Below are 57671 nucleotides of genomic sequence, written 5' to 3' on the forward strand. Positions count from 1 at the left end.
ACATACACTTCACATAACTCTTTTATATTAGACTTTGAATTACATACCGTTTGATAAGGAATAAACACTTCCTTAAAATAAACAGCATTACTTACCAATTCGCGTATATTTTGCTCATATCCATAATCAACTCTAATGATATACCATTTATATTCACATTCCATAAATAATTCCAAATAAAGCCTTAATTACGTAAAGAGACATAAAATCCACAAAACAGAAGAAAATCGAAAAGCATAATATAACAATCATCACAACAAATAGAGATGACAACACCTCCTGTTTCTTTACCCAAGCAATTCTTCGTATTTCTTGCTTTATATCATAGAAAAAAACACACAAACTTTTTAACATTTTCACCACAACATTAATGCAGGAGCGATAGGAATTGAACCTACAACCTCTGGTTTTGGAGACCAGCGCTCTACCAATTGAGCTACACTCCTATAACTCAAACTCTCACTCCAAAATTTCAGAAACAACACCAGAACCAACAGTTCTACCGCCTTCTCTTATCGCAAAACGCAATCCCTTATCCATTGCTATCGGTACTTGCAATTCTACTTCTACACTCACATTATCTCCTGGCATTACCATCTCCTTCCCATCTAGTAATTTTATGCTCCCAGTTACATCCGTTGTCCTTAAATAAAACTGTGGCTGGTAATTCGCAAAAAATGGTGTATGCCTTCCTCCTTCCTCTTTCTTTAATATATAAACCTCCGCCCTAAACTTTCTATGCGGCGTTATCGTCCCCGGTTTTGCTAATACTTGCCCTCTCTCCACTTCTTCTCTTTTTGTTCCTCTGAGCAATATTCCTACATTGAGTCCTGCACTCCCCTTATCCAGCAACTTCTTAAACATTTCTACACCTGTGCATATCGTCTTTTGCGTCGCTTTCAGACCTATTATCTCTATCTCTTCTCCCGTCTTTATCTCTCCCTTCTCTATCCTTCCTGTTACCACCGTTCCTCGCCCCGATATCGAAAACACATCCTCGATTGGCAATAAAAATGGTAAATCCACAGGCCTTGGTGAAACCTCCACATACTCATCTAACTTCTCCATCAATTTATCTATTGATTTCTTTCCATATTCGCTACTATCATCCTCCAGCGCTTTCAATGCAGACCCCACTACCACAGGCACTTCATCCCCTGGAAATCCGTATTTATTCAGTAATTCCCTCACTTCCATTTCCACCAAATCTATCATATCAGCATCAGCAACATCAGCTTTATTTATATACACCACGATATATCCAACACCTACCTGCTTCGCTAGCAATATATGCTCTCTCGTTTGTGGCATTGGCCCATCAACCCCCGACACTACCAATATCGCCGCATCCATCTGTGCTGCACCTACTATCATGTTCTTTACATAATCAGCATGTCCAGGACAATCAACGTGTGCATAATGCCTTTTTTCCGTCTGATACTCAACATGCGCTGTTGCTATCGTTATCCCCCTTTTCCTTTCTTCTGGCGCCTTATCTATCTGATCATACGCTACAAAATTCCCATAATGCTTTGTTATTGCCGCTGTTAACGTTGTCTTCCCATGATCCACATGTCCTATTGTTCCCACATTTACATGCGGCTTTCCAAATGCTTCCACTACTGCTGTCATAATTATTACCCTTAATTATACTTTAACTTTAACTCATCAACCACATATTGTGGTACTTGTTCATAATAAGAAAAATGCATACTATACTGAGCTCTTCCCTGAGATATAGAACGCAAAACATTTATATAACCAAACATATTCGCAAGAGGTACGAAAGCAAGAATTATAGTGCTACTATTATGCGTTTCCATACTTGAAACTTGCCCCCTTCTGCTATTTACATCGCCCATGATATCGCCCATATACTCTTCAGGCGTAATGATTTCAACTTTCATTATAGGTTCTAACATTTTTGGACCAGCTTTATTTGCCATCTCTTTAAAAGCACCTTTAGCAGCAAGTTCAAAAGCTAAAGGACTAGAATCAACTTCATGGAAAGCACCATCAATAAGGGTAGCCTTAAAATCAATAACTGGAAAACCAGAGATCATGCCTCCTTCTTTTATCAACTCTAAACCATTTTGTACACCAGGAATATATTCTTTTGGAATTGCACCACCTACAATTTTACTTTCAAATTGAAACCCAGAACCAGGCTCAAGAGGTTCAAATATAATCTTTACTTTTGCAAATTGGCCAGCACCACCAGATTGTTTTTTATGAATGTAATCAATTTCAACAGATTTAGTGATAGTTTCACGATATGCAACTTGAGGCGCACCGACGTTAGCTTCAACGTTAAACTCGCGCTTCATTCTATCAACAATAATCTCAAGATGCAGCTCACCCATGCCTTTCAATATAGTCTGTCCACTCTCCGCATTTACTGACATTCTTAAAGAAGGATCTTCTGCAACCAATCTATTTAAAGCAACACCTAATTTTTCCTGATCTGAAGTAGTTTTAGGTTCCACGGCAATTTCAATAACAGGCTCAGGAAATTCCATACGCTCTAATAATATAGGAAAATCAGATGAACATAAAGTGTCGCCAGTAATTGTTCTTTTTAATCCAACTAAGGCAACTATATCACCAACTTTAGCTTCGTTTATATCTTCTCTGTTATTTGCATGCATAAGCAGCATTCTGCCAATTCCTTCAGTCTCATTTTTTCCTGCATTTAATACAGCAGATTTAGATTTTAACTTACCGGAATAAATACGAATAAACGTCAAGCTACCTACAAACTTATCCGTCATCACTTTAAACGCAAGAGCAACGAATTTCTCTTTTTCTGAAGGTTTGATCTCAATTTTCTTTTCTGAATCTTTAGGATCAGTTCCAACAATTACATCAACATCAATAGGAGAAGGTAAAAAATCAACCACACCATCTAAAAGTGGTTGTACGCCTTTATTTTTAAAAGCTGATCCACATAATACAGGAACAAATTTTCCTTTAATGGTCCCACTTCTCACGCATTTTTTCAGTAAATCCACTGGCAGATCGTTAGACTCAAAGTAAATATTCATCGCTTCATCATCCATCTCAGCTGCAGCATCTAATAAAAAATTTCGATATTCTTGAGCCTTGTCAAGCAAATCAGAAGGAATATCTTCATAAGAAAATTTAGCGCCCAACGTTTCTTCTTGCCATATAATGGCTTTCATAGAAATAAGGTCAATTATACCTTTGAAATCTTTCTCACTTCCTATTGGCAACTGAATGACTAAAGGTGCTGCACCAAGCTTCGTCTTTATCATATCAACACATCGATAAAAATTTGCCCCTATTCTATCCATCTTATTAACAAAGCAAATACGAGGAACGCTATATTTATCAGCTTGACGCCAAACTGTTTCAGATTGAGGTTCAACTCCAGCAACTCCATCAAATACAGCAACTGCACCATCCAAAACCCTTAAAGATCTCTCAACTTCAATAGTAAAATCAACGTGACCTGGAGTGTCTATTATATTGACCCTATGATCATTCCAAAAACATGTTGTTGCAGCAGATGTGATTGTAATACCACGCTCTTTTTCCTGCTCCATCCAATCCATAGAAGCTGCCCCATCGTGCACTTCACCAATTCTATTTTGCTTGCCAGTATAAAATAAAATACGCTCTGTTGTGGTAGTCTTACCAGCATCTATGTGAGCCATTATTCCTATATTTCTGTATTCAGATATCCCAATTTCCATATCACAATTAACTAGCTAACATTAAAAACGAAGATGAGAAAATGCCTTATTAGCCTCAGCCATTTTATATTTTTCTTCGCACATCTTAAACGCACCACCGCGTTTATTATAAGCATCCAGTATTTCAGATTGCAAACAATCAACAGTGGTTTTTCCACTCTTTTTTCGAGCAGCAGAAGTTGCTTTAGCAACCCACCTTAACGCCAAAGAAATCGCTCTATCTTGTCGAACTTCAACAGGCACTTGATAAGTTGCACCACCAATGCGTCGAGAACGCACTTCTATAGAAGGAGTAACATTTCCTACCGCTGTTTCAAAAATTGATAACCCACCTTCGCCTACTTTCCTTTCAACTAAAGACAAAGCGTCATAGATAATCTTTTCTGCAGTAGATTTTTTACCACATTTCATGATTGTATTAATGAAACGCATCAGCAAAACACTGCCATAACGCGAATCAGGACTTATTTCTCTTTTTTTTGCTTTATTCCGACGAGCCATAAACTTTAACCAGATTTCTTTACACCATATTTTGAACGAGCTTTCTTTCGACTTTGCACACCACGCAGATCAAGGGCACCTCTTATTATGTGATAACGCACACCTGGCAAATCTTTAACCCGCCCACCACGTATCAAAACAACAGAATGCTCTTGTAAATTATGACCTTCACCAGGTATATAAGCTGTCACTTCACCATACCCACTAATTTTTACTCTGGCTACTTTACGGAGTGCTGAGTTAGGCTTCCTAGGAGTTGTAGTATACACCTTAGTGCAAACACCTCTCCTTTGAGGGTTGCTTTCTCCCAAAGCTGGTACCTTTTTCTTATGGGTCAATCCTAATCTACCTTTACGTATTAATTGATTTATCGTAGGCATATGTTATAAACTCAAGCTCATTAAAATAACTAAGTTTTTAGTTATAAAATAATAAACCTCAATAGTCAATATAAAAATAAACATTACTACTCTAATAATTAAGCTCAACTGCTTTGAAAGCCATCAGTAGACTTCTTGCACTACCTCCCAAGCCACAATTGTCATTCAGTAGAAGCGAAAAACTTACTTGACAAACTCCGCCAACCCCCTTATCATGAAAGTGAAGCTATTTATTTATCTTCGCAATCTCTGCAGTGGATTAATGACAAAAAAACTTAATGTATTTGGCGTAAATCATGCTTAATTTTTCCCACTATGTGCACCTCATGTCTTTATAAAACTTTTAGGTTTCTACCTATACAAGCCGAAACGCGCTTATAAAGCGTTTAAGACAGCAAAAGACGTAAAATAGACAAGGGAGAATTTGAATACTAGCTACCCTAGGGTTTCTTTGCCTTTTTTTTCACTTAGTAAATTTCTTAATGTTTATAATTTAGGTTAGTCGCATTTAAAAGCGGCTGAATCGCGGTTATTAAGCGTTTAGAATAAAAAAACGCCAATATTTTGAAGTACATATAAATAACTAGTTAACCATGGGGCTTCTTTTGCCTTTTTTTCGTTTGGTAAATTTCTTAATGTTTGTAGCTAACATGAACAAACATTTGAGAGTAATACCAATTCCCATTACACGGCAAACAGATAGACAATAATAGAAGACAAGCCATAATGAAATAAGTGAAATAGTCGAGGTATAAATGGCACTAAGATCAAAATTATTGGATGAAGAAGTAGTAAAATCAGCAAAAAAAATGCTGAAGAAAGTAAGGAACAATGCATATGTTGCAAAAAAACTAAATGCTGTAATTGCAGCAAAAAAGCATAGTATAACGGCTGTAGCAAAAATATATTGCATTTCAAGAAGCGCACTAACTTCGTGGATAAAACTCTTGAAATTAGGCAGAGAAGAAAAATTGTTTGCTCCTCCACAACGGCGTAGAAAAACTAAATTAAATCAGGCTCAACTACAGCAAGTTGAAGCATGGGTAGGAGAAAATCCTAATATTACCATTAAAGAAATGAGAATAAGAATCCAGGAAAAGTTCGGCTTAAATATTAGCAAATCTACAGTACACCGCTATATGCAAAAGATGAAATTCTCTTATATTACACCAAGACCAGTACACAATGTACAAGATAAAAGAAAACAAGAGGAATTCAAAAAAAAATCTCAACGAAGTTATTGGCAAGTATTCTGAAAAAGAGCTGTTTTTCTTCGATGAATCGCGGTTTGGCACACATTCAAAGACCGGGCATGGATGGTTTAAAAAAGGCGTCAGAACAAAAGTTAAGGTAAAATTAGGTAGGGAAAATTTTTATCTCTACAGTGCAGTTAATCCTAGAAATGGGGAGAATTCTAGCTTGTTTGCACCGAATGTCAACACTGATTGTATGAATATATTTCTTGAGCAAATGTCTCAATATTTGGGACCACGAGAAGCCTTTCTTGTTATGGATTGTGCTAGTTGGCATAAGTCGAAAAGTTTAAAGGTACCTAAAAATATTGAGATTATATACCTACCACCATACTCACCTGAACTCAATCCAGTTGAGAGGCTTTGGTTGTATGTAAAACAGAACATTTTGCGCAATAAAATATACGATACTATTGCTTTGCTTGAGAGTGCTTTGTGTAAATTTATTACTTCTCTTACCTACTCCACAATTAAACAACTCTGCTATGTATCCTATTTGAATGACCAACAATGAGAATTGGTATAACTTCTGCTAGTAGGGTGTCATCCCAGTGCTTGACACTGGGATCCAGCTTTCTTTATAAATTCACCAAAAGTGCTTCATTCTATAACGCAAAACCCATACTCACCAAACCCAATGCATTACTTGCAACTAAGTTTCCTGGATCCCAGTGTCTGGGCACTGGGATGACAAAAAAGGGGCTACTCGGATGACACCATTCTTTTTTCTGGATCCAAGTAGTCAGCTACTTGGATGACATCATAGAGGCACTGGGATGACATCATAGGGGCGCTGGCCTGACAATCGTAATTCCGCTATGTGTTAGCGGCTAAGAGATACCGCGGCGGTATGACGTAGGGCTACAGGTGTCATTCCAGTGCTCCTTTTTTTGTCATCCGAGTGCTCCTAATAAGGAGAGTAGACCGGAGGAACTTCACCACTGCCATTAAGTTAAGGAAAAAGAGATGGACTGTATTATAAAATCAAGTAAGATCCGTGAGTCAAAAGAAGTAATAATATGAGTAAAAAAAAGAATAATCACATTCATAAAAAATAAATTGATGAGTTTAAATTTTATAAACACTCACAAAGCATCCTCGAAAGATTTCTCACGAAAAAGAAAGTTGCCTTTTGTTAATGTATTTCTTCTGATCTTTAGAAAGAGTGTAAAATCATTACAAGTAATGCTTAATGAGTTTATTCTACATACAAGAAAGGATTATACAATTACGGCAAGTGCATTTACTCAAGCAAGGAAAAAGCTAAAGAATACTGCGTTTTCAGAGCTAAACGATGATATAGTTTCTCTATACTACCAAGATAAGGAATTTAAAACCTACCATGGTTTCAGAATGCTTGCATTTGATGCTTCTATACTCATCCTGCCAAAAAGTAGCGAGGTGATAAATGAATTTGGCTCAAGACCAATAAGAAATTATACCAAAAAAGAACTCGGAGATTACACAAGTACAACCTTTGAAGTATGTTACGATGTACTAAGAGCTTGTCCGCAAACAAGAAAAGGGATAGTATATGAGTTTTAGAATGGGGTTAGAAATGAGAAAAAAGTATCCAACAGATCTAAGTGAAAGAGAGTGGTAGCTAATAGAGAAACACTTTAGAGTATCATACAAGAAAGGAAGAAGGCCGCTGAAACATAGCAAAAGAGAGGTATTATCTGCAATTTTTTATGTACTACGCACAGGATGTCAATGGCGCTATTTACCGCACGCCATGGAAGACAGTATATGAACAATTTAGGAGATGGAAGAAGCAGGGAATTTTTGAGAAAGTGAATTATGATATCACTAAATATAGCAGGTCAAAAAAGGGAAGGAATGAGGAGCCAAGTGCGTGTATAGTAATCGGTAAAAACGACAGAAAAAGGGGGGTTAAAGGTTATGATGGGAGTAAAAAAGTAAAAGGTAGAAAGAGGCATATAGTCACCGATACTCAAGCTTGGTTGCTATGTCGGAGCTGCGAATGAAAATGACAGAGATGGTGTGAAAATAGCGCTGGATAATATGAGGAAAAAACACACTAATGTTAGGAAGATGTGGGCTGATATGGGATACCAAGGAAAAGATTTAAAGGATCACATAAAGAGAGAATATGACATAGAAATTGAAATTGTCAAAAGGCCTCCGTGCAGATTTTGGGTGCATAAAGATACACCACCAGAGCTATTACCAAAAGTGGAGCCAGGATTTAAAGTGCAGCCGAGAAGGTGGGTTGTAGAAAGGACTTTTGCTTGGATAAATAGGAATAGGAGGCTATCGAAAGAATATGATTTGCTGACAACATCTACTGAAAATTTTATATATCTGGCTATGAATAGATTGATGTTAAAGAGGGAATATGCCTAAATTTAGTAGTTTGCGGACAAGCTCTTACCACTTTCAATGAGCTTGGAATAAAAGGCACCAAGTGCAGATTTGGACTTTGCAGCAGCCATTGCAGCCGTAAAAAGCTTAGTACGAACATTGCTTCTACCGCCTGTTATTCTTCGATAACCAATAGCTTTTCCTCTTTCTTTTGGATGCGGTGCAACTCCAGCAAGACTTGCTACTTCTTTTCTGTTTTATACCAATTCTCATTGTTGGTCATTCAAATAGGATACATAGCAGAGTTGTTTAATTGTGGAGTAGGTAAGAGAAGTAATAAATTTACACAAAGCACTCTCAAGCAAAGCAATAGTATCGTATATTTTATTGCGCAAAATGTTCTGTTTTACATACAACCAAAGCCTCTCAACTGGATTGAGTTCAGGTGAGTATGGTGGTAGGTATATAATCTTAATATTTTTAGGTACCTTTAAACTTTTCGACTTATGCCAACTAGCACAATCCATAACAAGAAAGGCTTCTCGTGGTCCCAAATATTGAGACATTTGCTCAAGAAATATATTCATACAATCAGTGTTGACATTCGGTGCAAACAAGCTAGAATTCTCCCCATTTCTAGGATTAACTGCACTGTAGAGATAAAAATTTTCCCTACCTAATTTTACCTTAACTTTTGTTCTGACGCCTTTTTTAAACCATCCATGCCCGGTCTTTGAATGTGTGCCAAACCGCGATTCATCGAAGAAAAACAGCTCTTTTTCAGAATACTTGCCAATAACTTCGTTGAGATTTTTTTTTGAATTCCTCTTGTTTTCTTTTATCTTGTACATTGTGTACTGGTCTTGGTGTAATATAAGAGAATTTCATCTTTTGCATATAGCGGTGTACTGTAGATTTGCTAATATTTAAGCCGAACTTTTCCTGGATTCTTATTCTCATTTCTTTAATGGTAATATTAGGATTTTCTCCTACCCATGCTTCAACTTGCTGTAGTTGAGCCTGATTTAATTTAGTTTTTCTACGCCGTTGTGGAGGAGCAAACAATTTTTCTTCTCTGCCTAATTTCAAGAGTTTTATCCACGAAGTTAGTGCGCTTCTTGAAATGCAATATATTTTTGCTACAGCCGTTATACTATGCTTTTTTGCTGCAATTACAGCATTTAGTTTTTTTGCAACATATGCATTGTTCCTTACTTTCTTCAGCATTTTTTTTGCTGATTTTACTACTTCTTCATCCAATAATTTTGATCTTAGTGCCATTTATACCTCGACTATTTCACTTATTTCATTATGGCTTGTCTTCTATTATTGTCTATCTGTTTGCCGTGTAATGGGAATTGGTATTAGTAGCCAAGCTCCGGCATCAGACACACAAAATCTTGAGATAACTTTGGACCTATTCCTGGCACTGTTCTCAGAATTTTTTGGCGCTTCTGTAACTCTAGATTTTTATCAATGATTTTTTGTATGGCATTATTGAGCTTATTTATCTGACTGTTAAAAAAGTCAATGGTTTTTTGGCAACTTTTTTTTGTATAGTCATTTTCAGGTGCTTCCAACCTATATTTCTCTTGGGCTCTCATTTGTGTAAGGTCATCACGACGTTGACAAAGTGCAATCAAAGTTGATTGTTCTTTAGAAGTAGGGAGAGAGAGTTCTATGGCGCATACTGAGCAAGAGCCCTTGCATCTGATTTATCGGACTTTGCTAAAGTTCCGTGAGACAAGATAAAGCTTTTTACTTTACGAGTATTAGCTCGATGCACAGCAATATTTTTGTCAATAAGAAAATGTGATAAACCAAGCTCATATTTTCCAGTGTTTTCTAAAGTTACAAAAGAATTAGGTAAGATACCTGAAAACTTTTTAAACAATTGTTGCCAACCAGAAGCATTATTATCAAATTCGACAACACTCTTCTGTGTGTGAACCGCAACAACATTTTTAAATTTTCCGATGTCAATACCAATAAAGTTTTGATAAGATGTAACCATATTAATAACCTCGATAGTTTATTGATTTAAGATTGTAAACGGGTGCATATATATGTCCCATGCAACTATTCAAACGTATCGAGGGATAGGGCTAGTGTACCTTGATATAGACGGTTGTTATAACACCAACGCCGCGTCGGTCGCACACGCCCGTGATAGCTCTATTCCTATAGTGAGTAGAGTTATCTTCCCTCTTGTTTCTTTTATAACATATTTTTAACTTACAACCGCCGCGGTATCTCTTAACATAGATCCCGCTAACACGTAGCGGGATGACGGTTGTCGTTTAGCTATAAATATTAAGAAATTTACCAAATAAAAAAAAGCAAAAGAAGCCCTGGTCATTGTCTATTTTCAGTATCGGCGTTCTTTAAGTCTTAAACACTGCAATTTAGCTGCTTTTAAGTGCAACTAACTTAAGCTATAAATGTTTAAGAAATTTACTAGGCAGAAAAAAAAGGCATAGAAAACCCGTGGTAGCTAGTTATTACACTCTCTATTTTAAAATTTGACGTTGGGTGATGTCTTGAACGCTTTATAAGCGCGTTTCATCTTATGTAGGTAAAAACCTAGAAATTTTATAAAGACATACGGTGCACATAGTGCAAAAAATTAAACAATAGTACGCCAAATACAAGTCTTCTTGTCGTTTTAATCTGCACAGATTGGGAAGTTAAATAATATAGCTTCACTGTCATGATAAGGGGGCTGGCGGAGTTTGTCAAGGAAGTTTTATGGCCTAGCGTCACACGCTGGAATGACACCGGATCTCACATTCATTCTACTGCAACGCAGAAAATTCGTACAATTGTGCATGATGTAGGGTTTCTGGCTAAATTTTTCTATTAAACTCACCTTTCCTCTATGTAACAGATTTCGTATTAAATTTTAAATTTAATGCGCCTAGATATACAAGCATTCCTAGCAAAACCATAGGTATAGAAAGCAACTGCCCCATAGTTAAATCAAGCCACAAATAGCCAATTTGATAGTCTGGTTCGCGAAAAAACTCAACGAAAAAACGTGCTATTCCATACCACATAACTGCAATACCAGTTAACGCACCGTGATACAGTCTTATTCTAGTCAAGAAAAACAGTGAATTTGCAACTGCAAAAAGTAGCATTCCTTCAAAAAGTGCCTCATAAAGCTGGCTTGGATGACGCAGCAAATTATCACCACTTTCTGGAAATACCATACCCCATGGCATAGTTGTAACTCTGCCAAATAACTCTCCGTTTATAAAATTGCCTATGCGACCTAACAATAAACCTATGGGAACTCCGCAAGAAACTAGGTCCAGTGCATAAAATATAGGAATGTTATGTCTTTTACACGAAATTATTACTGCAAGCAAAACTCCTATAGTACCACCATGAAATGACATTCCTCCTTCCCAGGTCTTCAATATCTCGATAGGGTTGCTTATATAAAGAACTGGATCATATATCAATACGTAGCCAAGTCTACCTCCAAGAATAATACCTACAATAGTGGCTGTTAATAACGAATCGTAAAAATCCTTAGTAAATATTTTTTGGTCATCTAGCCTATGTAAATACCAATATGCAAACACTATACCCAAAACGTAAGCTAAGGAATACCAATATATAGAAACAGGACCGATGCTGAAAATTACTGGATTTAAAGACATATTTTGCTATAAATTATTTTTAGACAATCTACTTTTTTCACGATCCCACTCTCTCTGTTTTATGGTTGCTCTCTTATCGTAGAGTTTTTTTCCTTTTACAATGGCAATTTTAGTTTTTGCAAATCCTTTATCATTAAAATAGATCGAAAGCGGCACAACAGTTATCCCAGCGGTTTTGATTTGACCAATTAGTTTGTTTATCTCTTTTTTATGTAAAAGCAGTTTACGTTCCCTTTTTGGTTTATGATTTTTTCGGTTTGCAGCTTTATATTCTGCAATATGCATATTGTGCAGCCATATTTCGCTATTCTTTTCGATAACGTAGGCGTCGGAAATATTTACTTTTCTTTCTCTTAGCGATTTAACTTCACTGCTTAATAAGACCATACCCGCTTCAAATTCTTCTAAGATGAAATATTCAAACCTTGCTTTCTTATTTTCTGCAATAACTTCCATATCTAAAGATATCTTTAAGCTTCAATATATTACAGAGTTTTTGACTTAATTCATAATATATCTTTCCTTAAAAAATCATTTAAGTTATACTGCAAACCATGAACCTTAGGCAAAAAATCAAGTTTTTTTCTCTATCATTTGTAATTTTATTTTCTCTATGGACTGTATTGTCTGGTTATTTTGAGCCATTTTTTATTTTTTGTGGAGTGTTTTCCTCTATATTCACATTATTTATCTTTAGAAGGTTGATAAACGCTGAAAGAGCTCTTAGCCAGATTTTAAATGGTACGAGTAGACTGTCGTTTTATAAGTTAGTAAGTTATATACCATGGTTAATGTACCAAATCATTTTATCAAGTGTTTATGTAACAAAAAAGGTGCTACAACTCAAATCTAAGCTTGAGCCAATCATTATCCTAAGAAAATGCAAAGGGCATAATGATGAAAGCATTGCGTTATTTGCCAATTCAGTCACAATCACTCCCGGAACTTTAACTATCAATGTTGAAAGTAAGCAGAAAACATATTTCTCTACCATGTATTTGATAGATAAAGATCTTGAAAGCGGCATTTCTGAAATAGAAAACAAAATCTTAAAAATACTACGTTCAGTTAAGTAATTGCTTTAAATAAGTTAACAGCATCCTTATATTCCCTTACAAGACTTTCAAGCATCTCTTTTGGAAGGCTATTGTTAACAATAGAATATAAATAATTATATAAATCTTCTAACCTTAGTATGTTATTTCTCTTCTTGCTGTTGAATTTATATGGAAAAATACCTTCCATAACTTCAATAGTAGTAGCCTTGTTTAAAAATACATTTTCACTTGTCACGCTTATTCTTGCTAAAACAGTGTTAATTTCAGGTTCGTCATTTGTATAAAAATCTGATAGCTGAGTTATTCTAATAACGTATAAAGTTACTATTTTTGATAAGCAATTATCAGCATATTCACAATTTTTTATTACCTCCCACTGAGTAACCTGAGATTTACCTATTTTTGCATTGTTCGGTAATTTACTCATTCAACTTTCTCCATTTAATCCAGTAAATAGATTATACTAATACTTTGTTAAATAAATGATAACGCAATCATAAAAATATATATTCATGATGGCATGTTATGTAAAATAGTACGATATCCAAACATTAAAGTTGATTTAGGCTGGTTTATATTGGGCACCTCTTATTTCTGCATTACCTAATACCAATTCTCATTGTTGGTCATTCAAATAGGATACATAGCAGAGTTGTTTAATTGTGGAGTAGGTAAGAGAAGTAATAAATTTACACAAAGCACTCTCAAGCAAAGCAATAGTATCGTATATTTTATTGCGCAAAATGTTCTGTTTTACATACAACCAAAGCCTCTCAACTGGATTGAGTTCAGGTGAGTATGGTGGTAGGTATATAATCTCAATATTTTTAGGTACCTTTAAACTTTTCGACTTATGCCAACTAGCACAATCCATAACAAGAAAGGCTTCTCGTGGTCCCAAATATTGAGACATTTGCTCAAGAAATATATTCATACAATCAGTGTTGACATTCGGTGCAAACAAGCTAGAATTCTCCCCATTTCTAGGCTCTGTGGACAAAATTTTAGAGAAGCCATATGAGAGCTCCAACAAAATTTAGAAATCCCATGTAAACCTCTGCGGTCTTGTCAAATCTGGAAAAAATGCGCCTAAAATTTTTAATTTTACCGAAAAAGCACTCAATCAAATGACGTTCTTTATAAATATGCTCATCATAGTATCTTTGCACTTTTCGATTCCTTTTTGATGGAATTACGATTTCACATTTCCTGTTTTCAAGGCTGACCACAAAAGCATTGCTGTCATAACCCTTATCAGCTACTACAATGGAGTTATAGACATTTTTTGTTAATACTTCAGCTTGTGTAATTTCATTCCTCTGGCCAGGAGTAAGTATAAATTTTAAAGGATTTCCCAATGCATCAACAAGTGCATGAATTTTAGTCGTAAAGCCACCTTTACTTCGCCCTAAAGCCTCTTGATCCTTCGAATCTTTTGTATATCCAGCCGAACATGGATGGGCTCTAATGATCGTACCGTCGATTATGACGGCTTCTAAATCTGGCTCTTGTTTTGTGTACTCCAATAAATTTTTCCAAATACCCCTTTCGCACCATCTCTTAAATCGTTTGTGTATACTTCTGTAATTGCCATAGATTTTCGGCAAAAGTCGCCATTGGCAACCACTTCGCGCCATATACCACACTGCTTCTATGAATATTCTTAAACGTTTTTCGTCTTTACTATGCATTCCTTTTATGCCTTTTATGAATTCTAAAATTTGTTTCCAATTTCTTTCTTTTATATAATATTCCATTCGGTAGTTTCTCCATTTTTATGTTCATTTGGTTAAACTGCCACTTTTTTTCTCCCTCTTCATATTTTTTGTCCACAGAGCCTAGGATTAACTGCACTGTAGAGATAAAAATTTTCCCTACCTAATTTTACCTTAACTTTTGTTCTGACGCCTTTTTTAAACCATCCATGCCCGGTCTTTGAATGTGTGCCAAACCGCGATTCATCGAAGAAAAACAGCTCTTTTTCAGAATACTTGCCAATAACTTCGTTGAGATTTTTTTTTGAATTCCTCTTGTTTTCTTTTATCTTGTACATTGTGTACTGGTCTTGGTGTAATATAAGAGAATTTCATCTTTTGCATATAGCGGTGTACTGTAGATTTGCTAATATTTAAGCCGAACTTTTCCTGGATTCTTATTCTCATTTCTTTAATGGTAATATTAGGATTTTCTCCTACCCATGCTTCAACTTGCTGTAGTTGAGCCTGATTTAATTTAGTTTTTCTACGCCGTTGTGGAGGAGCAAACAATTTTTCTTCTCTGCCTAATTTCAAGAGTTTTATCCACGAAGTTAGTGCGCTTCTTGAAATGCAATATATTTTTGCTACAGCCGTTATACTATGCTTTTTTGCTGCAATTACAGCATTTAGTTTTTTTGCAACATATGCATTGTTCCTTACTTTCTTCAGCATTTTTTTTGCTGATTTTACTACTTCTTCATCCAATAATTTTGATCTTAGTGCCATTTATACCTCGACTATTTCACTTATTTCATTATGGCTTGTCTTCTATTATTGTCTATCTGTTTGCCGTGTAATGGGAATTGGTATAAGCAAGCTAAGCTGTAAAATGACAGTTGGACATCAGCTCATAACAGGAGCACTCTGAAATATAGCTAACCCAAGAAAGGTTTCCCCACGTCATACCGCCGTGGTATCTCAACATAGATTCCGCTAACAAGTAGCGGAATGACGAATTTGTTGTTTTTCAAATCGTTGGTAAACCTAAGTCACTTTAGCTATAGATTTACTTTTTGAGTTATTTTGTTAACATTAATTATTACACCAAATCAATTGCACAAAATGAAAAAGGTGAAACTTGGGATACTAATTTCAGGCAGGGGATCAAATATGCAGGCCTTGATAGAGGCATGTCAAAATCGTAATTTTCCTGCAGAAGTTGTGTGCGCTATCACAAATAATAGCGAAGCTGCTGGCCTAAAAATAGCAGAACAAGCAGGAGTGCCAGCGTTTATTGTTAGAGATAAACCACTTGATGCTGATAAAATTCACGAAATATTTGTTCAACATAAGGTTGATTTAATTTGCCTTGCAGGGTTTATGAGAATCCTGCAAGCTAATTTTCTCAGTAAATGGAATAACAAGGTGATAAATATTCATCCCTCTCTACTTCCGTCCTTTAAGGGCCTAAATGCTCAAGAGCAAGCTCTAAAAGCAGGAGTAAAAATCGCAGGCTGTACTGTACATTACGTCACTCCTGAAATTGATGCTGGAGCCATAATTGCTCAAGTTGCTGTGCCAGTGTTACCAGCTGATGATATTCAAAGCCTCTCAGAACGCATTCTAGCTGAGGAGCATAAGTGTTATGTAGAAGCAGTAAGATCAATAGCAGAAAGTATTAATTATTGACCTTGAGTGTTTTTTCCAACTTCAACAAAAAATAAATTTTCGGGTTCCAGTAAAGAACTTGCCAGTTCGTTTACTTTCTCTGATTTAACGTCATTAATGATATTCGCATAATTATTTATATGGTTAACATCACGATCATTTATTTGCATATCATCAAGCAGCATTGCTGTATTTGTGTTATTGGACAGGAAAAGGACAAAATTATTTACCATACCAATTTTTGCATCCTTGAACAACTGCTCATCAATTCCTTTCTTTTTTATTCTGCTCAATGTATCTTTTACCGCTGATATAGCTTTGCCAGCAGTAGAACTATCAGTACTAAGACTTCCAATTATAAAGTTCCCATGTTTATTGGGAATAATCATTGCATAAACACCATAAGTAATACCCAAGTTTTGCCTCAATTCTGTCATTAATATTGAATTCAGCCTCATGCCACCAAGTGCATCAATTAAGACACTAGCGTTATAATAATTAGGATCTTCATAAGCTATACCTTTTTGAGCAAAAAGTATCACACTCTGTGGTATATCCATAAAAATATTCTTACTTTCTGCAGAACCAAAATCATTTTTCACAGGTATTTTTCTAACTTTTGATCTTTTTGACGGCAATTTAGATAAATATTTATCTAACAACGTAATAATTTCTTCTTTTTTTGCACAACCAGCAACACTGATAACTATGTTATCTTTAGCAAAATTACGCTTTATGTATGTTAAAACATCGTCTCTGGTAATGCTCACTCTAGTGTCAAGAGTACCGTACATACTTTTTGAGTAAGGGTGTTTTTTAAACAACAACGTTTCCAATTCTTTTCCAGCAACAAAAAAAGGATTTTTTTCAAGATTATTAAAATCAACTTTGGCTTTCTCGAAAACTCTATTCAACCCTTCAGAGTCAACTTTAGGACGTATTATAGCGTCGCTTAGTAACGAAATTGCATCCTCTAGATTCTCAGACAAAGTATTTAATGAAACCCTAAATGCTTCTAAACCAGCAATAAAATTTAAACTAATCCCTTTATCTTCAAGCTTTTTCGCAAAATCTCTGGCATCATTTTTTCCTGCCCCTTCTTGAATTACAAGAGAAGTAAACCAAGCAAGTCCTTGTTTTTCTATATTTTCATATGCATAACCTGCATCTTTGAACGATATATTAAGTGAAACTTTTGGTAAATCGCAGTCTTCAATAAATAAAAACTTAAATCCTTTACGGGTGGTGACCTCCTCTATATTTAGATTACCACTTGCTTGTAAATTAAAGCCTAGACAGAAAAAAAATAGAAATATAATTTTACTTATCTTCATTGTTATCTCCTTTTGGTAATAAACGACCAATTAACTTATTGGAAGAAAAGATAGTACGAATTGTGTTATTTACATCCTCTAGATTGACATCATTAATCTTGCTATATGAAATATCTATTTCATCAAGTGGAATGCCAAGTGCTAGGTGCGGCACATAAAACATTGCTATATGAGTTAAGTCAGATAGATTATCAAACTGTGCTGCTTTATATCTATATTTTGAGTTTTGTAATTCTTCGCTAGTCACTCCTTCAGATATGAAGCTATTAATAGTATTTTCTAATCCTCTTTCAACAACATCCAAATCAACACCGCTTTTTGGAATCACAATGATATCAACAAACCCATCACTAAAGGTTAACTTATGATAGCCAGCATCTACTGATACTGCCACATCTTTGTCTAGAACTAAGTCTTTGTATAGCCGACTGGACTTGCCACTCCCTAAAATGTCGATTGCTAAATCAACAGCAAAAACCTCTTCAGTATGTTTAAACTTAGGCGCTTTGTAACGATAAGTTAATATTGGCTCTTTGACTTCAGAGCTTTTAACAGTTAACACCATATCTGCATTATGCACTGGCTCTTCATTTGGATAATGCCTAATTACTGCCTTAGACTTAATGTTACCATATTTTTCTTCTGCTAGCTTCACTACTTCATCAAATTCCACATCACCAACAATCAGCAACACTGCATTACCAGGGTGATAATAACTATCGTGAAACCTCACTATGTCATCCTGATTGTAAGTTTTAATATCGCTCTCCCAGCCAATAACAGATCTACCATAGCCATTACGGTAAAATGCACTATTCATTTCTTCCCATAACAAGTTGTTAGGATGATTATCAAATCTCATCTTTCTTTCTTCTAATACGATGTTTTTTTCTCTTTCTATTTTATCTTGAGTAACATTAAAATTGCCCATTCTGTCTGCTTCAACTTCCATTGCCAGTGGTAAGTCATTTTTAAGGACTAATTCGTGGTAACAAGTATATTCTTTAGTGGTAAACGCGTTAAATTGAGCCCCAATACTACTCATAGTGGCTTCTATATCTGTGAACTTCCCTGTAGTTTCAAACATTAAATGTTCAAAGTAGTGAGCCAAACCTGCTTTGCCGATTGGATCATCCATTCCCCCAACTTTATATATTACTGCATGTAAAACAGCCGGAATTCGATGATTAGGAACAACATAGACATCTAGTCCGTTACTGAGTTTAGCATGTTTTATGTCGTGCTCTATGCTTAAAGCCTTCAAAGAAATTGGGTAAGTAAAAAAGAGTGCAGGTAGTATAAGAAAACTAAAAAACTTATGAAGCATTATTTCGACCTAATATAAAAACAATTATTTTATTCCTCATTTTGTTTGGAAATAAACATATCGTATATATACCACTTATATAACAATGTAAACATTCCACAAACTATAGATAAATCCGCTAAATTAAAAGCTGGCCAATACCAATTATCAATATGAAAATATATGAAATCATATACAGCTCCCCAATAGATCCTATCAACTACGTTTCCGATTGCTCCACCAATCATCAGAGAAAAACCAAGGTAAGTTGACTGATCGTCAGACTTGTATATCAAATATGCAAGTATACCAATTATTAGTATTGAAAATGCTGAAAAAAAGAAACCGCCATGTGGTAAAGCGCTACACATTCCAAAACTAATACCTGAATTCCAAACTTCAACTAGTTTTATAAAACTAGCGATCTCAATTGATTCTCCTTCATCAATCAATGAGTTTATGTACAATTTGCTCGTTTGGTCAATCAATACTATAATTAATATAACAACTAAGCATAACTTTTTCATAAATTTGCCTTTAACCTATAAACTTTAAGTATATCATAATTTATCTGTTTTGTTAACTCCTCAATACTATGGAATTTTTTTTCTGACCTTATGAATTTTAAAAGTTGTATATTGACTTTATGACTATATACGTCTTCATCAAAATCGAATATGTGCATTTCTATTATAGGCTTTTTCAGATCCTTAAATGTAGGTCTCATACCAATATTGACTACTCCATATAACCAATTTGGATTACTATCAGGAAAAGTCACTCTAGCGTAATATGTGCCAAACTTAGGTTTTATCATGCAATCTTCTATAGGAATATTTATGGTTGGAAATCCTATTTCTCTACCTCTACATGCACCTTTTGTCACAACACCAGAAACTTGATAAGGCCTGCCGAGCAATTTATTAGCAATTTCTATTTCGCCCCTTTGTACATACTCCCTTATTGAAGAAGAAGAGCAAATTTTGCCGTCAATTGTTAATGGCTCTAATTTAGTCAAAGAGTATCCATATGTTTCAGAATATTTCTCTAGAGTTAATATATTACCCAATCGTTTATGACCAAAAGTGCAATTTTCTCCGACAATTATGTGTTTAGCGCCATATTTATCTATTAAAATCTTACTGATAAAGTCATCGCAGCCAACCTCAGAAAAACCTCTATTAAAATTAATAATATACAAGTAATCTATACCATAGCTGCTGATCAGTTCCTTTTTTTGTTCTTGGTCTATTAACCTAAAATTGTTTCTACCAAATAAAACAGTTGATGGGTGAGGCTCAAAAGTTAAAACTGCAGAGGGTAATCCTCTTTCTTGTGCTACCTTCTTTAGAGTGGAAATTGCAAATTCATGTCCTAAATGAATGCCATCAAAATTTCCGAAGGTTAGTGCTACATTGTTTTCTATCTCTTGCTCACAATTATAAATAATTTTCATACAATTTGATGTTTTTACATATTTCTTATATATAATAACTATATTTTAGTAAGCTACGGAGATAAATTGTGAAAAATACTAAAGAAAAAGTTATAATATATGTAAAGCAGCGCTGCCCATTGTGCAAAAAAGCAAAAGAGTTGCTGGATAAAAAAGGTGTGAAGTATGAAGAAATCGATGTGCTCAAAAGCTCAGATCTATTTAACGACATAAAATCAAAGTATAATGTTAGAACAGTTCCACAGATTTTTATCAACGATAAGCACATTGGGGGGTGTGACAAATTGATGGATCTTGAAAAAGAAGGAAAGTTGGATGATATGCTAAATAATAATGACAATCACACTGATGTCACAACCTACACAAACAGCAATGATGAATGTGGAGAGTGTGTTATACCACATGATGATTTTATGTAACTTTTTATCTTGTTTTGTCGTGTAATACGTAAATGAAAACTAGTATGCTCACTTTAAACAATTCTTAATGAATTAAAAATACAATTCATTCAGTGAGTTTTTTTAGTGGGAAAAAATGACAAAAAATATTTCAATTATTAGCAGAAACTTAATTAGTATCGAATTAGTTAACAAACAGGATTTAGAGAATTTCATCAAGATTTTCACAGTGCTTGATAAACATATAGCAGCTAAAACACTTTTTACAGAAGAAGTGAGAATAGAGTATAAACAACACAACGGCATAGAAGTTGTTGAATTGCTAAAAGATACAGACTTTACATATCATGAGGTTGAAAATGTATTGAACCACCTGAGTAAACATGGAATGAAGGTGCCCAGCAGTGTTATAGCACACACCCTTTTTGCTGCATACAATCACGCACTTGAATCTAAGAATGTAGCATTTTCTTTTTCTGAAGGCTCTCCACAATTTAACATCAGAGTGAGTAAGAACACCTTCATAATAACTCCTATGAGTGAGGAGAATTTGGAATTGAATTCACAAAGTAGCAAGAAATTAATAGAGTCGTTACAGAGCGAAAAAAATATTTATGATTGTATAGTAGAAGAAAATACCATTAAAGTTATAGTGCATTCTGAAATACATCAAGCTATAAATTTGATTATAAAATCACTGATAAAGTCTCGCCTTTTAGCAAAAGAGGAAGAAGGAAAATTCAAAGAGAAATTGAGACAACTTGCTTTTAAGGATCAAGCTTTTGTTGAGTATTCCAGTATCAAAACCATCAGTAGGTATCCACATAATCATCCTCTGAGAAAGTATGAAAGTGTTACTAAGGATATAGAAAATATTTTATGTGATTTCATAGCAAACGAGAATAGCGAGTTTGCTATAGAGCGGTTAAATAAGCTGAGCTCAGCAGTTTCTCCGGATACTCCAAGAATCATCACTAAAACTATAGATAAACTTGTTAAATTTCATTAAGGTATACGAGAGCCAATAGACTTCTTGTATTACCTTCTGTCATCCAAGTAGCCCAAGCTACTTGGTTCTTTTTTTGGGTTCCAGCACTATGTACATAGCTGTACAAACATTGTAGCCGTTATTCAAGTAGCCCGCAGAAACGAAAAAACTTCCTTGACAAACTCCACCAGCCCCCTTATCATGAAACTGAAGCTATATTATTTAACTTCCCAATCTGTGCAGATTAAAACGACAAGAAGACTTGTATTTGGCGTACTATTGTTTAATTTTTGCACTATGTGCACCGTATGTCTTTATAAAATTTCTAGGTTTTTACCTACATAAGCTGAAACGCGCTTATAAAGCGTTCAAGACATCACCCAACGTCAAATTTTAAAATAAAGAGTGGAATAACTAGCTACTCCGGGGATTCTTTGTCTTTTTTTTTCTGCTGGTAAATTTCTTAAATATTAAAGCTAAGGTTAGTTGCATTTAAAAGCAGCTAAATTGCAGCGTTTAAGACTTAAAAAACGCCAATACTGAAAATAGACAATGACTAGGGTTTCTTTTGCCTTTTTTTTCATTTGGTAAATTTCTTAATGTTTGTAGCTAACATGAACAAACATTTGAGAGTAACTTCTGCTAGTAGGGTGTCATCCCAGTGCTTGACACTGGGATCCAGCTTTCTTTATAAATTCACCAAAAGTGCTTCATTCTATAACGCAAAACCCATACTCACCAAACCCAATGCATTACTTGCAACTAAGTTTCCTGGATCCCAGTGTCTGGGCACTGGGATGACAAAAAAGGGGCTACTCGGATGACACCATTCTTTTTTCTGGATCCAAGTAGTCAGCTACTTGGATGACATCATAGAGGCACTGGGATGACATCATAGGGGCGCTGGCCTGACAATCGTAATTCCGCTATGTGTTAGCGGCTAAGAGATACCGCGGCGGTATGACGTAGGGCTACAGGTGTCATTCCAGTGCTCCTTTTTTTGTCATCCGAGTGCTCCTAATAAGGAGAGTAGACCGGAGGAACTTCACCACTGCCATTAAGTTAAGGAAAAAGAGATGGACTGTATTATAAAATCAAGTAAGATCCGTGAGTCAAAAGAAGTAATAATATGAGTAAAAAAAAGAATAATCACATTCATAAAAAATAAATTGATGAGTTTAAATTTTATAAACACTCACAAAGCATCCTCGAAAGATTTCTCACGAAAAAGAAAGTTGCCTTTTGTTAATGTATTTCTTCTGATCTTTAGAAAGAGTGTAAAATCATTACAAGTAATGCTTAATGAGTTTATTCTACATACAAGAAAGGATTATACAATTACGGCAAGTGCATTTACTCAAGCAAGGAAAAAGCTAAAGAATACTGCGTTTTCAGAGCTAAACGATGATATAGTTTCTCTATACTACCAAGATAAGGAATTTAAAACCTACCATGGTTTCAGAATGCTTGCATTTGATGCTTCTATACTCATCCTGCCAAAAAGTAGCGAGGTGATAAATGAATTTGGCTCAAGACCAATAAGAAATTATACCAAAAAAGAACTCGGAGATTACACAAGTACAACCTTTGAAGTATGTTACGATGTACTAAGAGCTTGTCCGCAAACAAGAAAAGGGATAGTATATGAGTTTTAGAATGGGGTTAGAAATGAGAAAAAAGTATCCAACAGATCTAAGTGAAAGAGAGTGGTAGCTAATAGAGAAACACTTTAGAGTATCATACAAGAAAGGAAGAAGGCCGCTGAAACATAGCAAAAGAGAGGTATTATCTGCAATTTTTTATGTACTACGCACAGGATGTCAATGGCGCTATTTACCGCACGCCATGGAAGACAGTATATGAACAATTTAGGAGATGGAAGAAGCAGGGAATTTTTGAGAAAGTGAATTATGATATCACTAAATATAGCAGGTCAAAAAAGGGAAGGAATGAGGAGCCAAGTGCGTGTATAGTAATCGGTAAAAACGACAGAAAAAGGGGGGTTAAAGGTTATGATGGGAGTAAAAAAGTAAAAGGTAGAAAGAGGCATATAGTCACCGATACTCAAGCTTGGTTGCTATGTCGGAGCTGCGAATGAAAATGACAGAGATGGTGTGAAAATAGCGCTGGATAATATGAGGAAAAAACACACTAATGTTAGGAAGATGTGGGCTGATATGGGATACCAAGGAAAAGATTTAAAGGATCACATAAAGAGAGAATATGACATAGAAATTGAAATTGTCAAAAGGCCTCCGTGCAGATTTTGGGTGCATAAAGATACACCACCAGAGCTATTACCAAAAGTGGAGCCAGGATTTAAAGTGCAGCCGAGAAGGTGGGTTGTAGAAAGGACTTTTGCTTGGATAAATAGGAATAGGAGGCTATTGAAAGAATATGATTTGCTGACAACATCTACTGAAAATTTTATATATCTGGCTATGAATAGATTGATGTTAAAGAGGGAATATGCCTAAATTTAGTAGTTTGCGGACAAGCTCTTACCAACTCAGTATCCAATCTGGATCCCAGTGTCACGCACTGGGATGACAAAAAAAGAAGGCTACTTAGATGACGGGAGAATTGAATGACATCGTTTACTATACAATTCATACAGTTCTGGATAAAAAAATTAGCTAACAAATTTATAAACATCAGTATATAGCTCATCGATGCCTGGCTCTTTACTATTTTTAGCAAAATCTTCCGACTTTTTTACTAAATCACGTACTTCCTTATCAATTACTTTACATTCTTCCTCTGAAGCAATTTTATTATCTATCATGTATTTCTTTAAAGTGCCTATAGGGTCATGATTTTGCTTCATATCTTCAACTTCTTCTTTTAAGCGATAAGTAGCAGGATCTGACATTGAGTGACCGCGATATCGATATGTCTTCATTTCAAGCAGGATAGGCCCTTTTCCGCTGCGTGTGTGTTCCGCTGCTTCGCTTGTAGCCTCATAAACAGAGAAAAAATCCATTCCATCAACTTGTTTTCCAGGAATACCAAAACTTTCTCCTCTTTTATATAACTCTGTTACTAAAGTTGATCTTTGCACGGAGGTTCCCATTGCGTATTCATTATTTTCTATGATGTAAACCACAGGCAACTCCCACAAAGATGCCATATTAAACGATTCATATACTTGTCCTTGATTTGCAGCACCGTCGCCAAAATATGTAAATACCACATTATCTTTTTTCTTATATTTATTAGCAAATGCTATTCCTGTGCCAATTGGAACTTGTGCTCCCACTATTCCATGTCCGCCGAAGAATTTTTTTTCAACGTCAAATACGTGCATCGAACCACCTTTACCTTTCGAGCATCCTGTTTCTTTGCCGGTAAGCTCTGCCATTACAACATTTGGATCAGAATCACATGCGAGCATTAAGCCATGGTCTCTATAACTTGTGATAAAAGCGTCACCTAATTTTGATGCAGCTTGAGTTCCAACTGCAACTGCTTCTTGTCCTATTGATAGGTGACAGAACCCGCCTATTAATCCCATCCCATATAATTGTCCTGCTTTTTCCTCAAATCTGCGTATGAGTAGCATTTTCCTGTAGAATCCAATTATCTGTTCTTTAGTGAAATTTTCTGCTTTCATATCGATTTCTTTTTCATTAAACTAACACAATACCAGGAATTTTAAATTTTTGCTAATGAACTATTACCACTGGCTTGAGGCTTTTCACGTTATCTCTGTTATCATGTGGATGGCAGGTATGCTTTATTTACCCAGGCTTTATGTCTACCATGCAACTGTAAAACCGGGATCGGAAAATGATAGCTTGCTTCAAACAATGGAAAAGAGGCTACTTAGATATATCATAAACCCTGCAATGCTTTTCTCACTTGGTCTTGGAATTACACTAATGGTTATTAAGGAAGCATATCGTGAAGGATGGTTTCATGTAAAAGCATTTGCAATACTTTTGATGTTAATCATTCATATGCTGCTTGTAAAACATAGGAAAAGCTTTGTAATGGGTTTGAATAAGAAGTCACATGTTTATTTTCGTGTTTTAAATGAAGCAGTTACAGTATTGATAATAGTTATAGTTATTATGGTTGTTGTAAAACCTTTTTGACTGACCTTACCCAAAAAAAGCAGAAAGCTCGTATCTGTTCAGATGCATGGCTAATGTACAATACTGAAATAAAAATTCCAGTGCTCCCTTTCTTGTCATCCCAGTGCTTGACACTGGGATCCAGTTTTTCGTATAATTTTGTCAAAATCTATTGTGCTAGCAAGTTCACTAGCGTCACGCGCTGGTCTGTTAGACATTTACGTGTAGGGTGAAGAAATTTTGAAAAAGACATACCAAATATGAAAGGCCTATATATTAAAACTTACGGCTGTCAGATGAACGTTTATGACTCCGTTTTAATGGAAAATGTAATTAAACCTTTGGGGTTCAACGTTGTTAGTGATGCAGGGAAAGCCGATTTAGTGATACTGAATACTTGTCACATTAGAGAGAAGGCAGCAGAAAAGCTTTATTCTGAGCTCGGGAAGATTCATTCGTCACGAAAAGAAATGACTATAGTGGTGGCTGGGTGTGTAGCGCAAGCAGAGGGAGAAGAAGTGTTCAGAAGGGCTCCATTTGTGGATATTGTTGTTGGTCCGCAGAGTATCGCTACTTTACCGGAGCTGATAGTCAAAGCAAGCAGAAGTAAAGGTCATGTAATAAACACTGATTTTCCTGAAGTTGCAAAGTTTGATAAATTGCCAGATAAATGCTATGGCAATAGCCAGGGGTCTTCTGCGTTTCTTGCCATACAGGAAGGTTGTGATAAATTTTGTACGTTTTGTGTAGTACCCTACACTCGTGGAGCTGAGTATTCACGACCAGTAAATGAAATATTCCGTGAAGCATTGAAATTAGTTGCAAATGGAGCAAAGGAAATCAATTTGCTTGGTCAGAACGTCAATGCTTACCATGGGGAATGCGAAGGGGAAGTGTGGGATTTAGGAAAATTAATTAGTCATATTGCTAAAATTGAAAAGCTAGAAAGAATCCGCTATACAACTTCCCACCCAAGAGATATGCACGAATCTCTCTACTTGGCACATGCGGAAGAGCCAAAACTCATGCCATTTATTCACCTGCCTGTGCAGTCAGGTTCGAATAAAATATTGCACGCGATGAACAGAAAGCACACTGCAGAGGAGTATTTGGAAATAATAGACAGATTTCGCAAATTGAAACCTGAAATCGAATTTTCTTCTGATTTTATTGTTGGTTTTCCTGGAGAAACCGAAAAAGATTTTGAAGAAACTATAAAATTAGTAGAAAAAGTTAGATATGCTCAGGCTTATAGCTTTAAATATAGCCCAAGACCAGGAACGCCAGGAGCGGAAAGAAAAGATCAAATACCAGAAGATGTTAAAACAGAACGTCTTCTTCGTTTACAGAAACTAATTAGTAAGCAACAACTTGAGTTTAACCAGAGTATGGTGGGCAAAACTGTTCCTGCTTTGTTCAGTGATAAAAAAGGCAAACACCAAAACCAAATTATTGGTAAAAGCCCATATATGCAATCAGTGTGTATTGATGATCCTGAAGGTAAATACAGGGACAAAATAGTGAATGTAAAGGTACTGGAAGCTCGGCAAAATAGTTTGTTGGGGTGTGGGCTACGGAAATATTTTTGAATTTGTAATTTTTCAGAAAGCCCTATATTCTTTAGTTTTACATAGTGAACATGAAGTCAAAGCATTATCCTGATACAGTAAGTAGTCCTGATTTTTCGTCGTTAGAAAAAGAAATCATAAAATTTTGGCAGGAAAATAAAGTTTTTGAGCGGTCAGTTGAGAAACGTTCTAAGGATAATTGTTTTGTCTTTTATGATGGCCCTCCATTTGCAAATGGCCTTCCGCATTATGGACATTTACTCACTGGTTTCATCAAAGACGCATTTGCAAGATATCAAACTATGCTTCAAAAAAGGGTTGAACGTAGATTTGGTTGGGATTGCCACGGATTGCCAGCTGAGATGGGTGCAGAGAAAGAACTTGGAATATCGGGCAGAACTGAGATAGAGAAATTTGGCATTAAAAAATTCAATGACCATTGCCGCACTTCTGTGATGAAATTTTCATCAGAGTGGGAGAAGTATGTAAATAGGCAAGCAAGGTGGGTAGACTTTCACAATGACTATAAGACTATGGATAAATCATTCATGGAGTCGGTCATGTGGGCATTCAAGCAGCTTTATGATAAGGGTCTGGTGTATGAATCAGTGCGCGTTGTACCATATAGCTGGGCATGCGAAACTCCATTATCTAATTTCGAAACAAGGCTTGATAACGCGTATAGAGAAAAAGTTAGCAAAGCTGTAACTGTTGCATTTGAGCTTTTAGAAAACCCACAGCAATTTAAAAGTGTTAAACGAAAGTGTAAATTACTTGCTTGGACTACAACTCCTTGGACGTTGCCGAGCAACTTGGCTTTAGCAATAGGAAAAGATATTAAGTATTGTGCAGTGTCAGTCCATTCTTTGGTGTCATTCCAGCGCGTGACGCTGGAATCTATTTCTGGATCCCAGTGTCTGGGCACTGGGATGACAGGGAGTAGTGAAGGAAGTTCAATGAATGGTGAAATATACATTTTTGCTGAAAGCTACTTAGAGAAATTTATCAGCCACTCTGAACAAAACAATATTCCATATGAAAACTGCAATATAAAACTTAAAGCGAATGATCTTGCAGGTCTTTCTTACAAACCACTGTTTGACTATTTTAAAGACACAAAAAATGCATTTCGCGTTTTTATTGCTGATTATGTTACAGAAGAAGATGGTACTGGCGTTGTACACACTGCTCCTGGATTTGGTGAGGAAGATTTTTACCTTTGCCAAAGTCATGGCATTCCAGCTATTTGTCCAATTGATAACAGTGGAAAATTTACTGCTGAAGTTTCAGATTTAGCTGGAATTCACGTTTTTGATACTAATGATATAGTAATAAAGAAGCTGAAAGAACAAGGAAATTGGTTCAAAACTGAGCAGTATATTCACAATTATCCACACTGCTGGAGAACTGACACTCCTTTGATCTACCGTACTATGCCTTCTTGGTACGTTGCCGTTACAAAATTCAAAAACAGGATGGTAGAGCTAAATAAGAGAGTTAATTGGATACCAAACCACATTAGAGATGGTCAATTTGGAAAATGGCTTGAAGGGGCACACGACTGGTCAATTTCACGCAATCGATTCTGGGGTACTCCGATTCCTGTGTGGCAATCAGATGATACAAGATATCCAAGAGTGGATGTATATGGTTCGATAGAAGAACTAGAGCGAGATTTTAATGTTAAAGTAGATGATTTGCACAGACCATTTATCGATACTTTAACAAGACCAAATCCTGATGATCCAACAGGAAAATCAGTTATGCGCCGTGTACCTGACGTGTTTGACTGCTGGTTTGAATCTGGCTCGATGCCATTTGCACAAGTTCACTATCCATTTGAAAATAAGGAGTGGTTTGAAACTGCAGATTTTATCACTGAATACATAGCGCAAACCAGGGGGTGGTTTTATACGCTCTTTGTATTGTCCACTGCTTTGTTTGATAGGGAACCATTTAAGAACTGCATATGCCACGGTGTTGTTTTGGATGTAAAAGGGCAAAAATTGTCCAAACGTTTGAATAATTATGCAGATCCAATGGAGGTTTTTGATAGATATGGTTCTGATGCACTGCGTTTTCTTATGCTTTCTGGATCTATTGTTTGTGGTGGTAATTTGCTGCTTGATAAAGAGGGAAACTCAATACGAGATGTTCTGAAAAACGTAATAAAACCTATTTGGAACAGTTATCACTTTTTTACCATGTATTCAAATGCAGATGGAATTAAAGCTGAAGTTTGTAAGGATTATCAAAGTACGATTGATCGTTACATGATCTCCAAATGTTTTGAAGCCGTAGAAAGTATCCAAACTTCTATGAACAGCTATAACTCCCAAGAGGCTTGCAAAATTTTGATGAACTTTTTTGAAGTGCTAAATAATTGGTATATTCGTCGCAGTCGCGAGCGTTTTTGGAAAAGTGATTTAGATCAAGATAAAACTGATGCTTATAATGTTCTATATACGGTTTTTTATTACATACTAAGAGCTGCAGCTCCTTTGTTGCCACTTATAACAGAGAATATATGGCAAGGGCTTAAGTATGAAGAAACATCTGTTCATTTGGCTGATTTTCCACAATTAGAGAGATATGATAGTCAGCTCATTGCCAAGATGGATTTAGTGAGAGAGGTGTGCAACTCTGCACTTTCGATCAGAAATACTTTTAATATACGTATCAGGCAGCCACTTGGCAGTATGACCATTTATCATAAATCTTCCTGCAACTTTCTTGAAGGTGAACCGCTTTCTGTCATCTCAGAGTTCTCTCCTGTTATCCAAGTAGCTGACACTGGGATCTGGTGTGCTGAAAACTCAAATGAGTACCAAGAGATGATAAAAGATGAGGTGAATATAAAAAAACTAGAGTTGGTAAACAAACTTGAAGATATTGCGTCACTAGAATTAAAGCTAAACTTTCCTATGCTTGGGAAAAGAATTCCAGACAAAATTAAGAAACTAGTTCAATATGTCAAAGAGGGGAAATGGTGGCAAGTTGAAAGAACTCACTCCGACGTCATCCCAGTGCTTGACACTGGGATCCAGATGCAGATTCCAGCGTCACGCGCTGGAATGACAGAAGGTTCCGCAAAAGGTTCAATATTTTTAGGAGATGAAACAGAGAACTATATTATAGAAAAAGGCGAATATGAACTGTTATTAAAAGCAAACAGTGAATATTCTGCTGTGTTTGATAACAACAAAGGGATTGTGATTCTGAACACTACTTTAAATGATGAATTAATTCTAGAAGGGCTCGCGAGAGATATTGTGAGGCTCATTCAAGAAACTAGAAAACAAGCTGATTTTCATATATCAGATAGAATTAGAGTAACAATCAAAACAGAAGATGAAAAAATTAAGGAAGCAATAACTACATGGAATGAATATATAAAAGAGCAGACCCTTGCCTTATCTTTGGACATTAATAAAGAGATCGAAGCCGACTTCTATTCTAAAGAATATCAAGGGTTGATAGTTGGTATCAAGTTAAGTTGTTAATAAAGTTGCAAAGTTGCTAGTGTTTATGCTATACTTAGATTGCTTAGGGTAAGGTTATAATATGAATAAAGCTGTTGCAGATGATTATGAAAAAGTTGTTAACAACAGTGATGATTTAGGTAAAGTAGAATCTATTTCCAATGTTACTTTGGAAGAGGAAGAGTTTTTTGATGCTATGGAAGCTGGTTCTGTTGTAGAAGAAGGAAGTGATTTAGATCTTGTTACTTCAAGAGACGAGCAAGATGAGGAGTTTGTTGACGCTTTAGGCGAGCAGGATTGGTTAACTAAACAAATAGCTGCTATTTAACGTTCCACTGAGTATATTTCATTATAAAGGTTATAATTCTGACTTTTTTACCTCCTGGTATAATATATCAAGCGAAATATTGAGAGAGATAAACAGAGCTTGCCCAGAGAAGAAAGTATTAAATTTAGCTCTGTCAGTTTTAATGCTCCCTTATATTGCTTTTACTGCACTGGGATTAGTCATATACAGTAGATTTAAAGCAAACAGCAAGAAACAAGAAGGTGTAGGTGAAGATAAGGCAAAAAAGGGTGAAACAGGTGTACCAAAAAGATTGGCATATGGTGTTCTTGCTGCAGTAGCGATTCTTGTTATACCAATTCTCATTGTTGGTCATTCAAATAGGATACATAGCAGAGTTGTTTAATTGTGGAGTAGGTAAGAGAAGTAATAAATTTACACAAAGCACTCTCAAGCAAAGCAATAGTATCGTATATTTTATTGCGCAAAATGTTCTGTTTTACATACAACCAAAGCCTCTCAACTGGATTGAGTTCAGGTGAGTATGGTGGTAGGTATATAATCTCAATATTTTTAGGTACCTTTAAACTTTTCGACTTATGCCAACTAGCACAATCCATAACAAGAAAGGCTTCTCGTGGTCCCAAATATTGAGACATTTGCTCAAGAAATATATTCATACAATCAGTGTTGACATTCGGTGCAAACAAGCTAGAATTCTCCCCATTTCTAGGCTCTGTGGACAAAATTTTAGAGAAGCCATATGAGAGCTCCAACAAAATTTAGAAATCCCATGTAAACCTCTGCGGTCTTGTCAAATCTGGAAAAAATGCGCCTAAAATTTTTAATTTTACCGAAAAAGCACTCAATCAAATGACGTTCTTTATAAATATGCTCATCATAGTATCTTTGCACTTTTCGATTCCTTTTTGATGGAATTACGATTTCACATTTCCTGTTTTCAAGGCTGACCACAAAAGCATTGCTGTCATAACCCTTATCAGCTACTACAATGGAGTTATAGACATTTTTTGTTAATACTTCAGCTTGTGTAATTTCATTCCTCTGGCCAGGAGTAAGTATAAATTTTAAAGGATTTCCCAATGCATCAACAAGTGCATGAATTTTAGTCGTAAAGCCACCTTTACTTCGCCCTAAAGCCTCTTGATCCTTCGAATCTTTTGTATATCCAGCCGAACATGGATGGGCTCTAATGATCGTACCGTCGATTATGACGGCTTCTAAATCTGGCTCTTGTTTTGTGTACTCCAATAAATTTTTCCAAATACCCCTTTCGCACCATCTCTTAAATCGTTTGTGTATACTTCTGTAATTGCCATAGATTTTCGGCAAAAGTCGCTATTGGCAACCACTTCGCGCCATATACCACACTGCTTCTATGAATATTCTTAAACGTTTTTCGTCTTTACTATGCATTCCTTTTATGCCTTTTATGAATTCTAAAATTTGTTTCCAATTTCTTTCTTTTATATAATATTCCATTCGGTAGTTTCTCCATTTTTATGTTCATTTGGTTAAACTACCACTTTTTTTCTCCCTCTTCATATTTTTTGTCCACAGAGCCTAGGATTAACTGCACTGTAGAGATAAAAATTTTCCCTACCTAATTTTACCTTAACTTTTGTTCTGACGCCTTTTTTAAACCATCCATGCCCGGTCTTTGAATGTGTGCCAAACCGCGATTCATCGAAGAAAAACAGCTCTTTTTCAGAATACTTGCCAATAACTTCGTTGAGATTTTTTTTTGAATTCCTCTTGTTTTCTTTTATCTTGTACATTGTGTACTGGTCTTGGTGTAATATAAGAGAATTTCATCTTTTGCATATAGCGGTGTACTGTAGATTTGCTAATATTTAAGCCGAACTTTTCCTGGATTCTTATTCTCATTTCTTTAATGGTAATATTAGGATTTTCTCCTACCCATGCTTCAACTTGCTGTAGTTGAGCCTGATTTAATTTAGTTTTTCTACGCCGTTGTGGAGGAGCAAACAATTTTTCTTCTCTGCCTAATTTCAAGAGTTTTATCCACGAAGTTAGTGCGCTTCTTGAAATGCAATATATTTTTGCTACAGCCGTTATACTATGCTTTTTTGCTGCAATTACAGCATTTAGTTTTTTTGCAACATATGCATTGTTCCTTACTTTCTTCAGCATTTTTTTTGCTGATTTTACTACTTCTTCATCCAATAATTTTGATCTTAGTGCCATTTATACCTCGACTATTTCACTTATTTCATTATGGCTTGTCTTCTATTATTGTCTATCTGTTTGCCGTGTAATGGGAATTGGTATTAGCATTACTTTTCGTTTTAAATGGTAACGTATGGGGTTATATATGATCAACAACTTTCTTGGAATTGATGTATCAAAAGATCGCTTTGATGTTTTTCTTTCATTCATAAGTAAAAAAGAAAAGCGTGAAACTAGGAAAAGGAGCTTTAAGAACGATGATCTTGGGTTTCAAGGTCTGCTGAGTTTTCTACAAAAGCATAATGTGGAAGAAGTAAAGGCATGCATGGAGGCTACTGGTTGTTATAGCGAAGCTTTGGCTGAATTTCTGCACAATGCTGGACATTTTGTTAGTGTAGTAAATCCTTATTGTATTAAATCTTATGCGAGGAGTAAGCTCGTAAGACAAAAGAATGATCAGACTGATGCAGAAATTATTGCTGATTATTGCCAAAGACAGGAACCAACTCGTTGGACCCCACCTTCTTCTGAATTGAAAAAACTAAGAGCTTGTCCGCAAACAAGAAAAGGGATAGTATATGAGTTTTAGAATGGGGTTAGAAATGAGAAAAAAGATACTGTCCTTGCTGTCAACAAATTATTTGATAAAAAAGAATAAAAAATAACAAGAAAATTTAATTTAGGCTTACATCTTCTATAAATTAGTGTAACTGTGCTTTTAGTTTGTGTAGAAGCACAGTTACACTACCGAGCACTCTGCTAAAACCAAAATAAAACGATACAATACACAATCTACTATATTACCAAAACTCCGAGCACGGTGCTTTATATTGAATACTCAAAACCGTTACACAATCTCACGTACCGTTAACGTTATTTCACTAAATCACCATTAAATGGTTGATTGTTTTTAAGAATTCCAAAAAATACGTGCATTAGTTTTCTCATTAATGCGACAATTATAACCATTGGACACTTTCCTTTGCTTGTTAAACGCTGGCAAAATTTTTGAAAGTAAGGGTTGAAATTTTTGACTACTATAGCTGGCATATAAAGAGCTTTGCGAATGCGCTCAGATCCTATTTTGCATATTCGACTTTTTTTGCTTACGGAAGATCCTGATTGATAATGTTCTGGATTTAGGCCAGCAAAGGCTGTGAATTTCCTAGCATGATCAAAATTATCAACTAATGGCATTTCTGCAATAACAGCAATAGCAGTAAGATGTCCTACACCTTTCACGGTCTTAAGATTTTCTATCATATTTTTTAGGTGTGGGTAGTTATTGATATGCTCGTTAATTTCTTTCTCTATGGCAGCAGTTTGTGTGTCTATTGTAGTAACTACCTCAAGTATGGCTTGTTTGCAACTGGAATACATATTTTTATTTTCCAAACGATTCATCTGTTGCAACTTGTCATCTTTAAGTGCTTGCAAACAACGATAAAAGTCTCTTAAACGCCTAACTTCAGGAGGGGCAGGTTTCCAAAGGTTAGGTTTGTTAGCAATACAAAATCTAGCAATCATAGCAGCATCTGACTTATCTGTTTTGTTTCTAAGTAGCTCACTTTTGCCAAAAGCTTTGATTTGGGCTGGATTTATTACACTTACATTATGTCCCAGGTCGTACATAAAGTTAACTAAATCTTCACCATAACAACCAGTTGCTTCGAGACAAAGATGAATAAGGTCTGCTCCATGATCAGGCTACAAGCTTTTCAAAACCCTCTTGATTATTGTGAAAAACTTTATGTCGTTCTTTGTTGTTTATCAATAAACAAGCATCAAATTTCTTTTTAGAAATGTCTACACCTAAAATAGCATTGACTTGCATAAAATTTCCTCCAGGACTATAACGAATTGAGAGTTTAGACCAACCTTGTAATACGGGATATAATTCCAAAGATACTGTTCGGTCTTTTAACTCTACTGGAAGGGGAGCAAATCTTTTTTACGGCCTTACTGGCTATTAGTACCCACACAGCTTCACCCTTCCTGTAAGATACTTTAGCTCTAACATCTTACTTCTTGAAGATACAAGTATCCAACAGATCTAAGTGAAAGAGAGTGGTAGCTAATAGAGAAACACTTTAGAGTATCATACAAGAAAGGAGGAAGGCCGCTGAAACATAGCAAAAGAGAGGTATTATCTGCAATTTTTTATGTACTACGCACAGGATGTCAATGGCGCTATTTACCGCACGCCATGGAAGACAGTATATGAACAATTTAGGAGATGGAAGAAGCAGGGAATTTTTGAGAAAGTGAATTATGATATCACTAGGCTCTGTGGACAAAATTTTAGAGAAGCCATATGAGAGCTCCAACAAAATTTAGAAATCCCATGTAAACCTCTGCGGTCTTGTCAAATCTGGAAAAAATGCGCCTAAAATTTTTAATTTTACCGAAAAAGCACTCAATCAAATCTTATAGCTATCATGCCACTGTTCCTGATCTCTATTTTATTTTCACCGCTGAAAAGTCTATTGACGTTCTTTATAAATATGCTCATCATAGTATCTTTGCACTTTTCGATTCCTTTTTGATGGAATTACGATTTCACATTTCCTGTTTTCAAGGCTGACCACAAAAGCATTGCTGTCATAACCCTTATCAGCTACTACAATGGAGTTATAGACATTTTTTGTTAATACTTCAGCTTGTGTAATTTCATTCCTCTGGCCAGGAGTAAGTATAAATTTTAAAGGATTTCCCAATGCATCAACAAGTGCATGAATTTTAGTCGTAAAGCCACCTTTACTTCGCCCTAAAGCCTCTTGATCCTTCGAATCTTTTGTATATCCAGCCGAACATGGATGGGCTCTAATGATCGTACCGTCGATTATGACGGCTTCTAAATCTGGCTCTTGTTTTGTGTACTCCAATAAATTTTTCCAAATACCCCTTTCGCACCATCTCTTAAATCGTTTGTGTATACTTCTGTAATTGCCATAGATTTTCGGCAAAAGTCGCCATTGGCAACCACTTCGCGCCATATACCACACTGCTTCTATGAATATTCTTAAACGTTTTTCGTCTTTACTATGCATTCCTTTTATGCCTTTTATGAATTCTAAAATTTGTTTCCAATTTCTTTCTTTTATATAATATTCCATTCGGTAGTTTCTCCATTTTTATGTTCATTTGGTTAAACTACCACTTTTTTTCTCCCTCTTCATATTTTTTGTCCACAGAGCCTAGTGAGATAAGAGATAAAATTTTTGAGGGAGCAGAAAATGCTCAGTTATATGACTTCATTTCTAAGGTCATGGACAGTAAGAAAATAGATCAAAATGCTTTTGAGAGTGTTAAAACAAAAATAGAGAATATGGATCTATCTTTGCTGCCTCAGGAGTTAAAAACTGTTGTAGAGGAAATGAAAGGAAAAGAAAATATAGAAGAGGTAAGAGATGTAGTTGCTAGTAGACGTGTGATGTTAGAAAAGGCTACTGGTTGGGCTATGCATGCTCAGATGTTTGGTAGTATTGTCGGTAATGCTGTGGATGGGAACATCGAGGATGCAGCAAAGAATCTAGCAATATTGGGAGGAGACATGGCAATTGGCAGGGCCTTTGGTGTTACTCCTATATCTTGGTATTTTATGCTGAGTAGCTTATTAGATGATTTTGATAGGCTTAACGCTGGCGATCATAGTACCTTTTTAAAAGTGAAAACCGGTCTTGATGCTACTGTTCTTGCTTTATCCTTACTTGCAATCTCTAATCCAGAGCTAGCACCTATTGTGGAGGTTGTCATTCTTGGGGAGATGATTTGGTTAGCTATAGAAAGAGTAAAACAAGAAGATGAACTACTTCACATGACAGAAACGGAAAAGCTTGCTGAGGGGATGCGTGCGTTTTTCTTTATGAAACCTGAAAAGTATATAGCAGAATTGATCGGAGAGAAAGAAGCTAACAATGAGTTAGTAAAACAAGCACTTAAATTCCTGAAACGACATAATGATATCCAAAGATACGTCTTTCCTACTGGAAAGTTAGTTGATGTTAATATTGATTATGAGTTGGAACAAATTTTAAAACGTACTACTATAGGTGTTTTTACGTCTTCATATCCATCATATCCTAATGGTTCTATTTCATACAAGGATTTCACTTCATCCCCAAATGCAGAAAAATACTACTTGGATCATAATGGAAAACCACATGGAAAAGATGGAAAAAGATACTCCCTTTTTTTTGATTCATGCAAAGATGCAGAAAAATACTTCCGTTTAAAAAAGTGTAAAGCTTATCAAGCAAGCCTTAACGAATTCGAGAAAAATCCTTATATGGGTGCTATTCATGAGCCTGCGAACAGACGGGCCCGTTTTTATGCAAGAAACGTGTGTAATAAAACTATTGTACATGATCAAAACAGCAATGTATACCTAGATAAGAAAGAGTTTAATATCACGTTACATAGATCAAGGCCAGATAATCCAAGCGAAGGAGAACTGATTTGTCTACCTAGTGGTAATCTGTACCCTGCAGATGAGAGTGAACATCCTTATTTTGTGTTGCAATTACCACATCCCTCATTTAATCTTTTTAATATAACCTATAACCTACCTGACCCTTTGCTTTATGAAACTTATCGTTGTGACAACGCAATAGGCGTTTCTTACTCTAAAAATAGAACAGGAAATTACACCCTAATCGCCTTAGGTGATGGTATTGATCAAGCATTTGGGTTTAAGGATACTCCTAATATTTTTCACGTTGGAAATGGGAACAAGAATTTTACTGGGGGAGATGACAATGATCTGTTTATTTTAGAAGGTAATAATACTAAAGCATTTTTAGATGGGGGAGCTGGTAATAATGTGTTGGATTTTGGTCGGTTTTCTTTGGGCACAAACTTATCTATATATGGTGATAGGATGTATAGTCTGCCACACCAGGGTTATGTCTTAGATATGCAGAATGTAAGTATAATTTTGGGAAGAAAAGATGAAGCAGAGGTAATAAGCTCTTCTTGCATAACAAAGTATATAGACGGAAGGGGTGGTAAGAACAGCACTAATACTGATCATATAATACTTAATGCTGAACGCTTTTGTCACTGTCCTAATCTGCAAGTTGTATTAAGGCCTAACACTGTGGTAGATGATCAAGGTTTATTTGATGAAGTTGACTACTTTGTTCCTTCTAAAAGTGCATATTTTGTTTGGAGCATACTGCCAGAAAAAATAGCATATTCTACTTATCCTATAAATTCATCTTCTTACGGGCAGGAAACAAAGATTAACTACAATAGCTTGAGCACAACTAGGCAAAACTTAGGACTTAATTACACGCTTTCTGATATAGAAAGTATAAGGTACATGGACGTTAATGGAGCAACGATAAACACTTTAAAATTTAAGGGCAGTAAAAATAACGTTGTTCATGCCCGTTATAATAGTGAAGTTAGTACAAGATTTACTTCTTATAAGCTATTAGATGCAGTAATAAAGATGGGGGATGGAAACACCAATATAGTGCATAATACTGAAAAACGGTTAGATGAACTAGTTAAGGAATATGTGCCGATGGCAAAAAGATTAAATGCTACTATTTCTGCTGGCTCTAGTAATGCGACAATAAATGTGAATAATAAAGGTGGTTATTCCTTTACTATAAACACTCATAAACCAGTTGACAAAATTGTCAGGGATTATCCTGCTATTGCAAGTAGCTTAAATGGAACCATTTCTGCCTACTCTAGTAACCAGTTTATAATGGTAGGTTATGGTAAACATCAAATGCTTCTTAACAATCCTAATTATGCAAGCCACTTAATTGGCAGTGGTGAAGAAAATGTATACACAATTAATTTACCTAAAGAGCCTCAATTACAAAGGAACCTTGAAGTAAATATCTATAATACTAACAATAAAAATTATGTGAATTCGATAGACTTACGTAATCTAGACTTAGCTAAAGATAGATCTCAATTAAGCTTCATACCACGTTATGATCACGATTTGGGGATTCAATTACAAGTAAGAGAAAATAGCTCTTTAATGGTAACGCTAAAAGATGGTCAAAGCTGGTATAACAAAGTACATGTCTATTTGAATGATACAGTAATACCTAAGCGGATTGAATTAAAAAATAATAGTTGGGCATTAGAGTCTATACCAAACTTAGAAAAAATAAAATTTGTTCCTACTGGTATTTTTAGATATTACGAACTGCAAGAGGGAAGGTTACTACTATATCATAATCAACCTAAAGATAAGCATCAAATTGGTATAGTGAATCTAAAAAATAAATGCATATCAGAATGCGACATGAAAATGGTGAATAATGATTTGATCATATCATCTGGAAATAATGCACTTGTTCAAGTAAGAAATTGGTCTAGTAATCCAAAGACACGGGAGATGATTTTTGTTTTTAATGGTACAATAGTCTCTAAATCAGAGTGTATAGTTTCTATGTGTAGTGAGCAAGATATCATAGAAGAATTTAACGTTGTAAAAAAACAGGAAGAAAAGCTATTTAATGCTGTGCAGAAAAATGATTTAAATAGTGTAAAAGACTTGATTAATAAAGGGGCTAATATTAACGCTCGTAATGGTAATACTCTTCTACATATGGCTGTATCAATAAATACAGGAAACCCACTAAGTTTAATAAAACTGCTCATAGAGAAAGGGGCTGATATTAGTTCTAAAAATAATAGTGTTCAGACACTTTTAGATGTAGCAAATCAGTATGGCAAATCAGAAGTAGCGAACTTTTTAAGGGACAAACAAAGTGAGTACGATCACCTTTTGCTTGATGCTGCAAGGAGTGGAAATCTTGATAAGATCACAGATCTTCTTAATAGTGGTGCTAACATTGAAGCTAAAGAAAAAGATGGTAAAACACCTTTGTACTTAGCTGCTAGAGAAGGTCACTTATATGCAGTTAAGTCTCTTCTTAATAAGGGAGCTAACATTGAAGCTAGAGAGAATGACAAATGGACACCATTACATACTGCAGCTTATCATGGTAAATTGGATGTAGTTAAGCTTCTTGTAGAGAGGAATGCTAACATTGAGGCTAAAACTGATAATGGAAAGACACCTTTAGAGTTGGCACGTGAAAATGACAAACAAGAAGTAGTAGACTTTTTAAGGGCAAAACAAGATGAGAAGGGAAGACCTGTACAACGTAAGCGTCGAGACCATGATCGCCATCACTCATCACGTAAACCTCTTGCCATAGGTTTAAGTAATCAAGCAGCTAGACAGGATGTATCAAAAAGTTTATTGCAAAATGATAAAATAGACTATAACAAAGTGGGAGCTACAAGTGGAGCAAGTAGGCCATCTTCACCGATAGATGCTTTTGCTCATATTATAGGTACTATAGGTGGTACTATTGTGGATAATATTAAAGGTGCTTTTCAGTTTATCTATTCTCCTTTCAAGCCAGCTATAGATATGAAGCACTCTCAGCCTTCTAAAGCTATGACAACTCAAAGCATTGATACAAATGGTACACTGCTATTGCTAGATGTATTTATAAGAAAAATTACAGGACAAAAATACGCTTCTACAGCAGAGCAGCCTATATCTGAGTTAGAGGCAAGGGGCTGTGCGTTGAATATTACAGAAAGGTTTGAGCAAGTACTAGAGAATGCAGCTAAAAAGTCTGGGCACAGGTTAGACTTTAATCCTTTAGAAGTATATAAAGCTATAGAGGGCTACATAATGAGTGGTGAAATTTCAAAAATACCAAGTACCTTATACTCATCTGCAAAAGAAGCTTGTCCAGAGTTTAAACAAACTGATAAGTTTTTGGTTCGTCTAGCAAATCATCTAGAAGAAGTATTAGCTGAAAAAGAAGCTGTATTTTTACTTAATAGGCAGCAGAGCAATGTACCTCCATCTAAAATTGTAGAAAAAGCACCTGCAGCAAAGATATCTAATGGACCTAGTACCCTATTAAATGATACATCAACATCTAAAGGCATAAGTAATGTTTTAGGGGCATGAAGCTCTTTCTATCGAAAGCACAGCATATAGGAGAAAACTATATTGGTATCCGTTCAGCAGAGTGGTTTAAGAAACAATAGATAGGAGATTTTGGAAAGGGTTTAGCCCCTTTTGTTTCCATGTTAATACCAATTCCCATTACACGGCAAACAGATGGACAACAATGGAAGAAAAGCCATAATGAAGTAAGTAAAATAGTTGAGGTATAAATGGCACTAAGATCAAAATTATTGGATGAAGAAGTAGTAAAATCAGCAAAAAAAATGCTGAAGAAAGTAAGGAACAATGCATATGTTGCAAAAAAACTAAATGCTGTAATTGCAGCAAAAAAGCATAGTATAACGGCTGTAGCAAAAATATATTGCATTTCAAGAAGCGCACTAACTTCGTGGATAAAACTCTTGAAATTAGGCAGAGAAGAAAAATTGTTTGCTCCTCCACAACGGCGTAGAAAAACTAAATTAAATCAGGCTCAACTACAGCAAGTTGAAGCATGGGTAGGAGAAAATCCTAATATTACCATTAAAGAAATGAGAATAAGAATCCAGGAAAAGTTCGGCTTAAATATTAGCAAATCTACAGTACACCGCTATATGCAAAAGATGAAATTCTCTTATATTACACCAAGACCAGTACACAATGTACAAGATAAAAGAAAACAAGAGGAATTCAAAAAAAAATCTCAACGAAGTTATTGGCAAGTATCCTGAAAAAGAGCTGTTTTTCTTCGATGAATCGCGGTTTGGCACACATTCAAAAGTTGGACACGGGTGGTTTAAAAAAGGCACTAGGACTCGGGTTAAAATAAAATTAGGTAGGCATAATTTTTATCTTTACAGTGCAGTTAACCCTGAAAATGGAGAAAGTTCCAGTTTGCTTGCACCAAACGTTAATACTGATTGCATGAATGTATTTCTTGAGCAAATGTCGCAATATCTGGGGACACGAAAGGCTTTTCTCGTTATGGACTGTGCTAGTTGGCATAAGTCAAAAAATTTAAAGGTACCTAAAAATATTGAGATTATATACCTACCTCCATATTCACCTGACTGTCGAGAGGCTTTGGTTGTATGTAAAACAGAACATTTTGCGCAATAAAATATACGATACTATTGCTTTGCTTGAGAGTGCTTTGTGTAAATTTATTACTTCTCTTACCTACTCCACAATTAAACAACTCTGCTATGTATCCTATTTGACTGCACAACAATGAGAATTGGTATAAGTATAATGAAATTATCCGTTCGAGGAATGTGTTTCCTTGCTGTGATTGTGTAAAATATGAGTTTTTACGGTAAACGACATAGTGTCGTATCTGTTGTTCAGCGTGATTATTTGTCAATGGAATATTTTCTGAGTCATCTAAAAAATTCCACATCATTCTTTCAGATTTCAAAATATTTTTCGCAACTCGAGAAGCTCCAATTGCTTCAGGTAAACGGCTTCAAGTAACATCGTGTACGCTTTCGCAATTTTCTTGCGCGTCTGGCAAATCTTAAAACATCTATTTCACTTTTTAGTAAAGCTTTTTTCAGTGCAAATAATTCAGTGGCTACGTTTCTCAAGTAACAGCCCAGAACTTTGACTTTAATATTCCAACTATGCGCTAACCTTTCAAAATCTCTTGATAAATGTGCCCAGCAGATTTGCCTGTTTTTATCGGCAAAGTAGTTGTATGCTGCGTACCTGTCGGTTACTACTAAGCTATTGCGATTGCAGAATTTACTACTTTGTAAAACTTTCATTCCTCTTGACTCTGTAAATTTTACAAAACTTGCCGTATTGCTTGCAAACATCCAACACCAAGCGAGTTTACCTTTGTTATAATGGCTCGTTTCATCAATATGTAGAACTTTACTCCTACTTATCTCTTGTTCGATCTGCTCATACATTTTTTTGCATTTTGAAGCAACTCTATGTTCACTATTTGATATGCTACCGACGCTTATGTTCAAATTGAAGATATCATTTACGACACTCGCTATTTCGCGTTTTGAATTTTTGTAAAACCCGCTGAACGCTGCAATTATTGACTTAACCCTTGGTCCAAATGTATCTGACGTAACACCTTCTGGTAACTTACTGCTTCTTCTTTTCCCGCATCTCCGGCAACGGCCATGCTCTAATTGATATTCTACTACATAAGGCTTGATTTCCGGAAGATCAACTTTTTGATGAATGTAAGGTTTCCCACATATTCCAATCTCTCCTCCACATTCGCAAGTAGATGACAACTTTACTTTTATCACCTCATCTGCATCCATTTTGGCGCGAAAACTTCCTTTATGACCAACCTGACCACCGACGTTTCTGTCGCTCTTTGGCTTGTCCTTTTTTATTTTGTACAACTCTCTAGAGCTTGGTAGAGATGAATTTCTTGAGTTTAAACCAAGCCTCTCCTTTAATTCAGCGTTCTCTATCTTTAAAGCCTTGTTCTCTGCTTTTAAACTTTCATTCTCTCTTTCCAGCCTTTCTATTTTTGCTTCTAACTTTTCTATTTTTTGCTGTAAATTTTTGCAAAGTTCTAAAAGGTTTACCACATTACCTCACTTTTGCTCTATGATTATCTTTTTAGATCACCTTGTCTACCTTATTCTGCCACTCCGCTGAACGGATACCTATATTGTCTTTTCTTCCTGTAATTGCTTTATTTCATTAGTAGAAAGTCCTGTAGTTTGAGATATGACATCAATTGGTACACTAGCCTTGAGTAGATTCTTTGCCACTGCTACTTTAGCTTTCTTTTCACCTTTTTCATGACCGATTTGGATGCCTTCTTCTCTACCTTTTGCAGTAGCATCATCAAGTTTTTGAGCGAGGACAGCCTGTTCATCAAGAATACGTTTTATTTCCTGTTCATAGGCAATAAATTCTTTTTCTGACCAGTTAAATCTATTTAGCTCTTCATATGCTTTTTTGATTATTAAATCACTTCCTATTATCTTTTCTAGCTCTTCTTCACTAGTCTCATCTGCATATTTAAAGAAGTAGATCCATTTCTCGACTATACTTGAAAGCTGATCTTCTTTCGTTTTTGGAAACTTTGGCAATTCAATAAATATAAAATAGAAATCTTTTAAATCATGCTCATTAGTATCTTCATCCCGAATAGTATGCTTTGATTTATACTCAGACTTATTTGGAAATAGGATACAATCTGCTATAGCAATAAAGATAATTTCCTTAAGGTCATGGTATTGATCACCCTTGTCAGCTTGTCTTGAATAAGCTTTAGCTGCGTAGTATTGAGCACGTTTTTCAAAGCCCTTAGTTTTAGCAACCTGCATCTCAATTATCCATTGCACTCCTGTGGAATCTCTACATAGTACATCAACAATGCTTTGCTTTTTAGAGGCAATATCAGGGTCTTGAATAGTACTTAAAAACTCTATATCCTGTATTGCATTTTTGCTAGTAAAGCCGAGAATATCATTGAGGAAGTGAATGAGGATATCTTTATTCTTTTCAGTGCCAAAGATACGGCGAAAGGCGACATCATTCTTGGGATCGAGAAACTTCGAGAGAGCCATAGCAAGAGTACCTAAAAAGCATTAATAATTATACACAATTGTGAAGAAATGTTCAAGTTTTTTATTTTTCTAAGTTTTGAATGCGTTGATGAAAAAAATGACTGTCAGAGATCATCTTAGAATAGCATCCTCTACTTTAGACGTCCTTTTGTACATTTTTTATCCACTCTTCTATAAAGCACTTCAAAAGCCCAGCAAATGGGTTCATGGTTTAGCAATCTCAAAGATACCTATTTTAAGTGTGAACTTCTCATTTTAGCTTGTCACATCATAGGCATTTAATATACTAGTTTTCAACAAAGGTAACAATATGCTAGCAAAATTTCTATCTCAAGCAGCTAAAGGAGCATTGTACATTGTTAAGTAGTGAGGAAAAACAAAGTCTTTATAGCAAGGTACTAAATGAAGTTACCTAGGGATTCAAGAGAAGGCATAGACCAGCTAAAGAAGTTGAGTAAAGTGGCTGTTGCAATAGAAGAAACTATTGATAGTAAGTTACTAGAACAGTTTAATCCATTAAGAGAAGTTAATATTGCCTATGCTTCTGAAGAAGCTACAAACTATTTATTTAGCCTTAGTAGAACTGTATGATTTGGAAGAGAATAGAGAAAAAGCAATTTATCAGGCAATTAAATCAAATGATAGAGAGTTAGTAAAACATCTGATGATGATTCTTACGTCAGGTGATATTAAGATTGAATTTTTTAAGGAATTAGAGATGTTACTGTCTAGAACATATGAAGAGTTAAAAGAAAACTTATCGCAGAAATTATCTAGAAAAAAATATGAGTTTAAAACGTTTTGTGTGTAATAATGTTGACGTATTAATAGCAAAGCCTGTTGATATAAGAGCAATCTATTTATAGTTCAATCTGGTGTAAATTATAAAATAGATGAGTTATAAAATAGCAGAAGGCTTAGAAGAAGGAGAATTACTATCACAAATAAATCAGATGATAGAATTGCTAATGAGGCAAGAAAGGTTTATGGAATTGGAGTATAAAGTAAGAAGATTAAAATCAGAACTTGCAAGTGGGAAGAGCAAATATTCAGATGAGGTTATGAAGTTTATTATAGAGGAACGAGAAAGAGAGATGAGAGGGGTTGAGGACAAAAGCGACCAAATAATAAGCGAAAGGGAGATCAAGATTGGGCAACAACGCAAATAGAAGACATTAGTGAGCAGACAATCTGGTTCTTTAGACTACAAAGTAGGACAAAAAGTAAAAAGGTGGAGGTTGGAGCGAGGGTATACTCAGGAGGATTTAGCAAATAAAATCGGTATAACACGTCAGGTAATGCTACAATATGAAAAAGGAACACGTAGAATTTCGATTGAAAAACTATATGCCATAACAGAGGCATTATCAGTTAGTATTACGGATCTAATTCCTATAAGAGTATCAAAAAGTTGTCTTGAAGGCGAGAGAGGAGAAATATTAAATCTAGCAAGAAATTATAAAAAGATTAATGATCAAGAATTACGCAAGATATTTTATTTATTAACTAAGTCTGCCCAGCTTAGTGAAAAAAGCAGTAGAAAAGCAGAGAGAGTAGAAATAGCAAAGAATCTGGTCAAAGCAGGAATTTCTGTTGATATTGTTTCAAAAACAATCGGCTTATCTGCTAATGAATGTATCAAGGAAAAAACAGGCTCTATATACTACAAAATAGGAAAAAAGATAAAAGAATGGAGACTGGTAAGAGAGTACACTCAAAAGGATTTAGCAGAGAAAATGAGTACAACACGTGACGAAATAAGCAACTATGAACAAGGAAGGACTGCTGTTCCACTTGATAAATTATATGGAATAGCAGAGGTGTTATCAGTTAACATTAAAGTTTTGCTACCTGAAACGAGAGAAAGTAAAGAAGAGAATAAGCTATTGAGTTTAATAAAAGCTCTGTTGCCTAAAATAACAAAATGTGAAAATGAGGATAGCAAAAAGTTATTGAGTTTAATGGATGAGTACAGAGAAGATGAGAATCAAGAACCATTAGATGCATTAGTCAAATCTCTATCTGAAGATATGAAAAGTAGCAAGGAAAAAGTTAAAAAAGCAGAGAAAATCAAGGTTGCAAAGGATCTAGTTAAGGCAGGTATTGCGATTGAGATTATTGTGCGAGCAAGTGGTCTAACCGTTGATGAGTTGAGTGAGTGTCCAAAAATGAATTGACTTGAATTCTGGATTAAAAACAGGGTACTCAGAGATATTATATTAAGATATAAGCAAAAGTAGTTGTTTATTTAATAAATCTATTTACCATCTCTGAAAATTTGCTTAGATTTCGCTTGTTCAACAAATACCTCTTCTAGTTTTTCTGGCTCAGCTTCTGATCTTGCCGCCAATTTGCGTTGTTTGATAAACTTCTTCAATGTTTTGACTGCAATAAAATTAATACTGAAAACACATGCAGAAGTTACTGCTAACGCTGCAAAAGGGGCTAAATTGAATGTCGGCAAAATTGCTATAATCGTGCCAGATGTCAGTAAAAATGCTAACTTCTTGCTCCCGATTATCTTGTTTTTCTTAACCTTTATTGGGTTTAATTTTTTTATTTTCCCTTTTAGCTTTTTGAAGCCTTTTTTGAACGTATTGCCTCTTTTCAGCTCTTTTTCTACGGGTTTTGTTTTCTTTGTTTTTAAGCTTTTTATTTTTTCTTTTATTCCTTTTTTATCTTTTTTTACTTTAGAGGTTACTTTCAAGCATAGGTTAGGTTTCACCACAATTTCAGAGAGCGGTTTTGGCTTATCGTTTGAAATTTTAGCTTCTTGCCCCTTAGTATGCTTTTTGAGCGAAACTATGTTTTTTAAACCTTTCTTTGCTTTATTTTTTTAGTTTGCTCGGCATTTTTATGTAAATTAAGATACGATATCGCAAAATTTATCGATTACTTTTTGATTACCTTCTATCATTGCATTTGCCTCCTGCTGCAGATATTTGATCATCTTTCTTGCATAATCCAGCTATAACAATACCAGCCTCTAAAGAAGATATCGATGCTGTGGAATGAGCAATTGAGAAAGTTCTATGAGGCAGTGCACAACCCTTGACTTCCTTTAGCTTTATTATATAATTAAAAAATTTTTCAAGGCTAGTAATACGCATCCTCCATTTCAATATAAGAAATTTAGAAATATATTTGAAAAGTTAATCAGTGATATCAATTCTGATCAGGGTAGCTCAATTGAAATCATCGATGAGATAAAAAAAGAATTAAAAAAAGAACTTCCTTCTATATATGAAGAATGGGAAAATAGTGGATTTGACATAAACTTTAAGTTTAAATTACAAGCTCCTGCAATAGAGATTATAGAAACAACATTATTGCATTCGGCTGTTTTAGAGCAAAGCATCCCATGTACGTCAGTAATTCGTTACTTATTGAATACAGGGGCTAATCCAAATTTACAGGATTCTTATGGTAAAACTCCATTATATGTTGCTAACATTACTGACGGAGATAAAAATAAGGAAGTAGTGGAGCTATTGCTGGGAAAAAAAGCAGATCCAAATATAGCGGAGTATAGTGGACGAACCCCATTGTATGTAGCTTGCATGTTTTGTGATGAAGGTTTTAACGTAGAAACAATAAAACTTCTGCTAAAAAGTGGAGCAGATATTAATAAAAGAGATGACAAAAGAAACACTCCCCTACATCAACTTGTTGAAAAATCTATTGGAACATCCAAAAATTCACCAGCCTGTCTGAAAGAACAAAGCTTAGAATTAGTAAAGCTTTTCGTAAAACATGGCGCAAGTATTTATACTAGAAATAAGAGTGGTAATACCAATTCCCATTACACGGCAAACAGATAGACAATAATAGAAGACAAGCCATAATGAAATAAGTGAAATAGTCGAGGTATAAATGGCACTAAGATCAAAATTATTGGATGAAGAAGTAGTAAAATCAGCAAAAAAAATGCTGAAGAAAGTAAGGAACAATGCATATGTTGCAAAAAAACTAAATGCTGTAATTGCAGCAAAAAAGCATAGTATAACGGCTGTAGCAAAAATATATTGCATTTCAAGAAGCGCACTAACTTCGTGGATAAAACTCTTGAAATTAGGCAGAGAAGAAAAATTGTTTGCTCCTCCACAACGGCGTAGAAAAACTAAATTAAATCAGGCTCAACTACAGCAAGTTGAAGCATGGGTAGGAGAAAATCCTAATATTACCATTAAAGAAATGAGAATAAGAATCCAGGAAAAGTTCGGCTTAAATATTAGCAAATCTACAGTACACCGCTATATGCAAAAGATGAAATTCTCTTATATTACACCAAGACCAGTACACAATGTACAAGATAAAAGAAAATAAGAGGAATTCAAAAAAAAATCTCAACGAAGTTATTGGCAAGTATCCTGAAAAAGAGCTGTTTTTCTTCGATGAATCGCGGTTTGGCACACATTCAAAGACCGGGCATGGATGGTTTAAAAAAGGCGTCAGAACAAAAGTTAAGGTAAAATTAGGTAGGGAAAATTTTTATCTCTACAGTGCAGTTAATCCTAGAAATGGGGAGAATTCTAGCTTGTTTGCACCGAATGTCAACACTGATTGTATGAATATATTTCTTGAGCAAATGTCTCAATATTTGGGACCACGAGAAGCCTTTCTTGTTATGGATTGTGCTAGTTGGCATAAGTCGAAAAGTTTAAAGGTACCTAAAAATATTGAGATTATATACCTACCACCATACTCACCTGAACTCAATTCAGTTGAGAGGCTTTGGTTGTATGTAAAACAGAACATTTTGCGCAATAAAATATACGATACTATTGCTTTGCTTGAGAGTGCTTTGTGTAAATTTATTACTTCTCTTACCTACTCCACAATTAAACAACTCTGCTATGTATCCTATTTGAATGACCAACAATGAGAATTGGTATAACACTCCTAAAGGTCTCATTGAACTCCAACTTCTTAGTACTCTTCCCATGAATAGAGAGTTGGCATATTCTATAGAGCAATTTCTAGAAGAACAAGAATCCTCAAGAGAATACCACGGAAAGTTACTCGAATTATTAGAGCAAACTAAGGACCTCAAGTTCCTTACTGAAATGATAACAGAAAATGGAGTAATGAGTGTAAAAGGTATTCAAATATGTAGCCAAGCAATACCTAAAATACTTAAAATATCAGATATAGAAATTGCCGTTAAAGGTACTATTGTCGAAGGTGAGATCGAAAAAAGGTTTTCTCATGGAACAGGGTGGCCTGTTGTTGATGTTGAAGGTAATCCTCTTAAATATCATGATTTATTTAATAGGCTTATTTCTCTCTTTAAAGACAATTCTGTAATTAAAAATCTAGGTCCAAAACCAGATTTACTGGGGTGGAAAGTGCATGACTATGTTATAGATAACTTAGAGGCTATAAAACAAGAATTTTGGGATGAGCATATAGTTCCTGAAACAGAAAAAGAGGAAGATAATGTAACGGCACGACATGTTGTACAAAAAGAGCCTGATAAAAAGAATCAAGATACTGTAAAACATCATGGTAAGAAAAAAACAGGAGGTGATTCTGATAGCAAAGAAAAAAGGGAGAAGGCAGCTAGTGAGAAAACAGTAATGGGACATCCTCCTGTTAATTCTGGGGTTTATTCTCAAAAAGAGCCACCAATATTTTCTAGAAAACAAAAAATTGCAATTGCTGTTGGTATTGTTGCTGCACTAGCAACAGCTTTAGTCTGTTATTCAGTTGAACTACCTGTCTTAGCAATAGCTATACCCGCGTTAATAGCCGGGGTTGGTGCTTACATGGTGTCAAGTAAGCTCTACGATATTTCCATCTGTAATGGTGCTAGCCAACAGCCTGGGCTTTAACGTGGCTTATGTAAATCATTAACCTGGCTTACAGATGGTTCTCCTATAAAAGTTCGTGGTATAGGGTTTTGTTTTAATAACTCGTTACGATGTCTATTCAATCGCTCTACAAGTGGATCTCTTATACGGGTTTCTATTGTATTATCACTATGACTACTTACTTCTTTCTTATAATGATACCAATTCCCATTACACGGGAAACAGATGGACAACAATGGAAGAAAAGCCATAATGAAGTAAGTAAAATAGTTGAGGTATAAATGGCATTAAGATCAAAATTATTGGATGAAAAAGTGAGCAAAAGAAATGCTGAAGAAAGTAAGGAATAATGCATATGTTTCGAAAAAATTAAATGCTGTAATTGCAGCAAAAAAGTACAGTATAACGGCTGTAGCAAAAATATATTGCATTTCAAGAAGTGCACTAACTTCGTGGGTAAAACTCTTGAAATTTGGCAGAGAAGAAAAACTGTTTGCTCCTCCACAACGGCGTAGAAAAACTAAATTAAATCATGCTCAACTACAGCAAATTGAAGCATGGGTAGAAGAAAATCCTAATGTTACCATTAAAGAAATGAGAATAAGAATCCAGGAAAAGTTCGGCTTAAATATCAGCAAATCAACAGTACACCGCCATATGCAAAAGATGAAATTCTCATATATTACACCAAGACCGGTTCATAATGTACAAGATAGAGGTAAACAAGAGGAATTCAAAAAAAAATCTCAATGGAGCTATTAGTAATACCAATTCCCATTACACGGCAAACAGATAGACAATAATAGAAGACAAGCCATAATGAAATAAGTGAAATAGTCGAGGTATAAATGGCACTAAGATCAAAATTATTGGATGAAGAAGTAGTAAAATCAGCAAAAAAAATGCTGAAGAAAGTAAGGAACAATGCATATGTTGCAAAAAAACTAAATGCTGTAATTGCAGCAAAAAAGCATAGTATAACGGCTGTAGCAAAAATATATTGCATTTCAAGAAGCGCACTAACTTCGTGGATAAAACTCTTGAAATTAGGCAGAGAAGAAAAATTGTTTGCTCCTCCACAACGGCGTAGAAAAACTAAATTAAATCAGGCTCAACTACAGCAAGTTGAAGCATGGGTAGGAGAAAATCCTAATATTACCATTAAAGAAATGAGAATAAGAATCCAGGAAAAGTTCGGCTTAAATATTAGCAAATCTACAGTACACCGCTATATGCAAAAGATGAAATTCTCTTATATTACACCAAGACCAGTACACAATGTACAAGATAAAAGAAAACAAGAGGAATTCAAAAAAAAATCTCAACGAAGTTATTGGCAAGTATCCTGAAAAAGAGCTGTTTTTCTTCGATGAATCGCGGTTTGGCACACATTCAAAGACCGGGCATGGATGGTTTAAAAAAGGCGTCAGAACAAAAGTTAAGGTAAAATTAGGTAGGGAAAATTTTTATCTCTACAGTGCAGTTAATCCTAGAAATGGGGAGAATTCTAGCTTGTTTGCACCGAATGTCAACACTGATTGTATGAATATATTTCTTGAGCAAATGTCTCAATATTTGGGACCACGAGAAGCCTTTCTTGTTATGGATTGTGCTAGTTGGCATAAGTCGAAAAGTTTAAAGGTACCTAAAAATATTGAGATTATATACCTACCACCATACTCACCTGAACTCAATCCAGTTGAGAGGCTTTGGTTGTATGTAAAACAGAACATTTTGCGCAATAAAATATACGATACTATTGCTTTGCTTGAGAGTGCTTTGTGTAAATTTATTACTTCTCTTACCTACTCCACAATTAAACAACTCTGCTATGTATCCTATTTGAATGACCAACAATGAGAATTGGTATGAGATTCCAGGTATTGTTGATGAGGTGATCAGCATGGTTGGAACTAAGAAAGATAATGGCACAGAAGTACGTTCATTTATCTGTCAGACTATTAATACTTGGGGATACCCAGCTAAAGATCGAAGTGGCTGCCTGAGTATGGTTGAAGAACCACATTTGGGTAAATTACTTGCGAAAATTAAAGCCAAAACTTTGGCTCCTATTGCTTAATTAAAAATTGGAGAATAATTATTATGGAACAAAGCTTTTTCAATATCGGTCAAAAAATCCCTTTCTTCAGCGTAAAGGAGTATTTAAGTGATCAAACGCCAATACCAGAAGATATCATCTGTCCTAGAATTTTAACGAAAAGAGGTTTATTGGTACTGGGTGGCCCACCTAAAATTGGCAAAAGCGATTTTCTAATTTCATGGCTTGTACACGTGGCTGCTGGAGTTTCATTTTTGGGTATGACTCCAAGCAAACCTATGAAAATTTTCTATCTGCAAACTGAAATCGAATATGATACCAATTCTCATTGTTGGTCATTCAAATAGGATACATAGCAGAGTTGTTTAATTGTGGAGTAGGTAAGAGAAGTAATAAATTTACACAAAGCACTCTCAAGCAAAGCAATAGTATCGTATATTTTATTGCGCAAAATGTTCTGTTTTACATACAACCAAAGCCTCTCAACTGGATTGAGTTCAGGTGAGTATGGTGGTAGGTATATAATCTCAATATTTTTAGGTACCTTTAAACTTTTCGACTTATGCCAACTAGCACAATCCATAACAAGAAAGGCTTCTCGTGGTCCCAAATATTGAGACATTTGCTCAAGAAATATATTCATACAATCAGTGTTGACATTCGGTGCAAACAAGCTAGAATTCTCCCCATTTCTAGGCTCTGTGGACAAAAAATATGAAGAGGGAGAAAAAAAGTGGTAGTTTAACCAAATGAACATAAAAATGGAGAAACTACCGAATGGAATATTATATAAAAGAAAGAAATTGGAAACAAATTTTAGAATTCATAAAAGGCATAAAAGGAATGCATAGTAAAGACGAAAAACGTTTAAGAATATTCATAGAAGCAGTGTGGTATATGGCGCGAAGTGGTTGCCAATGGCGACTTTTGCCGAAAATCTATGGCAATTACAGAAGTATACACAAACGATTTAAGAGATGGTGCGAAAGGGGTATTTGGAAAAATTTATTGGAGTACACAAAACAAGAGCCAGATTTAGAAGCCGTCATAATCGACGGTACGATCATTAGAGCCCATCCATGTTCGGCTGGATATACAAAAGATTCGAAGGATCAAGAGGCTTTAGGGCGAAGTAAAGGTGGCTTTACGACTAAAATTCATGCACTTGTTGATGCATTGGGAAATCCTTTAAAATTTATACTTACTCCTGGCCAGAGGAATGAAATTACACAAGCTGAAGTATTAACAAAAAATGTCTATAACTCCATTGTAGTAGCTGATAAGGGTTATGACAGCAATGCTTTTGTGGTCAGCCTTGAAAACAGGAAATGTGAAATCGTAATTCCATCAAAAAGGAATCGAAAAGTGCAAAGATACTATGATGAGCATATTTATAAAGAACGTCATTTGATTGAGTGCTTTTTCGGTAAAATTAAAAATTTTAGGCGCATTTTTTCCAGATTTGACAAGACCGCAGAGGTTTACATGGGATTTCTAAATTTTGTTGGAGCTCTCATATGGCTTCTCTAAAATTTTGTCCACAGAGCCTAGGATTAACTGCACTGTAGAGATAAAAATTTTCCCTACCTAATTTTACCTTAACTTTTGTTCTGACGCCTTTTTTAAACCATCCATGCCCGGTCTTTGAATGTGTGCCAAACCGCGATTCATCGAAGAAAAACAGCTCTTTTTCAGGATACTTGCCAATAACTTCGTTGAGATTTTTTTTTGAATTCCTCTTGTTTTCTTTTATCTTGTACATTGTGTACTGGTCTTGGTGTAATATAAGAGAATTTCATCTTTTGCATATAGCGGTGTACTGTAGATTTGCTAATATTTAAGCCGAACTTTTCCTGGATTCTTATTCTCATTTCTTTAATGGTAATATTAGGATTTTCTCCTACCCATGCTTCAACTTGCTGTAGTTGAGCCTGATTTAATTTAGTTTTTCTACGCCGTTGTGGAGGAGCAAACAATTTTTCTTCTCTGCCTAATTTCAAGAGTTTTATCCACGAAGTTAGTGCGCTTCTTGAAATGCAATATATTTTTGCTACAGCCGTTATACTATGCTTTTTTGCTGCAATTACAGCATTTAGTTTTTTTGCAACATATGCATTGTTCCTTACTTTCTTCAGCATTTTTTTTGCTGATTTTACTACTTCTTCATCCAATAATTTTGATCTTAGTGCCATTTATACCTCGACTATTTCACTTATTTCATTATGGCTTGTCTTCTATTATTGTCTATCTGTTTGCCGTGTAATGGGAATTGGTATTAGTAGATAGTCTAGGTAATATTTTAGGACAATTCGTAATTACTAGGTTAGAAGAAAAGCAGATGTATTTTTTACCTAATGGACTACCAAGAAAAGTTGAATTTAGTTTGAGTTTGAAGAGCTATAGATGACTATATATTACTTAACTAAAGAAGGAGAAATGCTAGATCTGATTTGCTGGAAACATTATGGATTTACCGATGGAATAGTGGAGGAAGTATTGCTTAAAAATCCAGGCCTTGCAGAACATGGAAGTTTTTTACCGGTAGGACTAAAAATTAAATTGCCTGTAACAGAAAAACCTCTACAAAAGTCAAAATTAAAAGTATGGGAATAAATGCAGCCAGATTTTATAATAGATAAATGTGAATCAATTAGAGATAGAGTTATATCATTGCGCCTTACAGATGAATCTGGAACTATAGATGATGTAGTTGAAGTACATGTTGATTATAGGGATGAAAACACAGATGTTCCGAATGAATTAAATATCGCTCTAGGTTACAGAGAAACTGGAGTCTTACCAATGGGCATATATACAGTCAACGAAGTTACAATACAAAGTCCACCTAAGACTCTACTAATCAAAGCTCATGCAACAAATTTAAGACTATCATTAAAGGAGAAAGCATCTAAAGAATGGCATCAAATTACTCTAGGTAGCTTGGTTAAGGAAATAGCAGAAAAGCACGGATATGGGTGCAGAGTTGCAGAAGAATTTGAAAATGTGTTGATTCCACATATTAACCAAACAGAAGAAAGTGATATAAGTTTACTAACAAAAATAGCAATAGAACGCGAGGCAATGGCAAAGTTAGCTGGCGATACATACTTTTTATTCCCAAAGGCAAAGCAAAGTCGGCAACTGGAAAAGCTTTAGGAACAACAGCTATTAGACCTCAAGACACAATAAATTGGAAGGTTCACTTTACCGTGAGTAGGTACAACTCAGTAATTGCAAAATGGCATAGCTATGAAAAAGGTGAAACTATATCAGAAATAGCTGGTTCTGGTAGTCCAAGTTATACTATACAAACGCTTTACTCTAATGTAGAATCAGCATTAAGTGCAGCAAATGCTAAGTTAAAACAATTAAAGCGAAATAATGCAGTATTGGATGTCACTATGCCTGGTAATCCAGAACTATTTGCAGAGGCAAAACTTAGCTTGTTAGGGTTTCATCAAGATATAGACGGTGAATGGATAATTGACAGAGCAGAACACATGTTAGATGGTTCAGGTTATCGCACTATGTTATCAGCATCAACGTTAAGAAAAAATCAGTAAACCAAATGTTTAATGTTAAAAAAAGTATTGAATATGAATAGAGACTCAAGAAATAAGCTACACTTTTGGTGGTGTATAACAATGATAATATGTATTGTTATTACCTATTGCTATATGAGAGCAAAAGCTACAGATAATTATAAAACAATATTACGAACTGCTTCTAAGAACTGCAGCCTAGAAGTAGTAAAATTTTCGGCTAATAATTTATTAGATATTAATACACAGATTCCCGAATTAACAGCATTACATTATGCATCCGGTGCAGGATGTTTGGAGGTTGTTAAATTTCTAATAGAGAAAGGAGCTGATATAAACACAGCAAAATATGAAAAATGGACAGCTTTACATTCTGCTGCATATAGAGGAAATTTAGAAATAATTAGGTTTTTATTAGAAAAAGATGCAAATCCCAAAATTAGAGATAAAGACGGAAAAAATCCTAGAGATGTAGCTGTAATAGAATCACGGCACAATAAAGATAAACCTTACAGAGAAATTATTAAGCTACTTGCAAATGCAGAGGAACAGCATAAATCAAAATAGTAGTTACTAAATTAGCTATCCATAATAAATTCATATTTTAAATCATTATGCAAAATCAAAAAATCCCAATCGCAGTAATTGTAACGATGTTAATACAGACGGTAGCGGCGATTTGGTGGCTTGCCAAACTGGATTTACGAGTGCATATACATGAAAAACTCATAGAACAAAATAATGGATTAACTGTTACGGTATATCGTCTGGAAGAGCGGGTAAAAAATCTTTCTGAGGAGTTGGATGAGCTTAAGGCTGATTTAAAGTAATTATTCTTCTACTTTTGGTGTGTAAGCATCAGATTGAGATTGACGATCTTTCCAATTTTTGATGTATTGCTCAACTAATGGAGGGTCTCCTGTTATAATTAGTAGATTCTCAGCGTTTCTTTTCTGCGCAGCGTCAGAGAAATTGAAAGATCCTGTTATGATTTTTTGCTCATCAATAATCATAATTTTGCTGTGTGAAATTGCAGGTTTATAGTCTATGTATATCGGTATTTTTTGCCTAAATAATTCATTGATGACACTGTATTTTGAGCTGACCTGTGATTCATCTAGGATAACCCTAATATCAACACCACGTTTTTTTGCTCTAATTAAAGATTGTGCAATAGGCTTTGAAGTAAATTGATATGCCTGAATTAATATGAATTTTTGAGCTTGATCTATAGCATTGGTTATTTGTTCGGCACAATTTTCCCTAGGTGTAAAACAGACTGTAGTTTTTGGACAGGTAACACAACCTGATAAAAGTGAGCAAGTTAACAGAATTAATAAATATCTAATCATGAAAAAATACATCCTTTCAGTTGACGGAGGAGGCA

Annotated in this window: 50 protein-coding genes, 1 tRNA gene and 23 pseudogenes (2 of these 74 cut by a window edge); 39 read left to right on the top strand and 35 right to left on the bottom strand. The window is 35.2% G+C overall.

Annotated features, from left to right (window positions below; translation table 11 throughout):
- The 7 genes from nusG to rpsL form a co-directional block, all read right to left on the bottom strand.
- Nucleotides 1–164: the beginning of a transcription termination/antitermination protein NusG gene (gene nusG, locus ACWHVF_RS04140; protein ID WP_064125121.1), read on the bottom strand. 673 nt of this gene lie to the left of the window's left edge; only the first 164 of its 837 coding nucleotides appear in the window; its start codon is at nucleotides 162–164; its stop codon lies off the left edge, out of view.
- A complete protein-coding gene (gene secE, locus ACWHVF_RS04145) occupies nucleotides 154–354 on the bottom strand; it encodes a preprotein translocase subunit SecE (RefSeq protein ID WP_205517846.1) in 201 nt (66 codons plus the stop codon). Before secE ends, nusG begins: the two co-directional genes overlap by 11 nt.
- 19 nt (nucleotides 355–373) lie before the next feature.
- A tRNA-Trp gene (locus ACWHVF_RS04150) sits at nucleotides 374–446 on the bottom strand.
- 13 nt (nucleotides 447–459) lie between these two features.
- The gene (tuf, locus tag ACWHVF_RS04155; protein WP_447933194.1) at nucleotides 460–1632 is read right to left on the bottom strand and encodes an elongation factor Tu; all 1173 of its coding nucleotides are present in this window, start codon (nucleotides 1630–1632) and stop codon (nucleotides 460–462) included.
- An 11-nt stretch (nucleotides 1633–1643) separates the two neighbouring features.
- On the bottom strand, nucleotides 1644–3716 hold the full coding sequence (gene fusA, locus ACWHVF_RS04160) for an elongation factor G (RefSeq protein ID WP_064125568.1): 2073 nt from the start codon (nucleotides 3714–3716) through the stop codon (nucleotides 1644–1646).
- Nucleotides 3717–3737: 21 nt separating this feature from the next.
- Nucleotides 3738–4217 (bottom strand): 30S ribosomal protein S7, encoded by a 480-nt coding sequence (gene rpsG / locus ACWHVF_RS04165; RefSeq protein WP_064125567.1) that lies wholly within the window; start codon nucleotides 4215–4217, stop codon nucleotides 3738–3740.
- Nucleotides 4218–4222: 5 nt separating this feature from the next.
- Nucleotides 4223–4597 carry a 30S ribosomal protein S12 gene (gene rpsL / locus ACWHVF_RS04170; protein WP_064125566.1) on the bottom strand — a complete coding sequence of 125 codons (375 nt, stop codon included), beginning with the start codon at nucleotides 4595–4597 and terminating at the stop codon, nucleotides 4223–4225.
- A gap of 755 nt (nucleotides 4598–5352) precedes the next feature.
- Between rpsL and ACWHVF_RS04175 the strand changes: the two genes are divergently transcribed.
- The 4 genes and pseudogenes from ACWHVF_RS04175 (at nucleotide 5353) to ACWHVF_RS04190 (ending at nucleotide 8217) form a co-directional block, all read left to right on the top strand.
- Nucleotides 5353–6364 (top strand): IS630 family transposase gene (locus ACWHVF_RS04175; RefSeq protein ID WP_447933057.1). Its coding sequence is split into 2 segments (ribosomal slippage): nucleotides 5353–5814 and nucleotides 5816–6364, totalling 1011 coding nucleotides; the frame shifts between segments, so codons are not numbered across the junction.
- A complete protein-coding gene (locus ACWHVF_RS04180; protein ID WP_447933195.1) occupies nucleotides 6361–6564 on the top strand; it encodes a hypothetical protein in 204 nt (67 codons plus the stop codon). Before ACWHVF_RS04175 ends, ACWHVF_RS04180 begins: the two co-directional genes overlap by 4 nt.
- A gap of 348 nt (nucleotides 6565–6912) precedes the next feature.
- A pseudogene (locus ACWHVF_RS04185) lies at nucleotides 6913–7350 on the top strand (IS4-like element ISWpi18 family transposase); the annotation flags it as partial.
- A gap of 106 nt (nucleotides 7351–7456) precedes the next feature.
- Nucleotides 7457–8217 (top strand): annotated as a pseudogene (locus tag ACWHVF_RS04190) (IS5 family transposase).
- Nucleotides 8218–8240: 23 nt separating this feature from the next.
- Here the strand turns inward: ACWHVF_RS04190 and ACWHVF_RS04195 are convergent.
- From ACWHVF_RS04195 to smpB, 5 genes and pseudogenes are all read right to left on the bottom strand, one after another.
- A pseudogene (locus ACWHVF_RS04195) lies at nucleotides 8241–8432 on the bottom strand (transposase); the annotation flags it as partial.
- A gap of 12 nt (nucleotides 8433–8444) precedes the next feature.
- Nucleotides 8445–9456, bottom strand: a protein-coding gene (locus tag ACWHVF_RS04200; protein WP_447933196.1) for an IS630 family transposase whose coding sequence is annotated in 2 segments (ribosomal slippage) — nucleotides 8445–8993 and nucleotides 8995–9456 — 1011 coding nt in all. Because the reading frame shifts where the segments join, the coding sequence is not laid out codon by codon here.
- A gap of 86 nt (nucleotides 9457–9542) precedes the next feature.
- Nucleotides 9543–10189: pseudogene (locus ACWHVF_RS04205) on the bottom strand (IS110 family transposase); the annotation flags it as partial.
- Nucleotides 10190–11051: 862 nt separating this feature from the next.
- Nucleotides 11052–11843, bottom strand: a complete 792-nt coding sequence (lgt, locus tag ACWHVF_RS04210) for a prolipoprotein diacylglyceryl transferase (protein WP_064124702.1) — start codon at nucleotides 11841–11843, stop codon at nucleotides 11052–11054.
- Between the two features lie 6 nt (nucleotides 11844–11849).
- Nucleotides 11850–12299 (bottom strand): SsrA-binding protein SmpB, encoded by a 450-nt coding sequence (gene smpB, locus ACWHVF_RS04215; RefSeq protein WP_064124701.1) that lies wholly within the window; start codon nucleotides 12297–12299, stop codon nucleotides 11850–11852.
- Between the two features lie 98 nt (nucleotides 12300–12397).
- Between smpB and ACWHVF_RS04220 the strand changes: the two genes are divergently transcribed.
- The gene (locus tag ACWHVF_RS04220; RefSeq protein ID WP_064124700.1) at nucleotides 12398–12919 is read left to right on the top strand and encodes a Na+/H+ antiporter subunit E; all 522 of its coding nucleotides are present in this window, start codon (nucleotides 12398–12400) and stop codon (nucleotides 12917–12919) included.
- Here ACWHVF_RS04220 and ACWHVF_RS04225 read toward each other — a convergent pair.
- From ACWHVF_RS04225 to ACWHVF_RS04240, 4 genes and pseudogenes are all read right to left on the bottom strand, one after another.
- The gene (locus ACWHVF_RS04225; protein ID WP_064124699.1) at nucleotides 12912–13328 is read right to left on the bottom strand and encodes a hypothetical protein; all 417 of its coding nucleotides are present in this window, start codon (nucleotides 13326–13328) and stop codon (nucleotides 12912–12914) included. The genes ACWHVF_RS04220 and ACWHVF_RS04225 overlap by 8 nt on opposite strands.
- A gap of 189 nt (nucleotides 13329–13517) precedes the next feature.
- A pseudogene (locus tag ACWHVF_RS04230) lies at nucleotides 13518–13898 on the bottom strand (IS630 family transposase); the annotation flags it as partial.
- Between the two features lie 7 nt (nucleotides 13899–13905).
- The gene (locus tag ACWHVF_RS04235; protein ID WP_064124816.1) at nucleotides 13906–14658 is read right to left on the bottom strand and encodes an IS5 family transposase; all 753 of its coding nucleotides are present in this window, start codon (nucleotides 14656–14658) and stop codon (nucleotides 13906–13908) included.
- Between the two features lie 62 nt (nucleotides 14659–14720).
- Nucleotides 14721–15384: pseudogene (locus ACWHVF_RS04240) on the bottom strand (IS630 family transposase); the annotation flags it as partial.
- 336 nt (nucleotides 15385–15720) lie between these two features.
- Here ACWHVF_RS04240 and purN point away from each other — a divergent pair.
- Nucleotides 15721–16287, top strand: a complete 567-nt coding sequence (gene purN, locus ACWHVF_RS04245; RefSeq protein WP_064125413.1) for a phosphoribosylglycinamide formyltransferase — start codon at nucleotides 15721–15723, stop codon at nucleotides 16285–16287.
- On the opposite strand, the gene ACWHVF_RS04250 is transcribed toward purN, so the two are convergent.
- From ACWHVF_RS04250 to ribF, 4 genes are read right to left on the bottom strand one after another with little or no spacing between them, the layout of a single operon-like run.
- Complete coding sequence (locus tag ACWHVF_RS04250) at nucleotides 16281–17600, bottom strand: M16 family metallopeptidase (RefSeq protein WP_064125412.1); 1320 nt, start codon at nucleotides 17598–17600, stop codon at nucleotides 16281–16283. The two genes, purN and ACWHVF_RS04250, sit on opposite strands and share 7 nt — an antisense overlap.
- Complete coding sequence (locus tag ACWHVF_RS04255; protein WP_064125411.1) at nucleotides 17587–18927, bottom strand: M16 family metallopeptidase; 1341 nt, start codon at nucleotides 18925–18927, stop codon at nucleotides 17587–17589. Before ACWHVF_RS04255 ends, ACWHVF_RS04250 begins: the two co-directional genes overlap by 14 nt.
- 29 nt (nucleotides 18928–18956) lie before the next feature.
- The gene (gene lspA, locus ACWHVF_RS04260) at nucleotides 18957–19433 is read right to left on the bottom strand and encodes a signal peptidase II (protein WP_064125410.1); all 477 of its coding nucleotides are present in this window, start codon (nucleotides 19431–19433) and stop codon (nucleotides 18957–18959) included.
- Nucleotides 19430–20362, bottom strand: coding sequence for a riboflavin biosynthesis protein RibF (gene ribF, locus ACWHVF_RS04265; RefSeq protein WP_064125409.1), 933 nt, complete (start codon nucleotides 20360–20362; stop codon nucleotides 19430–19432). Before ribF ends, lspA begins: the two co-directional genes overlap by 4 nt.
- A gap of 68 nt (nucleotides 20363–20430) precedes the next feature.
- Here ribF and grxC point away from each other — a divergent pair, with 68 nt between their 5' ends.
- The 5 genes and pseudogenes from grxC to ACWHVF_RS04290 all read left to right on the top strand — a co-directional run bounded on the left by grxC (nucleotide 20431) and on the right by ACWHVF_RS04290 (nucleotide 24225).
- A complete protein-coding gene (grxC, locus tag ACWHVF_RS04270; protein ID WP_064125408.1) occupies nucleotides 20431–20781 on the top strand; it encodes a glutaredoxin 3 in 351 nt (116 codons plus the stop codon).
- Nucleotides 20782–20896: 115 nt separating this feature from the next.
- Nucleotides 20897–21769 (top strand): hypothetical protein, encoded by an 873-nt coding sequence (locus tag ACWHVF_RS04275; protein ID WP_064125407.1) that lies wholly within the window; start codon nucleotides 20897–20899, stop codon nucleotides 21767–21769.
- Nucleotides 21770–22332: 563 nt separating this feature from the next.
- Nucleotides 22333–22572, top strand: coding sequence for a hypothetical protein (locus tag ACWHVF_RS04280; RefSeq protein WP_447933197.1), 240 nt, complete (start codon nucleotides 22333–22335; stop codon nucleotides 22570–22572).
- 348 nt (nucleotides 22573–22920) lie between these two features.
- Nucleotides 22921–23358, top strand: a pseudogene (locus tag ACWHVF_RS04285) (IS4-like element ISWpi18 family transposase); the annotation flags it as partial.
- Nucleotides 23359–23464: 106 nt separating this feature from the next.
- A pseudogene (locus tag ACWHVF_RS04290) lies at nucleotides 23465–24225 on the top strand (IS5 family transposase).
- On the opposite strand, the gene ACWHVF_RS04295 reads toward ACWHVF_RS04290, so the two are convergent.
- On the bottom strand, nucleotides 24188–24361 hold the full coding sequence (locus ACWHVF_RS04295) for a hypothetical protein (protein ID WP_156488155.1): 174 nt from the start codon (nucleotides 24359–24361) through the stop codon (nucleotides 24188–24190). The pseudogene ACWHVF_RS04290 and the gene ACWHVF_RS04295 sit on opposite strands and share 38 nt — an antisense overlap.
- A 19-nt stretch (nucleotides 24362–24380) precedes the next feature.
- Nucleotides 24381–25361 carry a pyruvate dehydrogenase (acetyl-transferring) E1 component subunit alpha gene (gene pdhA / locus ACWHVF_RS04300; RefSeq protein ID WP_064124773.1) on the bottom strand — a complete coding sequence of 327 codons (981 nt, stop codon included), beginning with the start codon at nucleotides 25359–25361 and terminating at the stop codon, nucleotides 24381–24383.
- Nucleotides 25362–25416: 55 nt separating this feature from the next.
- On the opposite strand from pdhA, the gene hemJ reads away from it, so the two are divergent.
- The 5 genes and pseudogenes from hemJ to ACWHVF_RS04325 form a co-directional block, all read left to right on the top strand.
- Nucleotides 25417–25845 (top strand): protoporphyrinogen oxidase HemJ, encoded by a 429-nt coding sequence (hemJ, locus tag ACWHVF_RS04305; RefSeq protein WP_064124774.1) that lies wholly within the window; start codon nucleotides 25417–25419, stop codon nucleotides 25843–25845.
- 53 nt (nucleotides 25846–25898) lie between these two features.
- On the top strand, nucleotides 25899–26057 hold the full coding sequence (locus ACWHVF_RS04310; RefSeq protein ID WP_156488156.1) for a hypothetical protein: 159 nt from the start codon (nucleotides 25899–25901) through the stop codon (nucleotides 26055–26057).
- 27 nt (nucleotides 26058–26084) lie between these two features.
- On the top strand, nucleotides 26085–27413 hold the full coding sequence (gene miaB / locus ACWHVF_RS04315; RefSeq protein WP_064124775.1) for a tRNA (N6-isopentenyl adenosine(37)-C2)-methylthiotransferase MiaB: 1329 nt from the start codon (nucleotides 26085–26087) through the stop codon (nucleotides 27411–27413).
- A gap of 50 nt (nucleotides 27414–27463) precedes the next feature.
- Nucleotides 27464–30895, top strand: a complete 3432-nt coding sequence (ileS, locus tag ACWHVF_RS04320; protein ID WP_064124776.1) for an isoleucine--tRNA ligase — start codon at nucleotides 27464–27466, stop codon at nucleotides 30893–30895.
- A gap of 61 nt (nucleotides 30896–30956) precedes the next feature.
- Nucleotides 30957–31530 (top strand): annotated as a pseudogene (locus ACWHVF_RS04325) (hypothetical protein); the annotation flags it as partial.
- Here the strand turns inward: ACWHVF_RS04325 and ACWHVF_RS04330 are convergent.
- From ACWHVF_RS04330 to ACWHVF_RS04340, 3 pseudogenes are all read right to left on the bottom strand, one after another.
- A pseudogene (locus ACWHVF_RS04330) lies at nucleotides 31523–31903 on the bottom strand (IS630 family transposase); the annotation flags it as partial. The pseudogenes ACWHVF_RS04325 and ACWHVF_RS04330 overlap by 8 nt on opposite strands.
- A 7-nt stretch (nucleotides 31904–31910) precedes the next feature.
- Nucleotides 31911–32663, bottom strand: a pseudogene (locus ACWHVF_RS04335) (IS5 family transposase).
- Between the two features lie 62 nt (nucleotides 32664–32725).
- A pseudogene (locus ACWHVF_RS04340) lies at nucleotides 32726–33389 on the bottom strand (IS630 family transposase); the annotation flags it as partial.
- Nucleotides 33390–33516: 127 nt separating this feature from the next.
- On the opposite strand from ACWHVF_RS04340, the gene ACWHVF_RS04345 reads away from it, so the two are divergent.
- The gene (locus ACWHVF_RS04345) at nucleotides 33517–33960 is read left to right on the top strand and encodes an IS110 family transposase (protein WP_447933198.1); all 444 of its coding nucleotides are present in this window, start codon (nucleotides 33517–33519) and stop codon (nucleotides 33958–33960) included.
- A 284-nt stretch (nucleotides 33961–34244) separates the two neighbouring features.
- Here the strand turns inward: ACWHVF_RS04345 and ACWHVF_RS04350 are convergent.
- A pseudogene (locus tag ACWHVF_RS04350) lies at nucleotides 34245–35205 on the bottom strand (IS110 family transposase).
- A gap of 243 nt (nucleotides 35206–35448) precedes the next feature.
- Here ACWHVF_RS04350 and ACWHVF_RS04355 point away from each other — a divergent pair.
- Nucleotides 35449–35656: pseudogene (locus ACWHVF_RS04355) on the top strand (transposase); the annotation flags it as partial.
- A 16-nt stretch (nucleotides 35657–35672) separates the two neighbouring features.
- Here the strand turns inward: ACWHVF_RS04355 and ACWHVF_RS04360 are convergent.
- Nucleotides 35673–36487 (bottom strand): annotated as a pseudogene (locus tag ACWHVF_RS04360) (IS5 family transposase).
- Between the two features lie 20 nt (nucleotides 36488–36507).
- Here ACWHVF_RS04360 and ACWHVF_RS04365 point away from each other — a divergent pair.
- Entirely contained in the window at nucleotides 36508–41340 is a 4833-nt protein-coding gene (locus tag ACWHVF_RS04365; RefSeq protein ID WP_447933199.1) for an ankyrin repeat domain-containing protein, read from the top strand.
- A 209-nt stretch (nucleotides 41341–41549) separates the two neighbouring features.
- Nucleotides 41550–42553 (top strand): annotated as a pseudogene (locus ACWHVF_RS04370) (IS630 family transposase).
- A gap of 9 nt (nucleotides 42554–42562) precedes the next feature.
- On the opposite strand, the pseudogene tnpC reads toward ACWHVF_RS04370, so the two are convergent.
- Nucleotides 42563–43880 (bottom strand): annotated as a pseudogene (gene tnpC / locus ACWHVF_RS04375) (IS66 family transposase); the annotation flags it as partial.
- Between the two features lie 78 nt (nucleotides 43881–43958).
- The gene (locus ACWHVF_RS04380; RefSeq protein ID WP_447933200.1) at nucleotides 43959–44870 is read right to left on the bottom strand and encodes an Rpn family recombination-promoting nuclease/putative transposase; all 912 of its coding nucleotides are present in this window, start codon (nucleotides 44868–44870) and stop codon (nucleotides 43959–43961) included.
- Between the two features lie 402 nt (nucleotides 44871–45272).
- On the opposite strand from ACWHVF_RS04380, the gene ACWHVF_RS04385 reads away from it, so the two are divergent.
- The 4 genes from ACWHVF_RS04385 (at nucleotide 45273) to wmk (ending at nucleotide 47047) form a co-directional block, all read left to right on the top strand.
- Nucleotides 45273–45461, top strand: a complete 189-nt coding sequence (locus tag ACWHVF_RS04385; protein WP_082860892.1) for a hypothetical protein — start codon at nucleotides 45273–45275, stop codon at nucleotides 45459–45461.
- Entirely contained in the window at nucleotides 45409–45681 is a 273-nt protein-coding gene (locus ACWHVF_RS04390; RefSeq protein ID WP_447933068.1) for a hypothetical protein, read from the top strand. Before ACWHVF_RS04385 ends, ACWHVF_RS04390 begins: the two co-directional genes overlap by 53 nt.
- 82 nt (nucleotides 45682–45763) lie before the next feature.
- On the top strand, nucleotides 45764–46039 hold the full coding sequence (locus ACWHVF_RS04395; RefSeq protein ID WP_082860890.1) for a hypothetical protein: 276 nt from the start codon (nucleotides 45764–45766) through the stop codon (nucleotides 46037–46039).
- A 9-nt stretch (nucleotides 46040–46048) separates the two neighbouring features.
- Nucleotides 46049–47047 (top strand): WO male-killing family protein Wmk, encoded by a 999-nt coding sequence (gene wmk, locus ACWHVF_RS04400; protein WP_447933069.1) that lies wholly within the window; start codon nucleotides 46049–46051, stop codon nucleotides 47045–47047.
- 80 nt (nucleotides 47048–47127) lie between these two features.
- On the opposite strand, the gene ACWHVF_RS04405 is transcribed toward wmk, so the two are convergent.
- Together ACWHVF_RS04405 and ACWHVF_RS04410 are read right to left on the bottom strand one after the other, a co-directional pair.
- Nucleotides 47128–47577, bottom strand: coding sequence for a hypothetical protein (locus ACWHVF_RS04405; RefSeq protein WP_128081717.1), 450 nt, complete (start codon nucleotides 47575–47577; stop codon nucleotides 47128–47130).
- 196 nt (nucleotides 47578–47773) lie between these two features.
- Entirely contained in the window at nucleotides 47774–47980 is a 207-nt protein-coding gene (locus tag ACWHVF_RS04410) for a hypothetical protein (protein WP_064085529.1), read from the bottom strand.
- A gap of 219 nt (nucleotides 47981–48199) precedes the next feature.
- On the opposite strand from ACWHVF_RS04410, the gene ACWHVF_RS04415 reads away from it, so the two are divergent.
- From ACWHVF_RS04415 to ACWHVF_RS04425, 3 genes are all read left to right on the top strand, one after another.
- Entirely contained in the window at nucleotides 48200–48691 is a 492-nt protein-coding gene (locus ACWHVF_RS04415) for an ankyrin repeat domain-containing protein (protein WP_164819307.1), read from the top strand.
- Between the two features lie 52 nt (nucleotides 48692–48743).
- Nucleotides 48744–49755 (top strand): IS630 family transposase gene (locus tag ACWHVF_RS04420; protein WP_447933201.1). Its coding sequence is split into 2 segments (ribosomal slippage): nucleotides 48744–49193 and nucleotides 49195–49755, totalling 1011 coding nucleotides; the frame shifts between segments, so codons are not numbered across the junction.
- A gap of 70 nt (nucleotides 49756–49825) precedes the next feature.
- Nucleotides 49826–50704 carry a hypothetical protein gene (locus ACWHVF_RS04425; protein WP_447933202.1) on the top strand — a complete coding sequence of 293 codons (879 nt, stop codon included), beginning with the start codon at nucleotides 49826–49828 and terminating at the stop codon, nucleotides 50702–50704.
- On the opposite strand, the gene ACWHVF_RS04430 is transcribed toward ACWHVF_RS04425, so the two are convergent.
- Nucleotides 50701–50934, bottom strand: a complete 234-nt coding sequence (locus tag ACWHVF_RS04430) for a hypothetical protein (protein WP_447933203.1) — start codon at nucleotides 50932–50934, stop codon at nucleotides 50701–50703. The genes ACWHVF_RS04425 and ACWHVF_RS04430 overlap by 4 nt on opposite strands.
- A 30-nt stretch (nucleotides 50935–50964) precedes the next feature.
- Here ACWHVF_RS04430 and ACWHVF_RS04435 point away from each other — a divergent pair.
- From ACWHVF_RS04435 to ACWHVF_RS04450, 4 genes and pseudogenes are all read left to right on the top strand, one after another.
- Nucleotides 50965–51424: pseudogene (locus ACWHVF_RS04435) on the top strand (winged helix-turn-helix domain-containing protein); the annotation flags it as partial.
- A 107-nt stretch (nucleotides 51425–51531) separates the two neighbouring features.
- A protein-coding gene (locus ACWHVF_RS04440; RefSeq protein ID WP_447933038.1) for an IS630 family transposase occupies nucleotides 51532–52543 on the top strand; the annotation gives its coding sequence in 2 pieces (ribosomal slippage) (nucleotides 51532–51993 and nucleotides 51995–52543; 1011 coding nt in all).
- Between the two features lie 10 nt (nucleotides 52544–52553).
- Nucleotides 52554–52763 (top strand): annotated as a pseudogene (locus ACWHVF_RS04445) (hypothetical protein); the annotation flags it as partial.
- Nucleotides 52764–52786: 23 nt separating this feature from the next.
- Nucleotides 52787–53059: pseudogene (locus ACWHVF_RS04450) on the top strand (AAA family ATPase); the annotation flags it as partial.
- Nucleotides 53060–53067: 8 nt separating this feature from the next.
- Here the strand turns inward: ACWHVF_RS04450 and ACWHVF_RS04455 are convergent.
- Nucleotides 53068–53439, bottom strand: a pseudogene (locus ACWHVF_RS04455) (IS630 family transposase); the annotation flags it as partial.
- A gap of 80 nt (nucleotides 53440–53519) precedes the next feature.
- Between ACWHVF_RS04455 and ACWHVF_RS04460 the strand changes: the two are divergent.
- Complete coding sequence (locus ACWHVF_RS04460) at nucleotides 53520–54272, top strand: IS5 family transposase (RefSeq protein ID WP_064124816.1); 753 nt, start codon at nucleotides 53520–53522, stop codon at nucleotides 54270–54272.
- A 16-nt stretch (nucleotides 54273–54288) separates the two neighbouring features.
- On the opposite strand, the pseudogene ACWHVF_RS04465 reads toward ACWHVF_RS04460, so the two are convergent.
- Nucleotides 54289–54934: pseudogene (locus tag ACWHVF_RS04465) on the bottom strand (IS630 family transposase); the annotation flags it as partial.
- An 80-nt stretch (nucleotides 54935–55014) separates the two neighbouring features.
- Between ACWHVF_RS04465 and ACWHVF_RS04470 the strand changes: the two are divergent.
- The 6 genes and pseudogenes from ACWHVF_RS04470 to ACWHVF_RS04495 all read left to right on the top strand — a co-directional run.
- A pseudogene (locus tag ACWHVF_RS04470) lies at nucleotides 55015–55149 on the top strand (phage tail protein); the annotation flags it as partial.
- Nucleotides 55146–55355 carry a tail protein X gene (locus ACWHVF_RS04475; RefSeq protein ID WP_064085527.1) on the top strand — a complete coding sequence of 70 codons (210 nt, stop codon included), beginning with the start codon at nucleotides 55146–55148 and terminating at the stop codon, nucleotides 55353–55355. The pseudogene ACWHVF_RS04470 and the gene ACWHVF_RS04475, both read left to right, overlap by 4 nt.
- Nucleotides 55356–55898, top strand: coding sequence for a hypothetical protein (locus ACWHVF_RS04480; RefSeq protein WP_447933204.1), 543 nt, complete (start codon nucleotides 55356–55358; stop codon nucleotides 55896–55898). It begins immediately after the preceding gene.
- Between the two features lie 53 nt (nucleotides 55899–55951).
- Nucleotides 55952–56305, top strand: coding sequence for a hypothetical protein (locus tag ACWHVF_RS04485; protein ID WP_447933205.1), 354 nt, complete (start codon nucleotides 55952–55954; stop codon nucleotides 56303–56305).
- Between the two features lie 12 nt (nucleotides 56306–56317).
- Nucleotides 56318–56851, top strand: a complete 534-nt coding sequence (locus ACWHVF_RS04490; protein WP_064085526.1) for an ankyrin repeat domain-containing protein — start codon at nucleotides 56318–56320, stop codon at nucleotides 56849–56851.
- A gap of 47 nt (nucleotides 56852–56898) precedes the next feature.
- Nucleotides 56899–57114 (top strand): hypothetical protein, encoded by a 216-nt coding sequence (locus ACWHVF_RS04495; RefSeq protein WP_064085525.1) that lies wholly within the window; start codon nucleotides 56899–56901, stop codon nucleotides 57112–57114.
- Here the strand turns inward: ACWHVF_RS04495 and ACWHVF_RS04500 are convergent, their stop codons facing one another.
- Nucleotides 57115–57636 (bottom strand): phospholipase D family nuclease, encoded by a 522-nt coding sequence (locus ACWHVF_RS04500; RefSeq protein WP_128081715.1) that lies wholly within the window; start codon nucleotides 57634–57636, stop codon nucleotides 57115–57117.
- Here ACWHVF_RS04500 and ACWHVF_RS04505 point away from each other — a divergent pair.
- Nucleotides 57635–57671: the start of a patatin-like phospholipase family protein gene (locus tag ACWHVF_RS04505; RefSeq protein WP_082861184.1), read on the top strand. Its footprint extends 746 nt past the window's final position; the window shows 37 of its 783 coding nt (coding positions 1–37); it begins with the start codon at nucleotides 57635–57637; the stop codon falls past the right edge of the window. The genes ACWHVF_RS04500 and ACWHVF_RS04505 overlap by 2 nt on opposite strands.

This window comes from Wolbachia endosymbiont of Dactylopius coccus, from assembly GCF_977011065.1.

Coding starts and splice junctions, on each gene's coding strand:
- ACWHVF_RS04255 (WP_064125411.1), bottom strand. CDS start 18,927: ATGCTTCATAAGTTTTTTAGTTTTCTTATACTACCTGCACTCTTTTTT.
- ribF (WP_064125409.1), bottom strand. CDS start 20,362: ATGAAAATTATTTATAATTGTGAGCAAGAGATAGAAAACAATGTAGCA.
- tuf (WP_447933194.1), bottom strand. CDS start 1,632: ATGACAGCAGTAGTGGAAGCATTTGGAAAGCCGCATGTAAATGTGGGA.
- lgt (WP_064124702.1), bottom strand. CDS start 11,843: ATGTCTTTAAATCCAGTAATTTTCAGCATCGGTCCTGTTTCTATATAT.
- ACWHVF_RS04395 (WP_082860890.1), top strand. CDS start 45,764: ATGAGTTATAAAATAGCAGAAGGCTTAGAAGAAGGAGAATTACTATCA.
- fusA (WP_064125568.1), bottom strand. CDS start 3,716: ATGGAAATTGGGATATCTGAATACAGAAATATAGGAATAATGGCTCAC.
- ACWHVF_RS04460 (WP_064124816.1), top strand. CDS start 53,520: ATGGAATATTATATAAAAGAAAGAAATTGGAAACAAATTTTAGAATTC.
- hemJ (WP_064124774.1), top strand. CDS start 25,417: ATGAACTATTACCACTGGCTTGAGGCTTTTCACGTTATCTCTGTTATC.
- ACWHVF_RS04480 (WP_447933204.1), top strand. CDS start 55,356: ATGCAGCCAGATTTTATAATAGATAAATGTGAATCAATTAGAGATAGA.
- ACWHVF_RS04345 (WP_447933198.1), top strand. CDS start 33,517: ATGATCAACAACTTTCTTGGAATTGATGTATCAAAAGATCGCTTTGAT.
- rpsL (WP_064125566.1), bottom strand. CDS start 4,597: ATGCCTACGATAAATCAATTAATACGTAAAGGTAGATTAGGATTGACC.
- ACWHVF_RS04390 (WP_447933068.1), top strand. CDS start 45,409: ATGCTTCTGAAGAAGCTACAAACTATTTATTTAGCCTTAGTAGAACTG.
- ACWHVF_RS04250 (WP_064125412.1), bottom strand. CDS start 17,600: ATGAAGATAAGTAAAATTATATTTCTATTTTTTTTCTGTCTAGGCTTT.
- ACWHVF_RS04235 (WP_064124816.1), bottom strand. CDS start 14,658: ATGGAATATTATATAAAAGAAAGAAATTGGAAACAAATTTTAGAATTC.
- ACWHVF_RS04475 (WP_064085527.1), top strand. CDS start 55,146: ATGACTATATATTACTTAACTAAAGAAGGAGAAATGCTAGATCTGATT.
- ACWHVF_RS04410 (WP_064085529.1), bottom strand. CDS start 47,980: ATGCGTATTACTAGCCTTGAAAAATTTTTTAATTATATAATAAAGCTA.
- ACWHVF_RS04225 (WP_064124699.1), bottom strand. CDS start 13,328: ATGAGTAAATTACCGAACAATGCAAAAATAGGTAAATCTCAGGTTACT.
- purN (WP_064125413.1), top strand. CDS start 15,721: ATGAAAAAGGTGAAACTTGGGATACTAATTTCAGGCAGGGGATCAAAT.
- smpB (WP_064124701.1), bottom strand. CDS start 12,299: ATGGAAGTTATTGCAGAAAATAAGAAAGCAAGGTTTGAATATTTCATC.
- ACWHVF_RS04385 (WP_082860892.1), top strand. CDS start 45,273: ATGAAGTTACCTAGGGATTCAAGAGAAGGCATAGACCAGCTAAAGAAG.
- pdhA (WP_064124773.1), bottom strand. CDS start 25,361: ATGAAAGCAGAAAATTTCACTAAAGAACAGATAATTGGATTCTACAGG.
- ACWHVF_RS04220 (WP_064124700.1), top strand. CDS start 12,398: ATGAACCTTAGGCAAAAAATCAAGTTTTTTTCTCTATCATTTGTAATT.
- ACWHVF_RS04275 (WP_064125407.1), top strand. CDS start 20,897: ATGACAAAAAATATTTCAATTATTAGCAGAAACTTAATTAGTATCGAA.
- ACWHVF_RS04490 (WP_064085526.1), top strand. CDS start 56,318: ATGTTAAAAAAAGTATTGAATATGAATAGAGACTCAAGAAATAAGCTA.
- rpsG (WP_064125567.1), bottom strand. CDS start 4,217: ATGGCTCGTCGGAATAAAGCAAAAAAAAGAGAAATAAGTCCTGATTCG.
- ACWHVF_RS04495 (WP_064085525.1), top strand. CDS start 56,899: ATGCAAAATCAAAAAATCCCAATCGCAGTAATTGTAACGATGTTAATA.
- ileS (WP_064124776.1), top strand. CDS start 27,464: ATGAAGTCAAAGCATTATCCTGATACAGTAAGTAGTCCTGATTTTTCG.
- miaB (WP_064124775.1), top strand. CDS start 26,085: ATGAAAGGCCTATATATTAAAACTTACGGCTGTCAGATGAACGTTTAT.
- secE (WP_205517846.1), bottom strand. CDS start 354: ATGTTAAAAAGTTTGTGTGTTTTTTTCTATGATATAAAGCAAGAAATA.
- ACWHVF_RS04180 (WP_447933195.1), top strand. CDS start 6,361: ATGAGAATTGGTATAACTTCTGCTAGTAGGGTGTCATCCCAGTGCTTG.
- ACWHVF_RS04380 (WP_447933200.1), bottom strand. CDS start 44,870: ATGGCTCTCTCGAAGTTTCTCGATCCCAAGAATGATGTCGCCTTTCGC.
- lspA (WP_064125410.1), bottom strand. CDS start 19,433: ATGAAAAAGTTATGCTTAGTTGTTATATTAATTATAGTATTGATTGAC.
- ACWHVF_RS04310 (WP_156488156.1), top strand. CDS start 25,899: ATGTACAATACTGAAATAAAAATTCCAGTGCTCCCTTTCTTGTCATCC.
- ACWHVF_RS04295 (WP_156488155.1), bottom strand. CDS start 24,361: ATGAATTGTATAGTAAACGATGTCATTCAATTCTCCCGTCATCTAAGT.
- ACWHVF_RS04365 (WP_447933199.1), top strand. CDS start 36,508: ATGTTCATTTGGTTAAACTACCACTTTTTTTCTCCCTCTTCATATTTT.
- ACWHVF_RS04500 (WP_128081715.1), bottom strand. CDS start 57,636: ATGATTAGATATTTATTAATTCTGTTAACTTGCTCACTTTTATCAGGT.
- ACWHVF_RS04430 (WP_447933203.1), bottom strand. CDS start 50,934: ATGGCTTTTCTTCCATTGTTGTCCATCTGTTTCCCGTGTAATGGGAAT.